Origin of the sequence: Streptomyces sp. NBC_00287, from assembly GCF_036173105.1 — a bacterium.
GTDB lineage: Bacteria > Actinomycetota > Actinomycetes > Streptomycetales > Streptomycetaceae > Streptomyces.
On sequence record NZ_CP108053.1, the window covers coordinates 509,533 to 565,706 of the forward strand.

Annotated in this window: 51 protein-coding genes (2 of these 51 only partly in view); 29 read left to right on the forward strand and 22 right to left on the reverse strand. The window is 70.9% G+C overall.

Annotated features, from left to right (window positions below; all coding sequences use genetic code 11):
• On the forward strand, positions 1–1,654 hold the 3' portion of the coding sequence (locus tag OHT76_RS02615; RefSeq protein ID WP_328869068.1) for an FUSC family protein. It extends 548 nt beyond the left edge of the window; 1,654 of the gene's 2,202 nt are visible here — the last part of the coding sequence; its start codon lies beyond the left edge, outside the window; the stop codon is at positions 1,652–1,654.
• A gap of 12 nt (positions 1,655–1,666) precedes the next feature.
• Here OHT76_RS02615 and OHT76_RS02620 read toward each other — a convergent pair whose 3' ends face one another.
• From OHT76_RS02620 to OHT76_RS02630, 3 genes are read right to left on the reverse strand one after another with little or no spacing between them, the layout of a single operon-like run.
• The gene (locus OHT76_RS02620; protein ID WP_328869069.1) at positions 1,667–2,098 is read right to left on the reverse strand and encodes a hypothetical protein; all 432 of its coding nucleotides are present in this window, start codon (positions 2,096–2,098) and stop codon (positions 1,667–1,669) included.
• Positions 2,099–2,126: 28 nt separating this feature from the next.
• Positions 2,127–2,969, reverse strand: coding sequence for a DUF1206 domain-containing protein (locus OHT76_RS02625; RefSeq protein ID WP_328869070.1), 843 nt, complete (start codon positions 2,967–2,969; stop codon positions 2,127–2,129).
• A 41-nt stretch (positions 2,970–3,010) separates the two neighbouring features.
• Entirely contained in the window at positions 3,011–3,463 is a 453-nt protein-coding gene (locus OHT76_RS02630) for an ATP-binding protein (protein WP_328869071.1), read from the reverse strand.
• 152 nt (positions 3,464–3,615) lie between these two features.
• Between OHT76_RS02630 and OHT76_RS02635 the strand changes: the two genes are divergently transcribed.
• The 3 genes from OHT76_RS02635 to OHT76_RS02645 all read left to right on the forward strand — a co-directional run bounded on the left by OHT76_RS02635 (position 3,616) and on the right by OHT76_RS02645 (position 6,081).
• Positions 3,616–3,837 carry a hypothetical protein gene (locus tag OHT76_RS02635; protein ID WP_328869072.1) on the forward strand — a complete coding sequence of 74 codons (222 nt, stop codon included), beginning with the start codon at positions 3,616–3,618 and terminating at the stop codon, positions 3,835–3,837.
• 44 nt (positions 3,838–3,881) lie between these two features.
• The gene (locus tag OHT76_RS02640) at positions 3,882–5,357 is read left to right on the forward strand and encodes an aminotransferase class I/II-fold pyridoxal phosphate-dependent enzyme (protein ID WP_328869073.1); all 1,476 of its coding nucleotides are present in this window, start codon (positions 3,882–3,884) and stop codon (positions 5,355–5,357) included.
• 268 nt (positions 5,358–5,625) lie between these two features.
• Positions 5,626–6,081: a cyclic nucleotide-binding domain-containing protein gene (locus OHT76_RS02645; RefSeq protein WP_328869074.1), complete on the forward strand. Its 456-nt coding sequence runs from the start codon at positions 5,626–5,628 to the stop codon at positions 6,079–6,081.
• Between the two features lie 38 nt (positions 6,082–6,119).
• On the opposite strand, the gene OHT76_RS02650 is transcribed toward OHT76_RS02645, so the two are convergent.
• Positions 6,120–6,734: a LysE/ArgO family amino acid transporter gene (locus OHT76_RS02650; protein ID WP_328869075.1), complete on the reverse strand. Its 615-nt coding sequence runs from the start codon at positions 6,732–6,734 to the stop codon at positions 6,120–6,122.
• Positions 6,735–6,803: 69 nt separating this feature from the next.
• Here OHT76_RS02650 and OHT76_RS02655 point away from each other — a divergent pair, with 69 nt between their 5' ends.
• Positions 6,804–7,700 (forward strand): LysR family transcriptional regulator ArgP, encoded by an 897-nt coding sequence (locus OHT76_RS02655; RefSeq protein WP_328876436.1) that lies wholly within the window; start codon positions 6,804–6,806, stop codon positions 7,698–7,700.
• Here OHT76_RS02655 and OHT76_RS02660 read toward each other — a convergent pair.
• The gene (locus OHT76_RS02660; RefSeq protein WP_328869076.1) at positions 7,697–8,398 is read right to left on the reverse strand and encodes a TetR/AcrR family transcriptional regulator; all 702 of its coding nucleotides are present in this window, start codon (positions 8,396–8,398) and stop codon (positions 7,697–7,699) included. The two genes, OHT76_RS02655 and OHT76_RS02660, sit on opposite strands and share 4 nt — an antisense overlap.
• Before the next feature lie 107 nt (positions 8,399–8,505).
• On the opposite strand from OHT76_RS02660, the gene OHT76_RS02665 reads away from it, so the two are divergent.
• Entirely contained in the window at positions 8,506–9,720 is a 1,215-nt protein-coding gene (locus OHT76_RS02665) for a saccharopine dehydrogenase family protein (RefSeq protein WP_328869077.1), read from the forward strand.
• 110 nt (positions 9,721–9,830) lie between these two features.
• Positions 9,831–10,082, forward strand: coding sequence for a WhiB family transcriptional regulator (locus OHT76_RS02670; RefSeq protein ID WP_328869078.1), 252 nt, complete (start codon positions 9,831–9,833; stop codon positions 10,080–10,082).
• Here the strand turns inward: OHT76_RS02670 and OHT76_RS02675 are convergent.
• Genes OHT76_RS02675 through OHT76_RS02685 form a run of 3 tightly spaced genes read right to left on the reverse strand, consistent with a single transcriptional unit; the run spans position 10,079 to position 13,351 of the window.
• Positions 10,079–11,902 (reverse strand): sensor histidine kinase, encoded by a 1,824-nt coding sequence (locus OHT76_RS02675; RefSeq protein ID WP_328869079.1) that lies wholly within the window; start codon positions 11,900–11,902, stop codon positions 10,079–10,081. The genes OHT76_RS02670 and OHT76_RS02675 overlap by 4 nt on opposite strands.
• A complete protein-coding gene (locus OHT76_RS02680; RefSeq protein WP_328869080.1) occupies positions 11,899–12,603 on the reverse strand; it encodes a response regulator transcription factor in 705 nt (234 codons plus the stop codon). Before OHT76_RS02680 ends, OHT76_RS02675 begins: the two co-directional genes overlap by 4 nt.
• Before the next feature lie 19 nt (positions 12,604–12,622).
• Complete coding sequence (locus OHT76_RS02685; RefSeq protein WP_328869081.1) at positions 12,623–13,351, reverse strand: L,D-transpeptidase family protein; 729 nt, start codon at positions 13,349–13,351, stop codon at positions 12,623–12,625.
• Positions 13,352–13,411: 60 nt separating this feature from the next.
• Here OHT76_RS02685 and OHT76_RS02690 point away from each other — a divergent pair, with 60 nt between their 5' ends.
• Positions 13,412–13,759 carry a DUF488 domain-containing protein gene (locus tag OHT76_RS02690; protein WP_328869082.1) on the forward strand — a complete coding sequence of 116 codons (348 nt, stop codon included), beginning with the start codon at positions 13,412–13,414 and terminating at the stop codon, positions 13,757–13,759.
• 4 nt (positions 13,760–13,763) lie between these two features.
• Here OHT76_RS02690 and OHT76_RS02695 read toward each other — a convergent pair whose 3' ends face one another.
• Entirely contained in the window at positions 13,764–15,437 is a 1,674-nt protein-coding gene (locus tag OHT76_RS02695; protein WP_328869083.1) for an FAD-binding dehydrogenase, read from the reverse strand.
• 16 nt (positions 15,438–15,453) lie between these two features.
• On the reverse strand, positions 15,454–16,080 hold the full coding sequence (locus OHT76_RS02700; RefSeq protein ID WP_328869084.1) for a TetR/AcrR family transcriptional regulator: 627 nt from the start codon (positions 16,078–16,080) through the stop codon (positions 15,454–15,456).
• Between the two features lie 115 nt (positions 16,081–16,195).
• Here OHT76_RS02700 and OHT76_RS02705 point away from each other — a divergent pair, with 115 nt between their 5' ends.
• Genes OHT76_RS02705 through OHT76_RS02715 form a run of 3 tightly spaced genes read left to right on the forward strand, consistent with a single transcriptional unit; the run spans position 16,196 to position 18,891 of the window.
• Entirely contained in the window at positions 16,196–16,822 is a 627-nt protein-coding gene (locus tag OHT76_RS02705) for an alpha-ketoglutarate-dependent dioxygenase AlkB (RefSeq protein WP_328869085.1), read from the forward strand.
• A 51-nt stretch (positions 16,823–16,873) separates the two neighbouring features.
• The gene (locus OHT76_RS02710) at positions 16,874–17,620 is read left to right on the forward strand and encodes an MBL fold metallo-hydrolase (protein WP_328869086.1); all 747 of its coding nucleotides are present in this window, start codon (positions 16,874–16,876) and stop codon (positions 17,618–17,620) included.
• A 41-nt stretch (positions 17,621–17,661) separates the two neighbouring features.
• On the forward strand, positions 17,662–18,891 hold the full coding sequence (locus OHT76_RS02715) for a DUF4032 domain-containing protein (RefSeq protein WP_328869087.1): 1,230 nt from the start codon (positions 17,662–17,664) through the stop codon (positions 18,889–18,891).
• 1 nt (position 18,892) lies between these two features.
• Here OHT76_RS02715 and OHT76_RS02720 read toward each other — a convergent pair whose 3' ends face one another.
• Complete coding sequence (locus tag OHT76_RS02720; RefSeq protein WP_328869088.1) at positions 18,893–19,768, reverse strand: universal stress protein; 876 nt, start codon at positions 19,766–19,768, stop codon at positions 18,893–18,895.
• A 118-nt stretch (positions 19,769–19,886) separates the two neighbouring features.
• Here OHT76_RS02720 and OHT76_RS02725 point away from each other — a divergent pair, with 118 nt between their 5' ends.
• The 11 genes from OHT76_RS02725 to OHT76_RS02775 all read left to right on the forward strand — a co-directional run bounded on the left by OHT76_RS02725 (position 19,887) and on the right by OHT76_RS02775 (position 34,432).
• The gene (locus OHT76_RS02725; RefSeq protein WP_328869089.1) at positions 19,887–20,495 is read left to right on the forward strand and encodes a dihydrofolate reductase family protein; all 609 of its coding nucleotides are present in this window, start codon (positions 19,887–19,889) and stop codon (positions 20,493–20,495) included.
• 121 nt (positions 20,496–20,616) lie between these two features.
• On the forward strand, positions 20,617–22,293 hold the full coding sequence (locus OHT76_RS02730; protein ID WP_328869090.1) for an FAD-dependent oxidoreductase: 1,677 nt from the start codon (positions 20,617–20,619) through the stop codon (positions 22,291–22,293).
• A complete protein-coding gene (locus tag OHT76_RS02735) occupies positions 22,290–23,750 on the forward strand; it encodes an ATP-binding protein (protein ID WP_328869091.1) in 1,461 nt (486 codons plus the stop codon). Before OHT76_RS02730 ends, OHT76_RS02735 begins: the two co-directional genes overlap by 4 nt.
• Positions 23,747–24,097 carry a UBP-type zinc finger domain-containing protein gene (locus OHT76_RS02740; protein WP_328869092.1) on the forward strand — a complete coding sequence of 117 codons (351 nt, stop codon included), beginning with the start codon at positions 23,747–23,749 and terminating at the stop codon, positions 24,095–24,097. The genes OHT76_RS02735 and OHT76_RS02740 overlap by 4 nt, the downstream gene beginning before the upstream one ends.
• Positions 24,098–24,237: 140 nt before the next feature.
• Positions 24,238–27,156, forward strand: a complete 2,919-nt coding sequence (locus OHT76_RS02745; protein ID WP_443049906.1) for a helix-turn-helix transcriptional regulator — start codon at positions 24,238–24,240, stop codon at positions 27,154–27,156.
• Positions 27,157–27,282: 126 nt separating this feature from the next.
• Positions 27,283–28,470 (forward strand): serine hydrolase domain-containing protein, encoded by a 1,188-nt coding sequence (locus OHT76_RS02750; protein ID WP_328869094.1) that lies wholly within the window; start codon positions 27,283–27,285, stop codon positions 28,468–28,470.
• Between the two features lie 86 nt (positions 28,471–28,556).
• The gene (locus OHT76_RS02755) at positions 28,557–29,804 is read left to right on the forward strand and encodes a CAP domain-containing protein (protein ID WP_328869095.1); all 1,248 of its coding nucleotides are present in this window, start codon (positions 28,557–28,559) and stop codon (positions 29,802–29,804) included.
• A 55-nt stretch (positions 29,805–29,859) separates the two neighbouring features.
• Positions 29,860–30,537 carry an AIM24 family protein gene (locus tag OHT76_RS02760; protein WP_328869096.1) on the forward strand — a complete coding sequence of 226 codons (678 nt, stop codon included), beginning with the start codon at positions 29,860–29,862 and terminating at the stop codon, positions 30,535–30,537.
• Positions 30,538–30,716: 179 nt separating this feature from the next.
• Positions 30,717–31,751 (forward strand): tetratricopeptide repeat protein, encoded by a 1,035-nt coding sequence (locus tag OHT76_RS02765; RefSeq protein ID WP_328869097.1) that lies wholly within the window; start codon positions 30,717–30,719, stop codon positions 31,749–31,751.
• Positions 31,748–32,773: a polyprenyl synthetase family protein gene (locus tag OHT76_RS02770; protein WP_328869098.1), complete on the forward strand. Its 1,026-nt coding sequence runs from the start codon at positions 31,748–31,750 to the stop codon at positions 32,771–32,773. Before OHT76_RS02765 ends, OHT76_RS02770 begins: the two co-directional genes overlap by 4 nt.
• A 132-nt stretch (positions 32,774–32,905) precedes the next feature.
• A complete protein-coding gene (locus tag OHT76_RS02775; RefSeq protein WP_328876437.1) occupies positions 32,906–34,432 on the forward strand; it encodes a serine/threonine-protein kinase in 1,527 nt (508 codons plus the stop codon).
• On the opposite strand, the gene OHT76_RS02780 is transcribed toward OHT76_RS02775, so the two are convergent.
• Entirely contained in the window at positions 34,424–35,824 is a 1,401-nt protein-coding gene (locus OHT76_RS02780; protein WP_328869099.1) for a serine hydrolase domain-containing protein, read from the reverse strand. The genes OHT76_RS02775 and OHT76_RS02780 overlap by 9 nt on opposite strands.
• A 58-nt stretch (positions 35,825–35,882) precedes the next feature.
• Between OHT76_RS02780 and OHT76_RS02785 the strand changes: the two genes are divergently transcribed.
• Positions 35,883–36,854 (forward strand): LLM class F420-dependent oxidoreductase, encoded by a 972-nt coding sequence (locus OHT76_RS02785; RefSeq protein WP_328869100.1) that lies wholly within the window; start codon positions 35,883–35,885, stop codon positions 36,852–36,854.
• 91 nt (positions 36,855–36,945) lie between these two features.
• Positions 36,946–37,977: a hypothetical protein gene (locus OHT76_RS02790; RefSeq protein ID WP_443049698.1), complete on the forward strand. Its 1,032-nt coding sequence runs from the start codon at positions 36,946–36,948 to the stop codon at positions 37,975–37,977.
• A gap of 54 nt (positions 37,978–38,031) precedes the next feature.
• On the opposite strand, the gene OHT76_RS02795 is transcribed toward OHT76_RS02790, so the two are convergent.
• On the reverse strand, positions 38,032–38,523 hold the full coding sequence (locus OHT76_RS02795) for a DUF6328 family protein (RefSeq protein ID WP_328869102.1): 492 nt from the start codon (positions 38,521–38,523) through the stop codon (positions 38,032–38,034).
• Positions 38,524–38,577: 54 nt separating this feature from the next.
• Positions 38,578–40,893 (reverse strand): beta-L-arabinofuranosidase domain-containing protein, encoded by a 2,316-nt coding sequence (locus tag OHT76_RS02800; RefSeq protein ID WP_328869103.1) that lies wholly within the window; start codon positions 40,891–40,893, stop codon positions 38,578–38,580.
• A gap of 259 nt (positions 40,894–41,152) precedes the next feature.
• On the opposite strand from OHT76_RS02800, the gene OHT76_RS02805 reads away from it, so the two are divergent.
• Positions 41,153–41,350, forward strand: a complete 198-nt coding sequence (locus OHT76_RS02805; protein ID WP_328869104.1) for a hypothetical protein — start codon at positions 41,153–41,155, stop codon at positions 41,348–41,350.
• A gap of 45 nt (positions 41,351–41,395) precedes the next feature.
• Here the strand turns inward: OHT76_RS02805 and OHT76_RS02810 are convergent, their stop codons facing one another.
• The 5 genes from OHT76_RS02810 to fxlM form a co-directional block, all read right to left on the reverse strand.
• The gene (locus OHT76_RS02810; protein ID WP_328869105.1) at positions 41,396–42,247 is read right to left on the reverse strand and encodes a thiopeptide-type bacteriocin biosynthesis protein; all 852 of its coding nucleotides are present in this window, start codon (positions 42,245–42,247) and stop codon (positions 41,396–41,398) included.
• 115 nt (positions 42,248–42,362) lie between these two features.
• On the reverse strand, positions 42,363–43,511 hold the full coding sequence (locus tag OHT76_RS02815; RefSeq protein ID WP_328869106.1) for a lanthionine synthetase C family protein: 1,149 nt from the start codon (positions 43,509–43,511) through the stop codon (positions 42,363–42,365).
• On the reverse strand, positions 43,508–46,537 hold the full coding sequence (locus OHT76_RS02820) for a lantibiotic dehydratase (RefSeq protein WP_328869107.1): 3,030 nt from the start codon (positions 46,535–46,537) through the stop codon (positions 43,508–43,510). The genes OHT76_RS02815 and OHT76_RS02820 overlap by 4 nt, the downstream gene beginning before the upstream one ends.
• Positions 46,538–46,617: 80 nt before the next feature.
• A complete protein-coding gene (locus OHT76_RS02825) occupies positions 46,618–46,812 on the reverse strand; it encodes an FxLD family lanthipeptide (protein ID WP_328869108.1) in 195 nt (64 codons plus the stop codon).
• Between the two features lie 65 nt (positions 46,813–46,877).
• A complete protein-coding gene (gene fxlM / locus OHT76_RS02830; RefSeq protein ID WP_328869109.1) occupies positions 46,878–48,125 on the reverse strand; it encodes a methyltransferase, FxLD system in 1,248 nt (415 codons plus the stop codon).
• A gap of 1,384 nt (positions 48,126–49,509) precedes the next feature.
• Here fxlM and OHT76_RS02835 point away from each other — a divergent pair.
• From OHT76_RS02835 to OHT76_RS02850, 4 genes are read left to right on the forward strand one after another with little or no spacing between them, the layout of a single operon-like run.
• Complete coding sequence (locus OHT76_RS02835) at positions 49,510–49,929, forward strand: hypothetical protein (protein ID WP_328869110.1); 420 nt, start codon at positions 49,510–49,512, stop codon at positions 49,927–49,929.
• Complete coding sequence (locus OHT76_RS02840; RefSeq protein WP_328869111.1) at positions 49,889–50,413, forward strand: DUF6879 family protein; 525 nt, start codon at positions 49,889–49,891, stop codon at positions 50,411–50,413. The genes OHT76_RS02835 and OHT76_RS02840 overlap by 41 nt, the downstream gene beginning before the upstream one ends.
• A gap of 7 nt (positions 50,414–50,420) precedes the next feature.
• On the forward strand, positions 50,421–51,275 hold the full coding sequence (locus OHT76_RS02845; protein ID WP_328869112.1) for a helix-turn-helix domain-containing protein: 855 nt from the start codon (positions 50,421–50,423) through the stop codon (positions 51,273–51,275).
• 11 nt (positions 51,276–51,286) lie between these two features.
• The gene (locus tag OHT76_RS02850; RefSeq protein ID WP_328869113.1) at positions 51,287–51,469 is read left to right on the forward strand and encodes a DUF397 domain-containing protein; all 183 of its coding nucleotides are present in this window, start codon (positions 51,287–51,289) and stop codon (positions 51,467–51,469) included.
• Positions 51,470–51,558: 89 nt separating this feature from the next.
• On the opposite strand, the gene OHT76_RS02855 is transcribed toward OHT76_RS02850, so the two are convergent.
• From OHT76_RS02855 to OHT76_RS02865, 3 genes are all read right to left on the reverse strand, one after another.
• Positions 51,559–53,472 carry a TerD family protein gene (locus OHT76_RS02855; protein ID WP_328869114.1) on the reverse strand — a complete coding sequence of 638 codons (1,914 nt, stop codon included), beginning with the start codon at positions 53,470–53,472 and terminating at the stop codon, positions 51,559–51,561.
• 572 nt (positions 53,473–54,044) lie between these two features.
• Positions 54,045–55,028, reverse strand: a complete 984-nt coding sequence (locus tag OHT76_RS02860) for an aldo/keto reductase (protein ID WP_328869115.1) — start codon at positions 55,026–55,028, stop codon at positions 54,045–54,047.
• A gap of 4 nt (positions 55,029–55,032) precedes the next feature.
• On the reverse strand, positions 55,033–56,174 hold the 3' portion of the coding sequence (locus OHT76_RS02865) for an FAD-dependent monooxygenase (RefSeq protein WP_328869116.1). Its footprint extends 103 nt past the window's final position; 1,142 of the gene's 1,245 nt are visible here — the last part of the coding sequence; its start codon lies beyond the right edge, outside the window — the gene reads right to left on this strand; the stop codon is at positions 55,033–55,035.

Genomic DNA, 56,174 nt, shown 5'->3' on the forward strand with positions numbered 1-56,174 from the left:
CCAGCTGGTGTCGGCACAGCTCGAGCTGCTGGACGCGGGACCGGAGGAGGCGGACCGGGCGCTGGGGAACGTGCGCGAAGGGACGGCGCGGCTGCACGAGACGGCGCTGATGATCCAGGGGCGTCTTGAGGAGGGCACGGCCGACGAGGGCACGGCACGGCTGGTGCAGCGGCGGGTGGCGGACGCCGAGATCGCCGCCGAGCGGCTCGGGCTGCTGCTGCTCACCGCCCGCAGCGCCGAACGTACGGACACGCTGACCCTGCATCTGCCCGGCGCGCCCGTCCCCACGGCCGGCCGGCTGCCCGTACGGGACGAGGCGGTCGAGACACTGCGGCGGGATCTTCGGGCCCTGCGGCTGCTCGTGCAGCACCCGGGCGGCACGGCGCTGGCCCATGTGCGCAACCGCCTGCTCTCCTACCGCGACGAGGAGAACCTGCCCGGGGCCTCCCCGGCCGTGCAGGACGTCTTCCGCGGGATCGGCGAGGCCGCCCGGGCGGTCCTGGGCCTGCGGATCGCGCTCGACGGGCCGCAGGACGAGTCGGACGACACCCCCTCCACGGCCCGCTCCCGTGAGGAGCTGGACGCCGAGGACGCCGCCATCGACGCCGCGAAGGACACGCCGCCGGAGGAGGAGACGGGGCTGCGGCGGCCGACCACCCGGGCCGCCGTGCAGGTCGCCGTGGGCTCGTCGCTGGCCATCGTCGGTGGGGAGCTGCTCTCCAGCCACCGCTGGTACTGGGCGGTGCTGACCTGCTGGATCGTGTTCCTCAACACCTCCTCCACGGGCGAGATCCTGGTCAAGGGATATCGCAGACTGCTGGGCACCGTGTTCGGGGTCGTGGCCGGCATCCTGCTGGCGGGTCTGGTCGGGCAGCACACCTGGACGGCGTTCGCGCTGGTGCTGCTGTGCGTGTTCGCGATGTTCTACACCGCGCCCCTGTCGTACACGCTGATGTCGTTCTTCGTCACGGCCGCGCTGGGGCTGCTCTACACCCTGCTGCACACCTACAGCCTCTCGGTGCTGGTGCTGCGGATCGGGGAGACGGCGCTCGGGGCGGCCTGCGGGGTGATCGCGGCGGCGCTGGTGCTGCCGGTCGCCACCGACCGGCGTACGAATGAGCTGCTCGCCACCGTGCTGGAGCGGCTCGGCGAGGTCACCGGGACGGCCGTCGAGCAGCTCAGCGGCGGACCTCCGGTGGAGCTGCTCGACCAGGCGCGGGACCTGGACCAGGCGCTGGCGGATCTGCGGGCCGCGACCCAGCCGCTGACCCACCCGGTCACCCCGCTGCGGGCCCGGCGCGATACCGCCCGCTATGTGGTGGCGCTGCTGGAGACGGCGGCCTATCACGCGCGCTCGCTGGCGGCGACCGCCGAGCTGCTGCCCACGCATCCCTCGATCGCGGCGGACCCCCGGCTGCGCGGGGCCGGGCGGCGGATCGCGCACAACATCGAGGCCATCGCCGCGCACGTCACCGACGAGCGGGCCACGGACCGGGTCGAGACCGGTCCGAGCATCGCCTCGCTCCTGGAACCCCAGGTCCCGGGCACCACCCGGTACGGCCGGGTCACCGACCGGGTGCTGCGGCACCTTCAGCGGCTCGACGAGTCCGTGGTGGGCCTGGCGCGGCCGCTGGGCGTTCCGGTCGGCACGTAGCTCTCCGGCCGGTCAGAAGTCGGTGGGCAGGCCGCTTGCCTCGGCGATACCGCGCAGTTCCTCGTCGTCGTGGCGGCGGCCCTGGATGTAGGCCGCGATCTCGTCCAGGCGCGCGGGGTCCGCGGCGGTGGCCGCGTCGGTGACAACCCGGACCGAGCCGGTGTCCCCGAGGTCGATCTCGACGACCTCGTTGTCCAGTCGGCCGGTGACGGCGGTGGCGATGACCAGCGCCGCCTGATCGCGGATCTCCTGGGGCAGCTGTTCCGCGCTGTCGTCGTCCAGGGCGAACTCGGCGGGCGGAAGCCGCCGCTCGTCGATCGCCCGGAGGACGGGTTCGACGACGTCGAGCAGGCGAAGGTAGTCCTCCGTGTCCATTCGCGAACGCAGCAGGCCGAGGTAGATGTCCACGGGCCGGCCGTCGGGTGGAAGCTCGTAGTCGTTCATCTGGCCCGCGTTCCCCGTCTGCGGGATCTCAGACGCGTCGCCGCCATGCCATCGCAAAGGAGAACAGGCCGAACAGCAGCAGGCCGAAGGCGACGGCGGCAAGCAGCCACGGGCCGAGCGCCGTCTCGGCGAACGAGCGCAGGGTGTCGTCCAGGCCCTTGGCCCTGTCGGGTTCGTAGTCGACGGCGGCGCGTACGGCGAAGGCGCCGAGCGCGGCGAACACCAGACCGCGGGCCACGCCCCCGCCCACGCCTGTCACGTCCGTCAGCCGCTGCCCGGTCCGGGACATCTCGCCGAGCTTGAGCTTGCCGCGGTAGCTGCGGCGCATCGCCCGGACGCCGATCCACCCGCCGGCGACGACGATCGCGGCCCCGCCGATGCCGACGATCCACTGTCCGGCGGGCAGGTCCAGCGCGGTGGCGGTGATGTCGCGGGACTGCTCGTCGGTGGAACCGCCGCCACCGCCGTTGTCGCCGCTTGCGGCAAAGAGCAGCACGGAGTAGGCGACGAAGCCGTAGAAGAGGCACCTGACCAGTGCCAGGAGACGCTTTCGGGGCTTGCGGCCGTCCCGTCCGACAGAGCCGAAGACCGCCTCCGAGAGCCGCCACAGGGCCATGCCGACCAGGCCGGTGCCCAGGGCCCACAGCAGGACGGAGCCGAAGGGTTTGTCGGAGAGTTCGGCCAGTGCGCCCGGGCGGTCCGCCTGACGGTGGCGGTCGCCGAAGGCAATCTGCAGGGCGAGGACGCCGACCAGCAGGTAGATCACGCCCCGCGCGGCCAGACCCGCCCGGGCGGCGCCCTCCGCCGTCGAAGCGGCGGCCTTCGGCTCGGTCGGGGCGCGTCCGGCCCCTGCCACGGCACTCGGGTTCATCACGGCCTCCCGGAGTCCGAATGCCCCGGTTGGGGCGGCACTCACGCCGGGGACCGGTCAGCGGCGCCTGCTCCCCCGTACACCCGCGGCTTTCGGACCAGCGGCACCACCGCGCTGATGCGTTTGCCGCCCGCAGACAGCACCGACACCTGGATGTCGTGGGAGAGGCGGCACACGATCGGCCAGCCGTGGCCGCCGAAGCGGCGCTGGGCACGGCGCTCGCCGGGGTCGGTGACCACCGGGAACCGTTCGCTGCGGTCGCTCACCGAGACCCGGACGCCGGGTGCGACGAGGTCGACGCGGAAGTCGGTGACTCCGCCGCCGTGCAGGATGGCGTTGGTGGTGAGCTCCGAGGCGACGAGCAGGGCGTCCTGGACGGCGCCGCGGTCGCACGACGCCCCGGTGGCGCGGCAGTGGTCGGCGACCGCGCGTTCCACGGCTCTGCGCGCCTGGGCCGGTTGGCTCACGGATTGAGTGGTGTGCTCCCCGCGCATCGTCTGACTCCGAGAATCGGTGAATCGAGGGGCGCGCTCCCCCGGGCGCCTTGAAATCCCATCTCTTGTCTGGTCGCCTCTGCCCGCCCGGTCAAACCTCCCGGTGTCCGCGCCGGCTGCAGTAACCGGTGGCATCGGGGTACGCGGATCCCATGACCGATGTCGTGGACTCAGACGAACTGCTACGGCGCATTCAGCGCGCCCGGACCTGCGCACGACAGGAGGAGCAGGCGTGGCGGACGCGCAGTTTCGGCCTGCGGTCGAGCGACCCCGAAGGGGCTCAGGACGCCGCCGTACGAATGCTCGCCTATGAGGCTGTGCTCCGGGTGCTGGACGAGATCCTGACGCCGGGCTCGCATCCGGACGAGCCGTGAGCGGGGCGCCGATTCGTCCTCGCCCTGCCGGGAACCCGGCACGTATGAAGGCCGATCACAACCGAGCACCGGTACTGGAGGCCCTGGCCGAATACCACCGTCAAGGGCGGACCTCGTTCTCGCCGCCCGGGCACAAGCAGGCCCGCGGCGCGGATCGCGCCGTGCGGGAGATCCTCGGGGAGGCGGTCTTCCTCGGCGACGTCCTGGCGTCGGGTGGGCTCGACGACCGGCTCACCCGCGGGCAGGTGCTGCAGCGTGCCGAGGAGCTGATGGCCGACGTGGTCCACGCCGACCACACGTTCTTCACCACGTGCGGCAGCTCCCTGTCCGTCAAGGCGGCCATGCTGGCCGTCGCGGGCCCGCAGGAGCGGCTGCTGATCGGGCGGGACGCCCACAAGTCCGTGGTGTCGGGGCTGATCCTCGCCGGGATCGAGCCGGTGTGGGTGGAGCCCCAGTGGGACGCCGAGCGGCATCTCGCGCATCCGCCGTCCCCGGCGGACTTCGACCGGGCCTTCACCGAGCACCCCGGCGTCAAGGGCGCGCTGGTCACCAGTCCCACGCCGTACGGCACCTGCGCCGATCTGCGGGCGCTCGCCGAGATCTGTCACGGGCGGTCGCTGCCGCTGATCGTGGACGAGGCCTGGGGCGCGCATCTGCCCTTCCATCCCGATCTGCCGTCGTGGGCGATGGACGCGGGCGCCGACATCTGTGTGACGAGCGTCCACAAGATGGGCAGCGGTCTCGAACAGGGTTCCGTCTTCCATCTCCAGGGCGACCTGGTGCCGCCGCACCTGCTCAAGATGCGCTCGGACCTCCTCGGCAGCACCAGCCCGTCGGTGCTGATCTACGCCGGTCTGGACGGCTGGCGCCGGCAGATGGCGCTGCACGGCAAGGAGTTGATGGGCGCGGCGCTGGCCCTCGCGGCCCGGGTGCGGGCCTCCGTCGAACGGCTCGACGGGATGCATGTGAACGACCGGGACGACTTCTGCGGCGCGGGCCTCGCACACGATCTCGATCCGCTGATCGTCACCATCGAGGTCGACGGGCTCGGTATGACCGGGTACCGGGCGGCGGACTGGCTGCGGCAGTACCGGTCCATCGACGTCCATCTCACCGACCACCGAAGGATCGGCGCGCAGATCACCCACGGGGACGACGAGGAGACAGTGGGCGAGCTGATCGCCGCGCTGGAGGATCTCGCGGCTGCCGCGTCAGGGCTGCGCCCGGTCCCCGGCGTGAAGGTGCCGCCGCCTGCCGAACTGCACCTCGAGCAGGTCCGAACACCACGGGAGGCGTTCTTCGGCCCCACCGAGGACGTTCCGACGGACAGGGCTGCCGGCCGGATCGCGGCCGAGATGATCACGCCGTATCCGCCGGGCATCCCGGTCGTCCTCCCCGGCGAGCGGCTGACCGAGCCGGTGCTGCGCTATCTGCTCACCGGGCGGGACGCGGGCATGAACCTCCCGGATCCGAGCGATCCGCATTTGGAGACGATCCGGGTGACGGCGGGTACGGAGTGAAACGGCTCACGTGACCCGCTACCGATTTCGCACGGTCCCCATAAATGGTTTACGGTTCATTCATACGTGGTCGCGGGGTCGATGAATACCGTCCCCCGGACCCCGCATACGGCCCTGGCTGGCCTCCCCCGTCCAGCCAGGGCTTTTTCATGCCCGCGGAAATCTCCACCGGTTCTGTAGTCCGTCGAGGTGCTCTACGCGTCGGCAGCGGCTGAAATGGGCGTAGGGAAAGCCCCGGAACCCCGACGCCGGCGAGGAGCCCCGTGACATGACCAAAGCGACCAAACTACTGACCGCCCTTCCCCCGCCGCAGCGCCAGCACCTGATGACCGTGGCCCGGGAGGTCTCCTTCCCGGAGGACGCCCGTATCTTCGAGGCCGGCGGCACCGCCGACCGCTTCTGGGTGATCCGCTCCGGCGCCGTCTCGCTCGACCAGCAGGTGACATCCGTGCAGCGGGTCACCGTCGCAAGCCTTGGCGCCGGGGATCTGCTGGGCTGGTCCTGGCTGTTCCCGCCGTACCAGTGGGACTTCGGCGCGGAGGCCTTCAGCCCGGTGCGCGCCTACGAGTTCGACGCCGCGGCCGTGCTGCAGCTGTGCGAGGAGGACCAGCAGCTCGGCATGATCCTGGTCCGCACGGTCGCCGAAATCCTCGCCCACCGGCTGGAGATGACCCGGGGCAAACTCATGGAGCAGTACGGGATGCGCCGGGGCAGCGCGCTGTAGGCGGCGTCGGCCGCGGTGACGGCGCGGGGCACGTGATCTCAGCTGCCGAGAATCAGCGACGCACCCAGCGCGAGCATCATGACGGCGATCAGGCCGTCCACGATCCGCCACGCCGCGGGCCGGGAGAGGAGCGGGCCGAGGAGCCTGGCGCCGAAGCCGAGCGCCGTGAACCAGCACAGGCTGGCGAGCGCGGCGCCGAGTCCGAACGTCCAGCGCAGATCACCGCGGTCGGCCGCGACGGAGCCGAGCAGGAACACGGTGTCCAGGTAGACGTGCGGGTTGAGAAAGGTCATCGCCAGACAGGTCAGCACCGCCCGGCGCCGTGACCCCGTGGCCTGCCCGTCCGCCTGCAACGCACCGGCCGGACGGAACACGCGCCGGGCGGCGAGGACGCCGTAGCCGATGAGGAACGCGCCGCCGATCCAGCCGACCGCCGTCAGCACCCCCGGCCAGGCCACGACCACCGCGCCGACGCCGCCGACACCGAGGGCGATGAGGGCGGCGTCGGACAGGGCGCAGATGGCGACGACGGCGAGCACCGAGTGGCCGCGGATCCCCTGGCGCAGGACGAAGGCGTTCTGGGCGCCGATGGCGACGATGAGCGAGAGGCCGGTTCCGAAACCGGCGGCGGCGGTGGCGAGTGCGGTGGGCATGACGTCGACGCTAAGGACACCACGATCCTGTGTACAGCTAAAGATTCTTACGTACCATTAGCACTCGTGATGGTGACGGAGCTGCCCCTGGACCAAGTGCGCACGCTGCTCGCGGTGGTGGACGAGGGCACATTCGATGCCGCGGCGGCCGCGCTGCATGTGACGCCGTCCGCGGTCAGCCAGCGAGTCAAGGCGCTCGAGCAGCGCACCGGGCGCGTGCTGCTGGTGCGGACCAAGCCGGTACGGCCCACCGAGTCCGGTGCGGTCGTGGTGCGGTTCGCGCGCCAGCTCGCCCGGCTGGAGCGAGACGCGCGCGCCGAGCTCGGCATGGGCGGCGCCGAAGAGGAAGCGACCCGGGTGTCGATCGCGGTGAACGCCGACTCCCTGGCGACCTGGTTCCTCGACGCCCTCACCCGCGTACCGTCCGAGCCGCCGCTCTGCTTCGAACTGCACCGCGAGGACGAGGCCCATACGGCGGCCCTGCTCAGGGAGGGCCTGGTGATGGCGGCGGTGACCTCCGCGTCCGAGCCCGTGGCGGGGTGTTCGGTACGGCTGCTCGGGAGGATGCGGTACGTCGCTGCGGCGAGCCCCGACTTCGCCGAGCGGTATCTCGCCGGACCGCTGCGGGAGGCGCTGCCGCAAGCGCCGTTGGTGACCTTCGACCGCAGCGACGAAATCCAGGACTCCTTCCTGAGACGCCTGCGCTGGAGCGGCACGGGTTCGGTCCGCCATCAGATCCCCACCTCGGAGGGGTTCCTGGCGGCCATCGAGGCAGGACTGGGCTGGGGCATGGTCCCGGAGATCCAGGCCGGCACCCAATTGCGCGAGGGCCGCCTGATCTCCCTCGCCCCGAAGCGGCCGCTGGACGTCCCCCTGTACTGGCAGCAGTGGAAGCTGGACTCCCCCGCCCTCGCGTCAGTGGCGGAAGTGGTGGCGACGACGGCGACTCAGGCGCTGCGCGCCTAGCGAACCGGCAACCGCGCCTCCGCGCTGTCCAGCAGCATCTCGAGCGCCGTCGGATAAGCACTGGTCACCATGCGTGTCGCCAGCAGCGGTGCCGCCTCGGCGATACGGGGGTGGGTGGTGCGGGGCAGGCGGGCGTACGTCGAGCGCCACATCGCCTCGTCGGCGCGCTGCGAGGCGCTCGGCAGGGCCAGGGAGGCGGCGTCCAGGGCGGCGAAGGCCAGCGTCTGGTCGATGAAGGCGTGGTAGATCCGGACGGTCTCGGGCAGCGGGAAGCCCGCGGTGCGCAGGACGTCCAACACCGCCTCGTCGGCGGCGAGTTCGTTCGCCCGGCCGGTGACCCGGTTCGTCGTCAGCAGGGCGGCCTGCGGATGGGCGACATAGGCGGCATGGATCCTCAGCCCGACCGTCCTCAGGTCCGCCCGCCACCGTCCCGTCGCCCGCCAGCCGCGCAGGGCCTGCCCGATGAGCGCGTCGCCGATGGCGAGGGTGAGGTCGTCCATGCCACGGAAGTACCGGTAGAGCGTGCTCGGGTCGGCGTCCAGGGCGAGCCCCAGGCGGCGCGCGGTGAGCCCGGCGCTGCCGTGTTCGCGCAGCAGGCGCAGCGCGGTCTCGACGATCAGCGCCTCGGACAGCACGGTGCCGCTCTTGGTCGGACGGCGCCGACGCCGCTTCTCCTCGGGGACCACTGCTTTCGGCATGCCGCTCTCCTGTCTTATGCCAACGCCATTGACCTTACGTGAGCCGCAGGCGTTGTATCTCCGCCGGGGCCCCGCCGTACATCAACCTCCAGCAGGGAGTTCTCGTCATGCGTGTACTGCTCGTGGGCGCCGGTGGTGTGGGTACCGCCGTGACCCGGATCGCCGCCCGGCGTCGGTTCTTCGAGGCGATGGTGGTCGCCGACTTCGACCCGGCGCGCGCCGAGGCGGCCGTCGCACACCTCGGCGACCCGCGCTTCCGCGCCGAGCGTGTCGACGCCGGCGACGAGGCCGCGGTGGCCGAACTGCTGCGGCGGCACTCCTGCGACGTGCTGCTCAACGCCACCGACCCGCGCTTCGTGATGCCGCTGTTCCGGGCGGCGCGAACCGCCGGTGCCACCTATGTCGACATGGCGATGTCCCTGTCGCGTCCGCACTCCGAGCGCCCGTACCAGGAGTGCGGGGTCAAGCTCGGCGACGAGCAGTTCGCCGAGGCCGAGCAGTGGGCGAAGGAGGGCGCGCTGGCTCTGGTCGGCATGGGAGTGGAGCCGGGTCTCTCGGATGTCTTCGCCCGGTACGCGGCCGATGAACTCTTCGACGATATCGAGGAGATCGGCGTCCGCGACGGCGCGAACCTCACCGTCGACGGCTACGACTTCGCCCCCTCCTTCAGCATCTGGACCACGATCGAGGAGTGCCTCAACCCGCCGGTCGTCTACGAGGCCGACCGGGGCTGGTTCACCACCGAACCCTTCAGCGAACCCGAGGTGTTCGACTTCCCCGAGGGCATCGGCCCGGTGGAGTGCGTGAACGTGGAGCACGAGGAGGTGCTGCTCGTCCCGCGCTGGGTCGACGCGCGCCGTGTCACCTTCAAATACGGCCTGGGCGAGGAGTTCATCAGCACGCTCAGGACGCTGCACCTGCTGGGCCTGGACCGCACCGAGCCGGTGACCGTACCGGGCCCCGAAGGGCCGGTGCAGGTCTCGCCCCGGGACGTGGTCGCCGCCTGTCTGCCGGATCCGGCGACGCTGGGTGAGCGGATGCGCGGCAAGACCTGCGCGGGCACCTGGGTGCGGGGCGTGAAGGACGGGGCGCCGCGGGAGGTGTACCTGTACCACGTCGTCGACAACGAGTGGTCGATGGCCGAGTACGGCAGCCAGGCCGTGGTGTGGCAGACGGCCGTCAACCCGGTCGTCGCGCTCGAACTCCTCGCCGGCGGCGCCTGGTCGGGCGCCGGCGTGCTGGGCCCGGAGGCCTTCCCGGCCCGTCCGTTCCTGGATCTGCTGACCGAGTACGGCTCTCCGTGGGGCCTGCGCGAGCAGTGACCGCGTTCCGACCCAGGACTCCGTGGTTTCACTTCCGTATCGACAGGTGACCCGAAAGCGACTAAAAGCATCCGAAAGGGCACGTACGACTTCGAGCGAAGGTGACTTCGATGGATGACTGGCGCGACCGTGCCTCCTGCCGCCACGAGGATCCCGATCTCTTCTTCCCGATCGGCACCTCGGGCCCGGCGCTGCTGCAGACGGAGCAGGCGAAGGCGGTGTGCCGGCGCTGTCCGGTGCGGGAGCGGTGTCTGCGCTGGGCGTTGGACACCGGGCAGGCGGTCGGGGTGTGGGGCGCAACGAGCGAGGGGGAGCGCCTGGCGCTGCTGCGGCGTACGGCGGTGCGCCGCAGCAGCGGTTAGCCCTCCGGTGCTTCGCCTCGCGGCAGTCGCAAGGTGAACACCGAGCCGGTGCCGGGCTGGCTCCTCGCCTCGGCCGTACCGCCGTGTGCGGCCAGCAGGTGGCGGACGATGGGCAGTCCGAGTCCGCTGCCGCCGGTGCGGCGACTGCGGGACTTCTCCGCCCGCCAGAACCGGTCGAAGACATGCGGCAGGTCCTCGGGAGCGATGCCGGTACCGGTGTCGATGACGTCCAGGACGACGTCGTCGCCGTCGCGGCGGGCGGCCAGGGTGACGGTGCCGCCGGACGGGGTGTGTCTGAGCGCGTTGGAGACGAGGTTGCCGAGCGCCTGGCGCATCCGGACGGGGTCGGCGTCCAGCCAGGGGGTGCCCTCGGCCGTGGTGCGCAGGGTGACGTCCGCCGCGTCGGCGGCGACGCGGTGGGCGGCGGCGACCTGGTCGAGGAGTTCGTCGGCGCGGACGGGTTCGCGGTGCAGCCGCAGGGTGCCGGCGTCGGCGTCGGCGAGGTCCTGGAGATCGTCGATGACGCGCTGGAGGACGAGCGCCTCGTCGTGCAGGGAGGCCAGCAGGGCGGGGTCGGGGTCGACGACGCCGTCCCGGGTGACCTCGAGCCAGCCACGGATGTTGGTGAGAGGGCTGCGCAGTTCGTGGGCGATGTCGCTGACCATCGCCTTGCGCTGGGCCTCCAACCGGGCGCGGCGCTCGGTGAGTTCGTTGAAGGCCGCCGCGAGGATCCCGGTCTCGTCGCGGGTGGTGACGGGCACCCGCACATGCCGGTCCGGGGGCTGCTGTGCGGCGGCGGTCAGCGCCCGCAGCGGTCTGACCAGCCGGGTGGCAACGGCGGCGGTCACGGCCACGGTGACGGCGAGTACGAGTCCCGCGGCGCCCACGACCTTGGTCCAGTTGGCCGGGGACAGGTCGAAGCGCACGGCGGGCCGGTCCCCGACGCCGAGGAACAGGTCGGCGGCCGGGGCGACATAGGGGTCGAGCTGGGCCCGGCGGGCCCGGTCGAGGCAGGCCTGCGCCTGCTGCTGGGCGCGCTCTTGCGGCTGCGTGCCCAGCTTGGCCAGGAGGTACCGGGAGTCCATCCCCCGGTCGGTGACGTCGACGGAGACGAACAGCGGCTCGCGGAACTCCAGTCCGCGCTCGTCCAGACATCCGCGGGCGTGCTCGGTCAGCTCCGCCAGCGCCTTGTTCTCGGTGGCGGTGGGGGTGTTGAGCCGTCCGTCGGCGCACTCCAGGGGCACGTAATCGACGGCGCTGCCGTCGTCGTCGGTGAGGACCGGGCGGCCGGTCGGGGTGCGCTCCACGGTCGCGTTGACGCCGTTACGGGCGAAGCACTCGCGCCGCTCGCCGGCGAGGCGGTCGAGCCCGGCGCGCTCGGCGGCGGGCAGCCGGTAGGGGCCGACCACTCGGGGGTCGATGCCGCCGCGCTGGGCGCCGCGGTCGGTGTGGGTGTCGGTGGTCAGCGGGTCGACGGTGGCGGCGGCGCGCGGCGGCAGCGGGGTGCCGGGTGCCGCGGAGTCGGCGATCACCTTGCGGTCGGCGGTGGTCAGGGCGATGCGCCGGCCGATCCGGTCGGACAGCTCGCGCAGGGTGTCCTCGACGCCCTGCCAGTCGGGGTGGGTCGCCGCGTAGCCACTGAGCCGGTCGAGGACGTCCATGTCGTCGGCGAGGACCTGGCCCTGCTCCTCGCGCAGGGCGCGGGTCGTGGTCTCCACCGCCAGCCACGCCGTCGCCGCCACCGAGCACACCGCGATCAGCACCGAGGCGATCAGCAGCCGGACCAGGAGCCGCTTGCGCAGCGGTATGCCGGAGCTCATCCGCGGCCGCCGCTCAGCTTGTAGCCCACCCCGAACACCGTCAGCAGCCGGACCGGCCGCCGCGGGTCGGCCTCGATCTTGCGGCGCAGATTCATGATGTGGACGTCCACGGCCCGTTCGGTCGAGGCCCGGTCCGTGCCCCGCGTGCACTCCAGCAACTGCCGCCGGGAGAACACCCGCTCCGGCTCGGCGGTCATGGCGAGCAGGATCTGGAACTCGGCCGGCGTGCACTCCACCGGCTCCCCGTCACAGCGCACCTCGTGCCGCGCCGCATCGACGGCGAGCCCCGCGGCCCGTACGACGGGATCCTCCCGCCGGTCGGCGGCCCGTCCGCTGCGCCGCAGCACCGTACGGATCCGGGCCATCAACTCGCGCGGGCTGTACGGCTTGGTCATGTAGTCGTCGGCGCCGAGCTCCAGGCCCAGCAGGACGTCGTCCTCGGCGGAGCGGGCGGTGAGCATCAGCACCGGGATGTCCGGATTCTCGGGGTTCCGGCGCAGCACCCGGCACACCCCGAAGCCGTCGATCACCGGAAGCATCAGATCCAGCACGACGAGATCGGGGCGCAGCCGACGGGCCGCGTCCAGGGCAGCCGCGCCGTCGTGGACCACCGTGGCGCTGTGACCCTCCGCCAGCAGGGAGCGCCGTATGAGTTCGGCCTGCATCTCGTCGTCCTCGGCAACCAGCACAAATGCGCACACGCGGCGGATCCTAGGCGGTTCAGCGGGCGAGGGAGTCGGCGTCGCCCATGACGACGACGGGCTTCTTGTCGGGGTCCAGGGCCAGGAGCAGCGCCTTCATATGGTCCTTCGCGATGCTCACACAACCCTGGGTGGGTCCGTCGTGGTCGACGTGGAGCCATATGCCGCCACCGCGGCCGTCGCCCAGCGGGCGGGTCCAGTCGAGCGGTGAAGTCCCCGGCTTGCGGTTGTAGTTGATGGCGACGACGTAGTCGAAGGAGCCCGCCAGGGGTTCGCCCTCGAAGCCGGTCCCGGTCGCGGTGAAGCCGACGCCGTGATCGTACGGCAGCCGGGTTCCGGGGTCGCGCAGCCGTCCGCCGGCGTCGGTGAGGGCGAAGACCCCGATGGGTGTGCGCAGATCACCGGCCCGGTGCTGGTCGGTCCAGCCCCGCAGCGCGTTGTGCGCGGGCCATGTCTCGCGGGCCTCCCAGCCGGCGTCGGTGCGCTCGTACAGGACGGCTGTGGACCGCGAGGAGTTCTTGCCGCGTCCGGTGACCACGACGGCCTGGCGGGCGCCGGTCGGGACCTCGGCCCAGGTCTTGGGCCCGAGCCCGGGCAGTTGCTGTGGGGCCAGGTCGAGGGAGATCTCGGGTGCGGGCGTCTGCTGCCGCATCGGGGCGTGGGCCGGGGTCCGCGCTGCTTCGGCGCCGCATCCGGTGAGCAGGAGGGCGGCGGCCAGCAGGGCGGCCCGAGGGTTCGGGGTGATCATGCGTCGACCTTGACGGACACTTGTGAGGAACCCGTCAGCCCCGCGTGGAAAGGCCTGACAGTGAGCATCCGCATCCGCCGCGTCTACGACCCACCCGAGCCGCAGGACGGCGTGCGCGTCCTGGTCGACCGGCTGTGGCCGCGCGGGGTGTCGAAGGACGCGGCCCGCGTGGACGAGTGGCCCAAGGCGCTCACCCCGTCGAACGAACTGCGCCGCTGGTACCACGCGGGCGAGGGGTCGTACGAGGAGTTCGCGCGACGTTACGAGGCGGAGCTGGCCGCCCCTGAGGCGGCCGAACTCCTCGACCGCCTCAGGGAGTTGACCGGGAAGGGACCCCTGACGCTGCTGACGGCCGTGAAGACCCCCGAGGAGAGTCACGCGGCCGTCCTCGCCCGTCTGCTGGGCTGAGCGCTCAGCCGGTCTGCTGGGCGGCGGCCCGTCCCGCCGCCCGCCCGGAGAACAGACAGCCGCCGAGGAAGGTGCCCTCCAGCGCGTTGTAGCCGTGCACGCCGCCACCGCCGAAGCCAGCCACCTCACCGGCCGCGTACAGGCCCCCCACCGGCTGCCCGTCGACGCCGAGCGCCCGGGAGTCCAGGTCGGTCTGGATGCCGCCGAGGGTCTTGCGGGTGAGGATGTGCAGCTTGACGCCGATCAGCGGGCCCGCCGACGGGTCGAGGATGCGGTGCGGGGTGGCGACCCGGCCGAGACGGTCGCCGATGTAGCGGCGGGCGTTGCGGATGCCCTGCACCTGGGCGTCCTTGCTGTAGGAGTTGGCGAGTTGGAGGTCGCGGGCCTCGATCTGGCGGCGCACCGTGGCCGCGTCGAGCAGCGGCTTCTCGGTCAACCCGTTCATCTTCTCGACGAGCTGCTCCAGGTTGGGGGCGGTCACGAAGTCCGCGCCCTTGCGCAGGAACGCGTCGACCGGTCCCGGCGCACCCTTGCCGAGCACGCGTTCCTTGAGGAAGCCCGCCCGGTCCTTGGCGGTGATGTCGGGGTTCTGCTCGGAGCCGGAGAGCGCGAACTCCTTCTCGATGATCTTCTGGGTGAGGATGAACCAGGAGTGGTCGTATCCGGCGATGTCCTCGGTGGTGCGCAGGTACTTGAGGGTGCCGAGGGTGTCGTAGCCGGGCAGGCACGGGTCGGGCAGCCGGCGGCCGAGCGCGTCGAACCACATCGAGGACGGTCCGGGCAGGATGCGGATGCCGTGTCCGGGCCAGATCGGGTCCCAGTTCTGCAGGCCCTCGGTGTAGTGCCACATCCGGTCGCGGTTGACCAGCCGTACGCCCGCCTGCGCGCTGATGTCGAGCATCCGGCCGTCGACGTAGGCGGGGACTCCGGTGACCATCTCGGCGGGCGGGGTGCCGAGGCGCTCGGGCCAGTAGCGGCGGACGATGTCGTGGTCGGCGCCGATGCCGCCGGTGGTGACGACGACGGCCTGGGCGGTGAGCTCGAAGTCGCCGACGCGGTCGCGGTTGGACTTCACGCCCCGGGCCGAGGTGTCCTCGGCGAGGACGGTGCCGCGCACCCCGCGCGCCTGGCCGTCCTCGATGACGAGCTCGTCGACCTGGTGGCGGTAGTAGAAGGTCAGCAGCCCGTCACGGGCGGCCTGCTTGGCGTAGCCCACGAAGGGTTCCACCACGCCGGTGCCGGTGCCCCAGGCGATGTGGAAGCGGGGTACGGAGTTGCCGTGGCCGTGGGCGCGGAGGTCGCCGCGCTCGGCCCAGCCGACGGTGGGCAGGAACTTGATGCCGTGCCCCTCCAGCCAGGACCGTTTCTCGCCCGCCGCGAACTCGACGTAGGCCCGCGCCCAGCGCACCGCCCAGGAGTCCTCGTCGTCCACGCGGTCGAACCCGGCGCTGCCCTGCCAGTCGTTCCAGGCCAGCTCGAAGGAGTCCTTGATCTTCAGGCGCCGCTGCTCCGGTGAGTCGACCAGGAACAGCCCGCCGAACGACCAGAAGGCCTGTCCGCCCAGGTTGTTGGAGTTCTCCTGGTCCACCAGGGCGACCCGGCGGCCCCTGCTGGTGAGTTCATGTGCGGCAACGAGACCCGCGAGGCCCGCTCCGACGACGATGACGTCGGCATCCATGCGACCGTTCCCTTCTTCATTCGGGGGTGCCGCTGCCGTCGGTCAGCAGGGCGGTGAGCAGTTGCTTGAGCCAGGCGCGGGCGCTGTCGACGTCCTTGTCCAGCAGCAGTTGGGTGGTGACCCCGTCGTAGGCGGCGACGACCGCACGGGCGGCGCCGTCGATGCCGTCGAACACGGCGGGCAGTGCGGTGTGCCCGGTGGCCCGGGCGAGCCGGTCGGCGATGGCCGCGCGCAGTCGCTCGCGGTGCTCCAGCAGGCTCTGCGCGACGGCCGGGTCCCGGGCCGCGTGCACCAGGAAGTCGGTCTTCACCAGCAGCCAGTCCACATCGAGCAGCAGCACCTCGGTGACCCGGTCCACGGACTCCGGTACGTCGAGCGCGGGTCCGTCCAGTGCCAGCGCCCCGGCGACCTGCTCGGCGATCAGGTCGGCGCGCTGCCGGTAGAGGGCGAAGAACAGCTCGTCGAGGCTGTCGAAGTTCGAGTAGAAGGCGCCCCGGCTGTAGCCGGCGGCTTCGCAGACCTCCTCGATCGAGACCCGGCCGAACCCTTTGGCGGCGAACACCTCGAAGGCGGCGTCGAGCAGATTGGCCCGTGTCCGCACGCGACGCCTGGTCACGCGCCGTGCCGTCCGCTCCGCCACCATGGCCGTCCCTTCGTTCGATACGGGAATGTATCCGATACACCAGTGCATCGAAAGGTCAGCGGCAGCGCCGTTTATCCATGGGAACAGATTTTCGATTACGGAGTACGCTGGACCCATGACCACGCACCTCCAGGGCTCCCTCTTCGACCAGACGGACCAGCTGGAGCTCGGCTCCCTCGACGGGATCCGCCGGACCGGGCTCGCCCGGGGCGCCTGGATCGATGTACTGCCGGGCTGGCTCAGCGGCTCCGACACCCTGTTCGAACAGCTCGCCACGGACGTGCCCTGGCGCGCCGAGCGCCGGAAGATGTACGACCAGGTCGTCGACGTACCCCGACTGCTCGCCTTTTACGGCGCGCACGACCCGCTGCCGCATCCCGTGCTGGACGAGGCAAGGGCGGCGCTCACGGCGCACTACGCCGAGGAGCTGGGCGAGCCGTTCACCACGGCGGGGCTCTGCTACTACCGCGACGGCCGGGACAGCGTCGCCTGGCACGGCGACCGGATCGGCCGGGGTGCGCGCGAGGACACGATGGTCGCGATCGTTTCGGTGGGCGCACCCCGGGACCTGCTGCTGCGCCCGATGGGCGGCGGCGAGACCGTACGCCGGCCCCTCGGCCACGGCGACCTGATCGTGATGGGCGGCTCCTGCCAGCGGACGTGGGAGCACGCGATCCCGAAGAGCTCGCGCGCCGCCGGCCCGCGCATCAGCATCCAGTTCCGCCCGCACGGCGTGAATTGAGTTCTGGTTTGCTGTTCCCGTCGGGCAGGAACCTCGGGATGCGGGACGATCATGCGGGCAGACGTGCGCCAAGTCGCCGACGGCACCTATCTGGTGCACGGCAGCAACACCAACTGGGTCATCCTCTCCGAGGGGGACGCGGTCACGCTGATCGACACCGGGTATCCCGGGGACCGGGAGCAGGTGCTCGCCTCCCTTGCCCAGGTGGGGAGTTCACCGGAGGCCGTGGCTGCCGTACTGATCACGCACGCCCACAACGACCACGTGGGTTCGGCCGAGTTCCTGCGCGCCACGTACGGCGCGCCGGTGCTGCTGCACGAGGCCGAAATGCCGCACGCGCGGCGGGAGTTCCTGCATCAGGTGTCCGTCGGGCAGGTGCTGAGGAACGGCTGGCGGCCGGGTGTCCTGCCGTGGGCGCTGCACGCGCTCCGCTCCGGCGGCAAGGCCCATGTTCCGGTCACCGCGCCTCAGGCGCTCGCGATGGACGCCCCGCTCGACCTGCCCGGCCGGCCGGTGCCCGTGCACACGCCGGGCCACACCAACGGCCACTGCGCCTTCCACCTGCCGCACACCGGCGTACTGATCGCGGGCGACGCCCTGGTGAGCGGACACCCGACGTCCCGGATCAAGGGTCCGCATCTGCTGCCGGACATGTTCCACCACGAGCGCGCTCGCGCCATGGCCTCGCTGGATCTGCTCGGCGCCCTGGAGGCCGACCTGCTCCTGCCCGGCCACGGCCCCGTCCATCGCGGTCCGGTCCGTGAAGCGGCACTTCAGGCCCGGGAGCGTGCCGTCTAGGCTGAGCTGACGATCACCGGCGAGACGAGGACACCCCGCCCATGGCTCTGCAGATCAGCGCGACCAACCCCGAGCACCCCGCGCTCCTGTTGGAGCTGCCGTGGCACCTGCCGCTGGAGGAGTGGCCGGAGGAGTACCTCGTGCCGCTGCCGCGCGGTATCTCCCGGCACGTCGTGCGCTACGCCCGCGCCGGCGACGAGGTGATCGCGGTCAAGGAGCTGGCCGAACGGCCCGCGCTGCGCGAGTACGAGCTGCTGCGCGACCTGGACCGGATCGGCATCCCGGCGGTGGACCCCCTCGCCGTCGTCACCGGACGCGTCGACGCCGACGGCGGTCCCCTGGAGTCGGTGCTGGTCACCCGGCACCTCGGCGGCTCCATGCCGTACCGCTCGATGTTCGAGACGACGATGCGCCCGGCGACCATGCACCGCCTGATGGACGCGCTGGCGGTGCTGCTGGTGCGGCTGCACCTGGCCGGGTTCGCCTGGGGCGACTGCTCGCTGTCCAACACGCTCTTCCGGCGCGACGCGGGCGCGTACGCCGCCTATCTCGTCGATGCCGAGACCGGCGACCTGCACCCGCGGCTCAGCTCCGGGCAGCGCGACTACGACCTCGATCTCGCCCGGGTCAACATCAGCGGTGAGCTGCTGGACCTGGAGGCGTCCGGGGCGCTGCATCCCTCGGTGGACCCGATCGAGTTCGGCACCGAGATATGCGCCCGCTACCAGGGCCTGTGGCAGGAACTGACCCGCACCTCGGTCTATCCGGCGGGCAAGTACCACTACATAGAGCGCCGCATACGCCGCCTGAACGACCTCGGCTTCGACGTCGCGGAGATGCAGATCGACCACTCCTCCAACGGCGACACCGTCACCTTCGTCCCCAAGGTCGTCGACGCCGGCCACCACCAGCGCCAACTGCTGCGCCTGACGGGTCTGGACACCGAGGAGAACCAGGCCCGGCGGCTGCTGAACGACCTGGAGAGCTGGATGGCCACCCAGGACGACTACGCCCCGGGCGACCCCCTCGCCGCCCGCCCCGAGGTCCTCGCCCATCGCTGGGTGCGGGACGTGTTCCGCCCCACGGTGCGGGCGGTCCCGCTCGAACTGCGCGGCTCGATGGACCCGGCGGAGCTCTACCACGAACTCCTCGAACACCGTTGGTACCTGTCCGAGCGCGCACAGCACGACATCGGCCTGGACACGGCCGTACGCGACTACGTCGAGAGCATCCTGCCCAAGCTGCGCGAAACGCTCCCGGGCGCGGGCTGACTCAAGAGGCGGGCGGCACCACGGCCACCGGGCAGTCCGCGTGGTGCAGCACGCCGTGCGCGACCGAGCCGATCCGCGCACCCACGGCCGTACGGTGGGCGCGACGCCCGACGACCATCAGCTGGGCCCGTCCCGCCACCGACAGCAGCACCTGCCCCGCACTGCCCATCTCCACGTGCTCCACGACACGGACGTCCGGGAACCGCTCCCGCCACGGCTGCACCGCCGCGGCCAGCGCCTTCTTCTCGTACGGCTCGAGACCGCCCGCTTCGTCGAGCAGCTTGAGTGAGGACGGGCTGTACGCGAACAGCGGCGGCAGCGTCCAGGCGCGCACCGCCCGCACGGTAGCTCCGCGCGCCGCAGCCGTCTCGAACGCGAACCGCAGCGCCGCCGCGCTGTCCTCCGGCTCGCCCTGCTGACCCACGACGACCTCGTGCGCGGCGGCCTCGACTGAGGGCCGGTCCCCGGCGCGCACCAGCACGACGGGCCGCTCGGCCTCGACGATCACCTGCTGCCCGACGGAGCCGAGCAGGAACCCGACGACGGCGCCGTGCCCCCGCGACCCGAGCACGAGCATCTCGGCGTCCACGGCGGCGGCGACCAGCGCGTCGACGGGCCCGCCTTCCAGTACGTCGGTCGACACCTCAAGACCGGGATGCCGCTCACCGATGTCCCGAGCGGCCTGCGCCACCGCCTCCCGCGCCCACTGGGCCTGCGCGTCCGGATCGGCCTCCTCGACGGCCTCCAACGGCTGGAACCGCCAGGCATGCACCACCCGCAGCGCCAGCCCCCGCCGAACCGCCTCACGGGCCGCCCACCCCACTGCGGCCACGCTCTCCTCGGTTCCGTCGAATCCTGCCGTGATCGGGCGCGTCATGGCGGGTGCCTCCCTGTGTCGCGGTCACGTCCGTGCTCCCAGTCTTCACTACCCTGCTCCCATGGCTTCGGAGCGGGAACAAGACCGCTGACGACGCGGTGCGACGGAGGTCGGACGCATGGGCAAGGTGGTCTGCGACATCACGGTCACGGCCGACGGGTACTCGGCCGGGCTCAACCAGTCTGAGGAACGCCCGTTCGGCGACGACGGCGGCGACGGCTCGGGCGCTCAGCTGCATGCCTGGATGTTCGACACTCCCGACGAGAACCGGGCGGAGATCGACCGGCTGGCCGCCGCCAAGGCCTTCATCATGGGGCGCAACATGTTCGGCCCCGTGCGCGGCGCGTGGGATCGGCAGTGGAACGGCTGGTGGGGCGACAATCCGCCGTTCCACGCGCCGGTGTTCGTGCTCACCCACCACGCGCGCGAGCCGCAGCCGATGGACGGCGGCACCACGTACTACTTCGTCACCGACGGAATCGAGTCGGCCCTGGCACAGGCACGCGCGGCGGCCGGCGGCGGCGAGGTCCTGATCCACGGCGGCGCGACCACCATCAACCAGTACCTCGCCGCCGGCCTGGTCGACGAGCTGCGACTGCACATCGTGCCGTTCACGCTCGGCGCCGGCACCCGGGTGTTCGACGGGGTCCCGCCGCTGAAGCTGGAGCAGGTGACATCCCGGGCGGCGAGTCTGGTCACGCACGTGACCTACCGCGTGCTGTCCTGACCGCAGGGGCCCTCCCCCATACCTGAGCGAAGCCGGACGATCGAACATACGATGGCCACAGTCGGCCCGGTGGCTGTCGTCGCCGTGCCGGGGCACCGGAACCACTCGGGGTGGGAGTCGTATGGCACAGGCCGCCGAATCCGCGCGGGCCGTCATCATGACCGTGGACGACGACCCGGGGGTCTCCCGTGCCGTCGCGCGGGATCTGCGGCGGCGCTACGGCGAGTCGTACCGGATCGTGCGGGCCGAGTCCGGGGAATCCGCGCTGGAGGCGCTGCGGGAGCTGAAGCTGCGCGGCGATCTCGTGGCGGTGATTCTGGCCGACTACCGGATGCCGCAGATGAACGGCATCGAGTTCCTCGAACGGGCCATGGACATCCATCCCGGCGCCCGGCGGATCCTGCTCACCGCGTACGCCGACACCAGCGCGGCCATCGACGCCATCAATGTCGTCGATCTCGATCATTATCTGCTCAAGCCCTGGGATCCGCCCGAGGAGAAGCTCTACCCCGTCCTGGACGACCTGCTGGAGGCCTGGCGGTGCAGTGACTACCGGCCCGTTCCCGCGACCAAGGTCGTCGGGCACCGGTGGTCGGCCCGGTCGTCCGACGTACGGGAGTTCCTCGCCCGGAATCAGGTGCCCTATCGCTGGTACTCCGCCGACGAGCCCGAGGGGCAGCGACTGCTCGCCGCCGCGGGGCAGGACGGGCGGCGGCTGCCTCTGGTGATCACGCCGGAGGGGACTCCGCTGGTCGAGCCGGATGTGCCGGAGCTCGCCTCGCATGTCGGTCTCGCGACCACGCCGACCGCCGACTTCTACGACCTCGTCGTCATCGGCGGCGGGCCCGCCGGGCTCGGGGCCGCGGTGTACGGGGCGTCCGAGGGGCTGCGGACGGTGTTGGTGGAGCGATCGGCCACCGGCGGGCAGGCCGGGCAGAGCTCGCGGATCGAGAACTATCTCGGGTTCCCGGACGGGGTGTCCGGCGCCCAGCTCACCGACCGGGCCCGCCGCCAGGCCGCCAAGTTCGGTGCCGAGGTCCTCACCGCGCGCGAGGTCACCGGCCTGGAGGTCAGCGGCGCCGCGCGCATCGTGCGGTTCTCGGACGGTTCGGCCATCGCCGCGCACAGCGTGATCCTGGCGACCGGTGTGTCGTACCGGCAGCTCCGGGCGCCCGGCTGTGCCGAACTGACCAGCTGCGGAGTGTTCTACGGCTCCGCGCTGACCGAGGCGCCCTCCTGCCAGGGCCAGGACGTGTACATCGTCGGCGGCGCCAACTCCGCGGGACAGGCGGCGATGTATCTGTCCAAGGGGGCGAAGTCGGTGACGCTGCTGGTGCGCGGGGCGGATCTGTCGGCGTCGATGTCGCACTATCTGATCCAGCAGATCAACGAGGCGCCCAACATCTCGGTCCGCCCGCGGACGGTCGTCGACGCCGCCCACGGCGACGGTCACCTCGAACAGCTGACGCTGCGCGACACGGAGACCGGGGACATCGAACTCGTCGACGCGCACTGGCTGTTCGTGTTCATCGGCGCCGCTCCGCTGACCGACTGGCTGGACGGCACCGTGCTGCGCGACAGCGGCGGCTTCATCCTCGCCGGGCCCGACCTCACCCCCGACGGACGGCCGCCGGCGGACTGGGAGCTGGACCGGCCGCCGTACCACCTGGAGACCAATGTGCCCGGCGTCTTCGTGGCCGGCGACGCGCGCGCCGAGTCCGCCAAGCGGGTCGCGTCCGCCGTAGGAGAGGGAGCCATGGCCGTGATGCTCGTCCACCGTTATCTGGAGCAGTCGTGAGCGGGCAGCCCGTGCCGTGCAGCCCCGCGGAGATCGGCTCGCTGTTCCTGTTCGAGAAGCTCTCCCCCGAGCAGCTCGGCAGGCTGTGCGCCGAGGGGCGGGTGGAGAGGTTCGAGCCGGGGCCGGTGTACGCCGAGGGCGATCCGGCCACCTGCTTCTACGTCATGATCGAGGGCACCGTCATCCTGTCCCGCCGGGTCGGCGCGGACGATGTGGAAGTGATCCGCAGCTCCCAGCGCGGGGTGTATTCGGGGGCCATGCAGGCCTACCTCGGGGACCGGGCGCGGCAGGTCTACAACAACTCCATGCGCGTGACGGAGCCGACGCGGTTCTTCGTGCTGCCCGCCGACACCTTCGCGGCCATCATGCGGGAGTGGTTCCCGATGGCCGTGCATCTGCTGGAGGGGCTGTTCTTCGGCTCGAAGGCCACCCAGCGGGTCATCGGGCAGCGTGAACGGCTGCTGGCGCTCGGCTCGTTGTCCGCGGGGCTCACCCACGAGCTCAACAATCCCGCCGCCGCGGCCGTACGGGCCACCGCCACCCTGCGCGAGCGGGTGGCGAAGATGCGGCACAAGCTGGCCGTGATCTCCTCCGGTCCGTACCCGCGCGAGAGCCTGGCCAGTCTCATCGACATCCAGGAGCGCACCGCCGAACGCGTCGGCAAGGCGCCCACCTTGAGCCCGCTGGAGGCCGCCGACCGCGAGGACGCGCTCACCGACTGGCTCGACGACCAGGGCATCCCGGAAGGCTGGCGTCTCGCGCCGACCTTCGTCCAGGCCGGGCTCGACGTCGACTGGCTGGAGCAGGTCGCCGCGGCCGTGGACGAGGACATCCTTCCCGGGGCGATCGGCTGGCTCAACTACACCGTCGAGACCGAGCTGTTGATGGACGAGATCGCGGACTCCACAACCCGTATCTCGCACCTGGTCGACGCCGCCAAGCAGTACTCCCAGCTCGACCGCGCCCCCTTCCGCAGCGTGGACGTCCATGAACTCCTCGACAGCACCCTGCTGATGCTCTCCGGGAAGATCGGCCCGCAGATCAAGGTCGTCAAGGAGTACGACCACGCCCTCCCGGAGATCCCCGCGTACCCGGCGGAGCTCAACCAGGTGTGGACCAACCTCATCGACAACGCGGTCTCCGCCATCAACAGCGCGGGCGGAGAAGGCACGTTGATCGTGCGGACGGCATCGGACCACGACCGGCTGCTGGTGGAGTTCCGCGACACCGGCGTCGGTATCCCGCCGGAGAACCGCGGGCGGATCTTCGATCCCTTCTTCACCACCAAGCCGGTCGGCGAGGGCACCGGGCTCGGTCTGGACATCTCCTGGCGGATCGTGGTCAACAAGCATCACGGCACGCTCCAGGTCGAGTCCGAGCCGGGTGACACGCGGTTCCAGGTGCTGCTTCCGCTCACCGCTGCCGCGGAGGACGACACGAACGAGGAGTCCGTATGACCAACGGTATCGATCCCAGTGTTCCGCCCAGCGGCGCCGGGTGCGTGGAGTGCGACGAGCACGGGGGGTGGTGGTTCCATCTGCGGCGGTGTGCGCAGTGCGGGCACGTGGGGTGCTGTGACTCCTCTCCTGCGAAGCATGCCACCGAGCATTTCAAGGCCACGGGGCATCCTGTGGTGCAGAGTTTCGAACCGGGTGAGGGGTGGTTCTGGGACTACGGCTCGTCCGAGCTGTATGAGTCGGGGCCGGAGTTGGCTCCGCCGGTGAGTCATCCGGTGGATCAGCCTTCGCCGGGGCCTGCGGGGCGAGTTCCTTCGGACTGGGCCCAGGTATTGAAGGGCGCCTAGGAGTTCGGGGCTGCGCGTCTCGTCGGCGGGTGCGGGCTCGTCGTGGTTTCTCGCGCCCACGCTTCAGAGCCGCATATCGGCGCAGTCCCGCGCCCCTCCAGGTCGGACAAGCGTGCCAGGATGAGGCTGTGCCGCAGATCATGTCGCCCTCTCCTCTCGTCGGTCGGGATCAAGAACTCGCCCGGCTCCTTGGTGTGCTTGAGCGGGCCCGTGGCGGTGAGGCTCGGGCCGTGCTTGTTGCCGGGGATGCCGGGGTCGGTAAGACGCGGGTGCTGGACGAGGTGGCCTCGCGGGCCACGACGGACGGAATGACCGTCCTCACCGGGCACTGCGTTGATCTCGGTGATGTCGGTCTGCCGTATCTGCCGTTCACCGAAGTGTTGGGGGTGCTCGCCGGGGAGCCGCGATTCGCGGAGGTCATGGCCGCGCATCCGGTGGTCGGTCGGATCCTGGGGACCGCCGAGCGGGATTCCAGCGGGCGACTGCAACTGTTCGAAGGGATGGCCGCACTGCTGGCCGACCTTGCGGACGTGGCCCCGCTGCTGCTCGTCCTGGAAGACCTGCACTGGGCCGATCAGTCCTCCCGGGATCTGCTGCGATTCCTGCTCAGCCGGGGTGTGCTGCAACGGTCGGCGGGCGGGGTCGCGGTGCTGGCCTCCTACCGTGCGGACGATCTGCACCGGCGGCATCCCTTGCGCCCACTGCTGGCCGAGCTCGTACGGCTGCCCGCGGTGGAGCGGCTTGAGCTGCGGCCGCTGGCCGACGCCGAGGTGACCCGGCTGGTGCGGGCTCTGGAGGAGCGTCCGCTGCCGGAGACCACGGTCCGCCGGATCGTCGAGCGGGCCGAGGGCAACGCCTTCTACGCCGAGGAACTGCTCGCGGCCACGGACACCGAGGCCGGCGGTGTGCCGAGCGGTCTTGCCGATGTCCTGCTGATCCGGTTCGAGCAACTGTCCGACACCGCCCAGCAGGTGCTGCGCACCGCCGCGGTCGCCGGGCGGCGCGTCGAGCACGACCTGCTGCGGGACGCCGCGGGCCTGCCCGAGGGCGAGCTGGAGTCGGCGCTGCGCGAGGCCCTGGGACGCCAACTGCTGGTCCCGGGGGACGGCGACACGTACTCCTTCCGGCACGCCCTCGCACGCGAGGCGGTCTACGCCGATCTGCTGCCGGGCGAACGGTCCCGGCTGCACGGCGCGTTCGCCCGGCTGCTGGCAGGGCGGCCCCGGCGCGCCGAGACCGCCGCCGAGCGCGCCCACCACTACCGCGAGAGCCACGACCTGGCCGAGGCGCTCACCGCCTCGCTGGAGGCCGCCGACCACGCCCACCGGGTCGGCGCTCCCGCCGAGGAGCTACGGCATCTGGAGGCCGCGCTCGACCTGTGGCCGGCGGTGGAGCCGTCCGCGCGGCCCTCGGGCGAGGGCAGCGACCGGGTGACGCTCACCCTGCGCGCCTCCTCCGCGGCGGCGCACGCCGGTGAGGCGCACCGCGCGGTCGCGCTGACCCGGGCCGCGCTGGCGGGCGTCGACCAGGAGGCGGACTCGGAACTGGCCGCCCGGGTCCGTTACACGCTCGCGGGCAATCTGATGACCGTCGACAACCTGAGCGCGGCCTACGCCCACAGCAGCGAGGCGCTCGCCCTGATCCCCGCCGAGCCCCCGTCGCCCACCTGGGTATGGGCGGCCGCCACCCATGTGCTGGCGGCACGTCAGGTCGGGGAGAACGACACGGCGTTGCGGGTGGCCCGCGAGGCGCTGGCCGTCGCCGAGCGGTTGGGGGTGGCGGACGCCCGGGCCGATCTGCTCATCTCCCTGGCGATCCTCGAAGGTGACGGCCGGCGCAGCCCCGAGGGCCGGGAGCGGCTGCGCGAGGCCCGGGACCTGGCGCGGACTTCGGGCAACGCGCCGGTGGAGCTGCGCGCCCTGCTCCACTTCGCCATGGGCAGTTACGAGGCGGGCGAGCTGGAGGAGTGCCTGCCGTGGCTGACCGAGGGTCTCGACCGCGCCCGCCGCGCCGGGCTGCTGTCCTCGACGTATCCGATGGAGATGCGCTATCTGCGGCTGCTGGTGATGTACACGCTGGGCCGCTGGGACGAGTGCGTCCGGGCCGCGGCGAGCGACACCGACGTGCTGCCGACGGCGGGCGGGTACACGTCCGGGCCCGCCTGGTACGTGTCTCTGGCCCGCGGTGACCTGCAGGCCGCCGAGCGGGCCCGGGCGCTGCTGGTGGGGCCGTTCGACTGGATGGGCACGCTGGTCGCGGGCATCGTGCTGACCGACGCCGCCGGGCTGGCGGGCGATGCGGAGGCGGCGGTCGAGCGCATGCGGTCCACGGTCGACGCGCTCACCGACGACGCGGGGTTCCGCCCCGATGTGACGGTGCGGCTCGCCGCTCTCGCGCTGTCCGCCGTGGCCGACCGGGCCGCCGAGCTGCGGCGCAGCGGCGACGAGGCCGGGGCCGGGCGGTGTGCGGACACGGCGACGGAGCTCATGGAGCTGGCGCGGGACTCGGCCATGCAGAGCGCGGACCGGGCGCCGCAGGGGCCCGAGGGTATGGCGTGGCTGGCCCGTGCCGAGGCGGAGTGGCTGCGGGCGACTTCGGGGCCGGACGCGGAGTCCTGGGGCAAGGTGGTGGCCGCGTTCGACTACGGCGACGCCTACGAGCTGGCGCGCTGCCGGCTCCGGTACGCCGAGGCCCTGTTGACGGCCGAGCGGCGCGAGGAGGCGGCCGTCGAGGCGGCGGCGGTACGGGAGACCGCCGCGCGGCTCGGCGCACTGCCGCTGCTGGAGCGGGTGGATGCGCTGATCCGCCGGGGCCGTCTGTCGGACACGCGGGACCACACCACCTCGCCGCTGACCGCCCGGGAGCAGGACGTACTGCGACTGCTGGCCCGTGGCCGCAGCAACCGGCAGATCGGCGAGGAACTGTTCATCAGCGGCAAGACGGCGAGCGTCCACGTCTCCAACATCCTCGCCAAGCTGGGCGCGGCGAGCCGTGGCGAGGCGGTGGCCATCGCCTACCGCGAGGGCCTGATCGCACCGGAGCCGACGGCATCCGGCTGAGCCTCCGCACGCCTCGTACGGGTGAGCCATATCCGCATATGACCTGAATGACCATCTTTTCTTCTCTCCCTGGCACTACTGTGCGTCGCCGTGACGATGTGTCAGAAGAACTGGGAGAGGACTCGGATGGTCTCAGCAACGGTGGGCAAGGGCACGGCGTTGGGGGCTGCGGCCCTCCTCTCCCTCCTGGCGGTCCCGGCGCACGCGGCACCCCAGGAACCCGAGCCCGACCTCGCGGCCCTGCGCGGCGTCCTGCGCACGGCGATGCAGCAGGGCGCGCCCGGCGCGATGGCCCGCATCGACGACCACGGCACGGTCTCCAAGACGGCCGCGGGCATCGCCGACCGGAAGACCCTGCGCGCTCTCGGCACCACCGACCGGTTCCGCATCGGCAGTGTCACCAAGACCTTCTCCGCCGTCGTCCTGCTGCAACTCGTCGACGAGAAGAAGCTGAAGCTCGACGCCTCGGTCAACCGCTATCTGCCCGGGCTGCTGCCCGACGACCGGATCACCGTGCGCCACGTCCTGAGCCACCGCAGTGGCCTGTACGACTACACCAACGACATGTTCGCGAAGACGGTTCCCGGCTTCGAGGCGGTCCGCACCAAGGTCTTCACCTACCGGCAGCTGATGGCGCGCTCCCTGGCCAGGCCGCGCACCACCGCGCCGGGCGGCGCCTACTCGTACTCCAACACCAACTTCGTCGTCGCCGGCATGCTCATCAAGATGCTGACCGGGAACTCCCTGCACACCGAGTACCAGAACCGGATCATCACGCCGCTGAAACTCAGCGACACCTTCTACGTCCATCCCGGCACGAAAATCCCGGGCCGGCACGCGCGTGGCTATCTCACCCCGGACACGCCCGGCGCCGCGCTGGTCGACGCCACCGAGCAGACGGTCTCCTGGGCGCAGAGCGCGGGCGCCGTCATCTCCAGCGCACGGGATCTGAACACCTTCCTGTCGGCCCTCCTCGGCGGCGAGCTGACGTCGTCGGCGCAACTGGCCCAGATGGAGCGGTGGGTGCCCGCGGGCTCGGGGCAGGCGTACGGGCTCGGGCTGCGGCGCCGGGATCTGTCGTGCGGGGTGTCGGTGTACGGGCACACGGGCGCCGTCCAGGGCTTCTACACCTACGCGTTCGCCACCAAGGACGGCCGGCGCTCGCTGGCGGCGCTCGCCAACACCTCCAACAACGGCACGGTGCACACCACCATGCTGGGGACGCTGGAGTCGGCGTTCTGCGGCAAGAAGGCGAAGGCGCCGCGCGGTTCCTCGGTCGGCGAGCGGGTCGATCCGGGCGCGCTCCTGCGCTGAGTTCGCGGGGCGGGAACCCTCGCGGTGCGGCGCACGTTTTCCGGACATCTCCCTCCGGAACGCGTACGACGACACCAGGACGGCCGATGAGCGAGTTGGTCCCCGGGGGCAATGTGCCCCTCCCGGGCGGCGCCGTGGCCGTCCGGGTGTCCGGCCCCTTCGATGTGTCCGCGCTGATCACGGACGACGGCGGCAAGGTCCGCGGTGACGGCGACTTCGTGTTCTACAACCAGCCGGCCGCCCCGGGAGCGCGGCTGCACGGCGACACGCTGACCGTCGACCCGGCGCGGCTGCGCGCGGGCGCCACCCGGGTCACGATCGTCATCAGCCCCACCGACCCCGGCACCGCCCTCGGCAGCCTCCCCGCTCCCCTGCTCCATGTCACCGGCCCGGGCGGTCGCACCCTCGCCCGGTTCGCCCCACCGCGCCCCCGGCAGGAGACGGTGCTGCTGCTCGCGGAGCTGTACCGGCGTGGCGGTAGTTGGAAGCTGCGGGCCCTGGGCCAGGGGTACGCGGACGGGCTGGCGGGCCTGGCCCGTGACTTCGGGGTGGAGGTCGCACAGGACGCGCCCGCCGACCCGGACGGGTTCGTCGGTCTCGTCAACTCCGCGCGGGCATCGGCCGGTTCACCGCCCATTACCCTTAACGCCCGTCTGGCCTCCGCCGCGCGCGACCATGCCACCGCCATGGCAGGGCGCGGCCGCCTGGACGGGGAGGGCCTCTACCGGCGCGTCACCGCCACCGGATACACGTATGTGACCGTCGGAGAGCACCTGGTGTCCGGCCCCCGCTCGCCCGCCGAGTTCGTGGACTACTGTCTGCGCTCCGACCGCTCCCGGCGCACGCTGCTCGACCCGGTCTTCCTCCATGCCGGACTGGCCCAGGTTCCCGCCCGCTCCGGCGAGGTCTATTGGACGGCGCTGTGGGCCCGCCCTTTCACCCCCGCGGATCTGGCCCGGACCGCCATGGAGGTCGTGGAGCTCACCAACCGGGAGCGGGCCGGGGCCGGTCTGCGCCCGCTGGCCGTCGACCCGGTCCTCACCACCGCCGCGCAGGCGCACAGCGCTGACATGGTCGCGCGTGCCTTCTACTCCCACACCTCGCCCGAGGGCAGCCAGCCCTGGGACCGGGCGGCCGCGGCGGGCTCCCGGCGGCGCTCCATCGGCGAGAACATAGCCTGCGGCCAGCGCTCCCCCGCCGAGGTCGTACGGGGCTGGATGAACAGCCCGGGCCACCGCGCCAACATCCTCAAGCGCGACTTCACCCACATCGGCATCGGCTTCGCGGGCGGCGGCGAAGCAGGCACGTACTGGACCCAACTCTTCGGCGCCTGACGCGGGGTGCCGCGCGATCTAGGCGGAAGGACATCGTCCGCGACACGATGCCCTTATGAAGGGTGACCTGTTTTCCAGCGAGCACATGGTCCAGCCCGCCACGGCGCCGGGCATGACGGTCGAGAACGCCAAGTGCATCAGATACGCGGTGAGCGGCGAGATGCTGGCCCGCCAGGGCGCGATGATCGCCTATCGGGGCAATCTCCAGTTCGAGCGCAAGGGCCAGGGCGTGGGCGGCATGCTCAAGCGTGCGGTCACCGGGGAGGGGTTGCCGCTGATGGCGGTGCGTGGACAGGGCGAGGCCTGGTTCGCGCACGAGGCGCAGAACTGCTTCCTCGTCGAGCTCGACCCCGGCGACGAGTTCACCGTCAACGGCCGCAACGTCCTGTGCTTCGACGCCTCGCTGTCGTACCGGATCGCGACCGTGAAGGGGGCCGGCATCACCGGCGGTGGCCTGTTCAACAGCGTGTTCACCGGGCAGGGCCGGCTGGGTCTGGTCTGCGACGGCAATCCGCTGGTGATCCCGGTGTCGGCGCAGTATCCGGTGTACGTCGACACGGACGCTGTGGTCGGCTGGAGCGCGGGCCTTGCGACCTCGCTGCACCGTTCGCAGTCCATAGGGTCGATGCTGCGCGGCGGCTCCGGGGAGGCCGTCCAGCTGATGCTGAGCGGGGAGGGCTATGTCGTCGTACGGCCGAGCGAGGCGACACCGCAGAAGGCCCAGCAGCACTGACGGTCCGTGAGGTGATCTACGCCTCACGGGCAACCCTGTCGGCTCCGTCCACGTCTTGATCGACAACAGATCACACCGCCCTGGTCCCCCTGGGGGGCCAGGGCTGGTTTCCGACGTTCTATACACGTCATGTATACGCTCAATGTATAGATGGGGTGTATACGGACCGAAAGGCATCCATGTACGGCAAGGCATTCGCCCCGGAGTACCAGGGCGCCCTGACCACCCTCTCCGTGAACTCCTCGCTGACCGACGTCCTGGCGGCCGGCACCGAGGAGTTGCGGGCCGCCGAGCGCACGGGGCGGCACGGCGAGGCGGCGCGCTCGGGGCTCGCGGTCGCCGAGGCGCACCGACGGCTGGGGCAGATCGGGGAGGCGGATCAGGCGTGGAAGGCGAGTTACCGCGCGGCCCGCCTGGCCGGGGACACCGCGGCGATGGCCTGGGCGCTGTGGAGCGGCGGCACCCTGGCCCGGCAGCGAGGCGAGTTCGCGCTGGCCCGGCGCCTGCTCCAGCTCGCCGCCGACCTCGGCGAGCGCGGCGGGGACGTCGTCGTCCGCGGATACTCACTGGCCGGCCTCGCCGAAACGGGCCGGATCCAGGGCGACTACGAGGCCGTCGCCCGGCTGCACGAGCAACTGCTCGCCGAGGCCCGGCGGCGCGGCGAGGCGCGGCACACCGTGTGGGCACTGGAGGGCATCGCACAGATCCACCGCAACACCGGCTCCTACGACACCGCGTACGCCCTGTTCGAGGAGGCTGCCGAGATCGCCGCGCGCGCCGAGGACCGGCGCGGGCACGCCTGGGCGCTGCGCGGGCTCGCCGACATCGTATCGGTGCGCGACGGGGACACCGAGCGGGCGCTCACGCTGCTGTCCGAGGCGGAGGCGATCTGCCGGGCGATGAACCTCTCCAGCGCGCTCGCCTACAACCACAAGATGCGCGGCAACGTCCTGTACCGAGCGGGTCGTTACGCCGAGGCCCGGGAGCTGTACGAGCAGGCGCTCGCCGAGTTCCGCGCGATGAGCGAACCGCGCGGTCAGGCCCTGGCCCGCCTGGGCCTGACCAAGTCCAGGGCCCGACTGGGCCGCGACCACGCCGAGACGGCGGCCGAACTGGCGGAACTGGCAGGGACGTTGGAACGGATCGGCCTCAAGCACGCCCGGGAAATGGTGGCCCGGGCGCAGGAGGAGCTCGGCGCGGAGGTCGTACGGTGACGGTCTTCCCCTCGACGGCGCCGCTGACCGGCGTCCAAGTACTGGACCGCTGCCGCGAGTTGGTCCGCCCCGCGCTCGCCGAGGCCGTGGGGCGGCTGCATCCCTGGGTGGGTGAGATGGCCGCGTACTCCTTCGGCTGGTGCGAGGTGGGCGGCGCACCGGTCACCGCCTCCGGGGGCAAGGGGGTGCGGCAGGCGCTGGCCGTGCTCTGCGCCGAGGCGGTGGGCGGTCCCACCGAGGCCGGGACGACGGCCGCGGTGGCGGTGGAGCTGGTGCACGCCTTCTCGCTACTGCACGACGACATCATGGACGGCGACACGGCCCGCCGCCGGCGCCCCACGGTGTGGAAGGCCTACGGCACCGGTCCGGCCGTCCTCACGGGCGACGCCCTGTTCGCGCTGGCCGTCGAGACGCTCGCCGCGGCACCCGGGGGCGCCGGCGCCGTACGGCTGCTGTCCGTGGCGCTCGGGGATCTGGTGCGCGGGCAGGCCGACGACCTGCTGTTCGCGACCCGCCCCTGGGCGGGACCGGAGCGGGTGCGGCCCGAGGAGTACCGGGCGATGGCCGAGCACAAGACGGGTGCGTTGCTGGGCTGTGCGGCCGCGTTGGGTGCCGCGCTCGGCGGGGCGCCGCCCGCGACGGTCGCCGCGCTGGACCGGGCCGGGCGGGACCTCGGCATCGCCTTCCAGATCGTCGACGACGTCCTCGGCATCTGGGGCGACCCCGCCATCACCGGCAAGCCCGTCCACGGCGATCTGCGGGAACGCAAGAAGACGTTCCCGGTGCTGGTCGCGCTCGACACTCCCCTGGCCCGGCGGCTGGCCGAACTCCTGGAATCCGGCGAGGATTCCGGCCTCGCGGCCGCGCTGATCGAACAGGCCGGCGGCCGGTCGGCCGCGCTGCGCGAGGCCCGGCGCCGGATCGCCGTCGCGGAGGCCGCCCTGGACGCCGTACCTCTGGAAGCGGGCGCGGCCGGGGAGTTGCGGTCGCTGCTGGACTTTCTGGTGCGACGCGACCTCTGATACGGGTGTTCGACTCCCCGGATGAACAAACGGGAATCGTCACATCTCGCGCGGCAAATCCTTGAACACACCCCGTCACACCCGCCGTACCTCTGGGAAAGGTGAGAGCCAGGGGTTCAGCGAGGGATGACCATGGTCAAGGCGCACGTCTCCACACCCGTGTTGGTCGCCGGGAGATACCGGCTCGTCGAGGTGGTCAGTCGGGAGACCAACCGCGTCTGCTGGTACGGCGAGGACATCGGGGTGGAGCGGCCCGTTCTGATCACACAGATCGGGCTGCCGGACGATCCGGGTGGGGAGGAGGCGCGCCGGATCACCGCGCGCGTCGTTCGGACCTCCGAGCGGATGGCGTTGATGGTTGCCGACCGGGTCGCCGAAGTCGTCGATGTCGTCGAGGAGTCGGGCACGCTCTGGGTGGTCACTCGGTGGATCGACGGTGTGCCGCTGAGCGAACTCCTTGCCCAGCGGGGCACGTTGAACTATGTCCGGGCCGCGCGCATCGGTCTGGAACTGCTCGACGTACTGGAGGCCGCGCACGGGCAGGGCATCACGCACGGCGAACTCAGCCCTGCCCAGGTGTTCGTGCGCGACGAGGGTTCCGTCGTCGTCACCGGTTTCGGGCTGGCCGGCGCCACCCTCGCGCCCCGGCTCTCCGCCCCCGCCTACGCCTCCCCCGAGCAGGCACGCGACGAGCGCTTCGGGCCGGCCACCGATATGTGGAGCCTGGGCGCGCTGCTCTACACCATGCTGGAGGGACGCCCGCCCTTCCGGGACCGGGGGCGGCCGGAGGCCACGCTGAAGGGCGTGGACCGGCTGCCGCTGCGCACCCCGGTGCGTGCCGGGCCGCTCACCCAGGCCGTGCAGGGCCTGCTGCGCAAGGACCCGGTGGAGCGGCTGCCCCGCCCGGTGGTCCGCGAGGCCCTCGTCCGCACCCTCGACGAGGAGACCGCGGTGGCGATGCCGAGCCCCCGGCTGCGCGGCCGTTACGCGCACTGCCCGGGCTGGAGCAACCGCACCATGATCGCCGGGACCGCGCTGGCGGTCGTCACCGTCGCGGTCGCCGTTCTCGCGGTGACCGACCGGCTGCCGGGCGGCTCGGACTCCCCCGCCGCGGGGGCGAAGCCCGGCGCGACGACCCCGTCCGCGACCGCTTCCGCCTCCCCCAGTCCGTCGGCCACGCCATCGCCCACCCCCACGGAATCGCCCTTTGGCCGCTACGACTCCCCCCAGGGCTTCTCCGTCACGCTCCCGGAGGGCTGGCAGCCGCTGAGCACCAACCGGGTCTCGGATCTGGCGTACCGGGTCGTCCTCGGCGCGGAGGGCGACCCACGGACGCTCACCGTCACCTACAGCGAACGGGTCGGCCCCGATCCCGTCGCCGTCTGGCGGGATGTGGAGCCCGGTCTGAAGCAGGCCGGCGGCTACCGGCGGATCGGCGAGATCCGGGCGACGACGTACCGGGGCCGGGAGGCCGCGGAGATGGAGTGGCTGGCGAACGCCGACGGCACCCGGGTCCGTACCTTCGGCCGGGGCTACCTCATCGGCGGCGGGCGCGGCTATTCGCTGCGCTGGACGGCGGCCGCGGCCGACTGGGACGACGCGGACAACCGCGAGGCCCTGGCCACCGCCCTGCGCACGTTCCAGGAGCCGTCAGACTGACCGGCGGGGCGCGCCCATCGCGCTGAGCGGCCGGGGGTGCAGCGGCTGGGTGCGCCAGCGTGCCGTGCACGTGCGGTCCGGCAGCGAGCAGGTCACGGCGAGACGGTGGGGCGTCTCCAGGAAGAGCACGTCCACCTCCAGTGTGTCGGCGTCGGTCCAGCCGCCGCTCACCGCGGTGGGGACCGGCGCCTCGGCGACGCTCCAGCCGCTGTCCGCGAGCCGCAGTTCCAGCCGGTGACCGTCCTCGACGAGGGTCAGCCGGTGGCCGTCCGGATCCGCGATGACCTCCGCGGAGATCCCGTCGGAGCCGAAGGAGACGGCGGACCACTCCTCCGGCGCGGCCTTTCCGGCGGCCGGTGACAGCGCGAGCCCGGCCAGCCGCTCGGCCAGGGCCGCGTCCGCCTCCTCCCGGCCGGGCAGCGGCGCGGGACCGAAGGCGGGCAGCAGATGCGTCCAGACCAGATCCAGCATCCGCTGCATCTCCACGGTGGCCGCGGTCGTGGCGATCACCACGTCGTGCTCGGGCAGGACCATACAGAACTGGCCATAGGCGCCGTCACCGCGGTAGCCGTGCCGAGACATCCAGAACTGCAGGCCGTACCCCTGCCGCCAGTCCGCGCCGCCCATCGGTCCCTGATCGTTCGCCGTGTGCAGGCGGGTGGCCTCGGCCACCCAGGACTCGGGCAGGACCTGCCGTCCGTCCCACATGCCGCGGCTCAGGTAGAGCTGTCCCAGCCGGGCGATCGCGTCGGTGGTGGCGTGCAGCCCGCTGAAGCCGAGCTCGCGCCCGGCCCGGTCCCGCAGCCACGCCACCTCGCCGATGCCTATCGGGTCGAAGAGCCGGGGGCGCAGATAGTCGGTGAGCGACTGGCCGGAGACGCGCTGGACGATCCTGGCGAGGGTGTAGGTGGTGGGCTGGTTGTAGGCGAACACGGTCCCCGGATCATGCTCCGGCGGGAGCCGGAGGAACCCTCGCACCAGCTCGTCGGGGTCCAGCGCACGGGCCCGCTCGACGGTCTCGGCCTCGTGTCCGCTGGCCATCGACGCCACGTGGCGCACCAGCATCGCGCGGCTGCGCGGGTCGGTGACGTCGGCGTCGAGCTCGGGGAAGTACGAGATCACCGGGTCGTCGAGCCGCAGCAGCCCCTCGGCGACGGCGAACCCGGCGGCGGTGGAGGTGAAGCTCTTGCTGAGCGAGTACAGCAACTGCGGGCGTTCGGCGGTGTACGGCGCCCACCAGCCGGAGGCGACGAGCCGGCCGTGCCGCATGATCATGAGGCTGTGCGGCTCGATGTCGGGGTCGGTTTCGAGGGCGTCGAGGAAGGCGTGGATGCCGGATGCTTCGACGCCCTGGGACGCGGGCGTGCTGGCGGGCAGTGCGCGTGTCGTCATGACGGCATCCTTACCCACCAGGCCGTTTTCCCGTGCCCGGGTCGGGGACTCGGGCCGCATGGTGCAAATCGGATACACGATGATGACCGAACAAGCCGGCCCCCGTGACCTCGTCGACCACGTGGTGCGCGCCGAAGAGGCGGGCTTCGATTTCTCCGTGACCTCGGACCACTACTTTCCCTGGCTGCGCTCGCAGGGTCACTCGCCGTACGCGTGGACCGTGCTCGGCGCGGCGGCCCAGGCGACTCGGCGGATGCCGCTGATGACCTATGTGACGTGTCCGACCTTCCGCTACCACCCGGCGGTGGTCGCGCAGAAGGCGGCCACGATGCAACTGCTGTCCGACGGCCGCTTCCGCCTCGGGCTCGGCTCCGGGGAGAACCTCAACGAGCATGTGGTGGGCGGTGGTTGGCCGTCCGTCGATGTGCGGCACGAGATGCTGGAGGAGGCGATCGGAATCATCCGGGCGCTCTTCGACGGCGGCCATGTCACCCATCACGGCGCCCACTACGACGTGGACTCGGCCCGCCTGTGGGACCTGCCCGAGCAGCCGCCGCCGATCGGCGTCGCCGTCTCCGGCGAACAGTCCTGCTCACTCGCGGGCCGGCTTGCCGACCTGGTGATCGCCACCGAGCCGAAGGCGGGTCTGCTGGAGGCCTTCGACCGGCACGGCGGCCAGGGCAAACCGCGTGTCGGCCAGCTGCCGGTGTGCCACGACCCCGACCGGGACACGGCGGTCAAGCGCGCCCATGCGCAGTTCCGCTGGTTCGGCGGTGGCTGGAAGGTCAACTCGGAGCTGCCGCACCCCGATTCCTTCGAGTCGGCCACCCAGTTCGTCACTCCGGACGACGTCTCCACCGCCATCCCGTGCGGCGACGACCCGGACGCCTTCGTCGAGGCCGTACGGCCGTACGCGGAGGCCGGGTTCGGCGAGATCGCCCTGGTGCAGATCGGCGGGGAGTCGCAGCCGGCCTATCTGGACTGGTCGGAGAAGACACTGCTGCCGGCGCTGCGGGACGCCTTCGGGTGACACACCCGGGGTCGGCAAACCGTCGCATGCAGGTGCATATAGGCTTGCCCGTCGGCACATGCAATCCGGCCCAGCCTCAGGAGAGTCCTCCGTGACCCTAGCCTTCGCCCCGTCCGAGTCGTCCCCCGCGCCGCTGTCCGACCTCGTCGCGCGGGACGCGCGTGAGTTCGGGGCGTACGCGCGCACCGGCGGGTGGGCCTTCGGCCTGATGGTGGCGCGCAGTGTGCGCCCCGGCGGTCAAGGCGCGGACGAGACGCCGAAGGTGTCGGCGAAGGAGTTCGCCGAGCTGGCCGGCTGCTCGCCCGAGCGAGTCATGCGCTACTACAAGGCCTGGGACCGGGCCGCCGACGACGGTCTCGTCCCGCACTTCGAGGCGCTCCAGCCGGGCGCGGCGGTGGAGCTGCCGGACGCCGACGTGTGGCTGAGCTACTACGTCTCCCGCAACAGCGCCACCTCCGAGCGGGGCACGGCCATCGCCGAGGCCGCCGAGGCGGAGGGCATCCGGCCGACGAAGGCGCTGGAGGTCGCGGAGAACCCCACCGCGCTGCGTGCCGCGATCCTCGCCGACCCTTCTACCGCCCGCGCGGCCCGCAGCGCGCTGCTCGACCGCATCAAGGAAGACCCGGAACTCCAGGCCGAGTTGGCCCGGGACGTGGTGCGCACCGACGATCTGAAGAAGGCCGTCGCCAGCGAGAGCCGGGCCGCCGACCGGATCGGCTACGTCCGCCAGATCGCGGAGTCCGGCCAGGTCAAGACCCCCGCCGGGCAGACCATCGACGCGCCCGCCGACCTCCGCCAGGAGGCCGAGCGGCATCTGTCCCTGCTCGACGAGCTGGACGAGGACGAGGACACCGGCGGGTGGGCCACCGAGGCCTACGACACCATGAAGACCCTCGTCGCCGAGACGGTGGAGGCCGACCCCGAGCTCCGCGTCCAGGAGCGGCGGACGAAGTTCTACAGCAGCCTGCAGCGGGCGACGAAGGTGTTCGAGGAGCTCACCTTCGATGATGTGCAGGAGTTCGTCGAGGACGACATGGTGCAGCAGTTGGAGGAGCTCCAGCAGGCGATCGCCTCGTGCATCACGGCGCTGCGCGGCGCCAAGGGAACCGGGGCGGCCGAGTAGCCGTACGCATGCCGCTGGGCGGCCCACTGCCGCCACGATGGGGCGGTGGGCGCGTCAGTCCCTCGACGTATAGCGGTGCCGGGTCCACCACGGCAGGACGAACCAGCAGATCAGGTACCACAGCACCACGCCCGCGACGAGCCAGGGCACGTAGCCGTCATCCGTGGCGACCCGCAGGATCAGCAGCAGCGAGGACGTCATCGTGGCCAGCAGCAGCACCAGCCCGACGAAGGTCAGCCGGGAGGCCCACTCCACGGCACGCGGTTTGATGCGGCGCCCGGACACCAGACGGTGCAGGGACACAGGTCCGATCAGGGCGCCGGTGGCGGCGGCGCCCAGGACGACGGTCACGATGTAGATGGTCTTCTCGGTGTCGCCCAGGTCGGCGTACGTAGGGGTGAACACGACGGTGAGCAGGAACGCGAACAGGATCTGCACACCCATCTGAGCCACCCGGACCTCCTGGATGAGCTCGGACCACATACGGTCGGCGCGCTCTTCCTCGGTCTCGTCGCGACCGGTGCGTCTCTCCGTTGCCTGCGACATGGGGTCCGGGTGACCCGGCGGTGATCGTTCAAACAGTTCTCGAGGGCCCGGGTGCTAGTTGCGCACGACACGCCATCGGTTGTCGGCCGTGCCGTCGTCCGAGTCCTGGACCGCGAAGGCGCCGACGGCGGTGGAGTTGCCCGCGATGGCGAGCAGTTTCCCGCTGTGGACGTTGCGGATCTTGTAGGTGCCGTCGTTCTGGTCGAGCAGGGTCCACCGGTGGTCGGCGGTGCCGTTGTCCGCCCATTGCAGGACGGTCGCGTCGTCGGCGGTGGACATGTCCTGGACGCCGAGGACCTTGCCGCTGTGGGCGTTGCGGAAGCGGAAGGCGCTGCCGTCGCTGATCATTTCCCAGTTGTGGTCGGCGGTGCCGGAGTCGTTCCACTGGAGGGCGCGGCCGCCGTCGGCGGTGGACATGTCCTGGATGCCCAGCACCAGACCGCTGGCCGCGTTGACGAGGCGCACGGTGGGGGTGGTGCCGGTGCTCCAGTAGACGGTGTAGTTGTGACCGTGGGCGTCGTGGAACGGGCCCAGGTTCACGGTGGCGCCGGCCGCGGTGGCGGTGAAGGCGAGGGTGCTGGTGCTGGTCCGCCTGATCGAGGTCGTGTCCAGGGACGGCAGTGAACTGAGCGCGGTGTTGCCGTAGTTGCCGGACAGGACGACCGGGCCGTAGGTGATCGCGGCGACATTGGGGTTGTCGTTGGCCGGCCGCATGACGACCCGCATGGGGAGGCGGACGGTGACCGTGTCGCCGGACGTCCAGGCGCGGGTGAGGGCGGCGTAACTGCCGGGCGTGGTCGGGATGTTCTGGGCGGTGCCGTTGACGCTGACGGTGGCGCCGGTGGTCCAGCCCGGGATGCGGATGCGCATGGTCCAGGTGCCGGCGGCGTTGCCGGTGACGCGCAGGGTCGTGGTGTCGCTCGCCGGGTACGAGGTGGTCTGGGTGACGGTGATGCCGCGCTCGGACCAGGTGAGGACCGAGGGGACGAACAGGTTCACCGTCAGGGTGGTGCCGGCGCGGTAATACACGGAGTCCATCAGCCTGGTGTGCATCTCCAGGCCGGTGCCCTGGCAGCACCAGAAGGTGGTGTAGTCGGTGCTCCAGGTGCCGCCTCCCCACGCCGGTCCCACGCCGCGCCGGCCGCCGGGGTTGAGCGGGGTGAAGTAGGTGACGTGGCCGTGGGAGTCGGCCGGGTTCTGCTGGCCGATCATCTGGTTGAGCCACGCCTGCTCGTAGTAGTCGAACAGCGCGGCCCGGCTCGGGTCGAGGGCGAACAACTCCCGAGTCAGGGTGAGCATGTTGAAGGTGTTGCAGCTCTCGCAGGTGTCCTGGCGCAGGTAGGCGGCGATGGCGTTGGGGGCGCGGAAGTGCTCGGCCTGGCTGTTGCCGCCGATGGCGTAGGTGTGGGTGCCGACGCAGATGTTCCAGGCGTTGGTGGCGATGTCGCGGTAGCGGGTGGTGCCGGTGGCCTTGTACTCGCGGGCGGCGCCTATCCACTTCGGCACCTGGGTGTTGGCGTGCAGGCCGTTGAGCTGGTCCTGGTTCGCGGCCAGGGGGTCGAAGACCGCGGCGTGGTCGAAGCGGCGGGCGACGGTGAGCCAGCGCGCGTCGCCGGTCTGCTGGTAGAGATCGGTCAGTACGGCGTTCATGCCGCCGAACTCGGTGCCCAGCATGGCCTGCATCTGCGCCGCGGTCAGCCGGCCGGTGCGTGCGTCGACCCACCCCGCCAGGGCCAGCAGTACGTCACGGGCCTGGGTGTTGCCGATGAAGCGCCATACGTCCAGCAGGCCGGTGAGCGTCTTGTGGATGGTGTAGTACGGCACATTGCCGTTGGTGAGGGTGCGCTGTTCCAGGGCGGTGAAGTCGGACTCGGGGTAGCCGGAGAGATATCCGGCGCCGAATCCGGCGGCGCTGTTGTTGGCCTGACACTTCGCCAGCTCCGCGACCATGTACGTCGCCTTGTCCCGGCATACGGTGTCGCCGGTCACGGCGTACAGCTGGGCCCAGGCGGTGAGGAAGTGGCCCTGGACGTGGCTGCGGAAGGGGAAGTCCGGCGCGTCCCAGCCGCCGCCGGGGCTCGCGCCGGCCGTGGACAGGCGGTGGTTTGCGCGGAAGTTGTACACGAGCCGGTCGACGTCGACGAACCGCAGGTAGCTCGCGGTGCGGTTCTGGTTGTCCAGCCAGCGGCTCGCGGTCAGTCGGACCTGGCCGAGTTCGAAGGGATGCGCCAGGGCCCCGATGTCGGACCGGACCGGCGGGACCACCGCCGCGTGGGCGGGCGCACTGCCGAGGAGAGAGCCGGTGGCGGAGGCGGCGACCGAGGCCCCGGCGGCTTGCAGGAGGCGGCGTCTGCTGAGCTCTGACGGCATCGTGTGCTCTTTCCGTGGGGGGAGCTGACGGGGGCTCAGGCCCGCAGGAAGGGCCCGTTCGGAGGAGTCCCGGAGGCGGACGTGGCGGACAAGGACGAATAACGCGCAGACCACGTCTGGTTTTGGGCAAGTGCCGGTCGGCGAACGAGCACGCAAGAACGTCTCCTCACGGCCGAGGGCGGGATCGAGAACCCTCGGACCTGGCGTCTGAACGCGGACGGGTCGGGCTCGGCCCTCGGGACGGACAGGACGACTGACCATGTTCGATATATCGAACACTGTTCGTTGTGTCGACGGCACCATAATTAGCGCGAAATACGGCGTCAACGCTGCGGACATTTTCTTCGTCGTCGGGAGGCGAAACCGGATGCCGCCCGACCGAGAACTGCGCGGTCAGGCATTGTCGGAGCGGCACTGTCGCTGGACGAACGGTGAGGACGGCGCCTTCACGGCCTGACGGGGTACTTCAGGGGGCTCACGTGAAGTCGGCGTGGAACGCCGGTCAGCTACCGAGGATGGTCTCGCGTGCCGCTCGTGCCCAGATGGCCTGCTGGCGCGTGGTGAAGCCCATCCGGTTCCAGTGGAAGAGAATGTGCCGTGCCAGGATGCCGCGCAGGCCGAGTTGAAGGTTGCCCACGCGTGCCGCGTCCGCGAGGGCTCGGCCGCCGCGCTCCATGCCGGCAACCCAGATCCCCAGCAGCGCGAGTTGGCCACCGGTGAGTGCGGGGCCGGCATCGAGCGTCAGGAGGCGCCGTAGCGAGTCCACCATGCAGCTCACCTGGCCCGGGGACACATCTTCGGGGAGTGGTCGCCGGGCTTCGATCTGCCCCCAGACGTCTCCTTGTTCTCCCCATTCCAGTCCGGCGGCACGCAGGAACAGGGCGACGACGAGGAGGGAGGTCTCTTTGGCTCCGAGGAGGCCGCCGGTGCCTTCGGTGGCGTGCTGGTGGTAGTCGAGCACGCCGACGCTGTCGGCGTGGAACAGGGCGTGCCCGAGCATCAACCCTTCCGGGCCGCCGAACGCGATGGTTTCCGGCTCGTACAGGGAAGACCACCACCCCTTGGCCACGCCCCAGGACAGTGCGCTGTCGAGGACGTCGGTGACCTGCGCGACGGCGTCTTTGATCCGTGCCTCCGGGCTCGCCTGGACGCGCAGACGCCAGCAAGGGTACTTGCGCAAGAACCACCATGCTCCGACCGGCCCGGTGCGCAGGGCCGGCAGGATGTACGCACGAAAGGCGCGTTCCGCAGTGGGGTAGTCGGCGAACTCGATGTTCACCTGGTGCCAGCCTGCGGGTGAGGTGGTGAGTGCGGCTCGGCCGGCGGCGCGGTACCGCTCAACTGCGTCGGCCAATCGAGCAGGGGATGCGCGTACCCTGCTGGCGGCCTCCTCGATTGGCGTTCCCGCCAGGACGGACAGGATGGCACCCTCCATCGCACTGGTGGCCGTGTGGTCCACGTCGTCCCCCTCAGCACAGAAGCAGGCAGGCGTCCCAGTCGTTGGCGGGCGCGGACCCCGGTTCGGGACTCTGGAAGGCCAGGGCCGCTCCTGCCGCCCCTTCGAGGAAGCCGTCATCTTCCGGAGGGGCGAGAGCGAGAAAACGCTCACGCAGTTCGGGGAGTCGGTCCGTGAACACCGTGGGGATCTCGGCGTCCTCAGCGACACGTTGCACGGTGCGCAGGAGGCCGCCGATTCCATGGCACAGGCCGCGGGTGGTGAGCTGGTCGAGCTGGTGCGGGTCGGACAGGCAGTACAGGAGCGCGCGTTCGGCCATCCTCTTGCGGTCCTCGTCGCCGAGGGCGATCGCAGCGAGCTGCTGCGCACGAGCCACTCCGGGGACGCCGTAGCACCAGGACGGTGCGGTCGGCGCCGCGGACGTCGGGCCTGTAGTGGCGATCCAGCGCGGCCAGCGAGTTCCGTGGTGGTCACTGCGGCGTATGCGATCGAGCCAGCGACAGATACGGGCCATGGCGGCGTCGTGGCCGTTCACGGTGATGCCGTGGCGCTTGGCCAGGGCGAGAAGGGCGAGCGGGCCGGTGATGCCGTGGGCGAGACCGGCGTTGGCATGACCGCCCGGCGTTGCCGCCCGTTGGCCGGCCGGCGCGTGCCCGACCCACCAGCCGGGAAGCGGTTGCCCCTTGGGCCCAGCCGCGGGTTCGGTAAGCCGGACCAGGTACTCCAGGACGGCCTTCAGTTCGTCGCTCTCCGGTCGGCGCCGCAGCAGGAGGGCACCGAGTCCAGTCAGGCCCCGGAACAGGTCGTACTCGGCGAAGCTGGCGTAGCGGCCCTGGTCGATGCGTGCGTGAGCGGCAGCGAGGCGGCGGCGGATGTGTGTGGCGACGACGTCGTCCAGTGTGCGCAGGGCTCCGGCGTAGCGGTCGCTGTCGGCGGCGGCCAGGTGCAGGACATACGTCATCGCGGGCGCGCCGAGGAACAGGCTGGCATCGTCTCCGTCGATCAGGGGGCGGACGGCGGCGAGTTGCCGGTGGACGGACTGCCATGGGGCGAGGCCGCGCCGGGCTCGTTCGATGTGGAGCAGCGCGATGCCGAGGGGGCCATGCGCGAGAGACTGCCGGGTGGCCAGGCCAGCTTCGATGGCGGGTGGGGCGATGGTCACCGCAGGGCTCCTTGGGTACGGGCGATCCAGGACAGTGCGGCGGCGCGGGCGAGGCGGCGGCAGGTGGCTTCGCCGTCCGGGTCGATGCCGGCGGTGCGGTTGTAGTGCATGTGCAGTAGGGATGGCAGTACGGCGGCTGGGTCGGCACTGTTGGCGGTGAGGGCCTGGTGGTAGGCGGTCAGGGCGCCTCGGCGCCGGGCCCACGTTGTGGCGACGTAGGCGCCGTCCGGCAGGGACCGCAGGCAGGCGTGGTCGTGGTCCGGGGTGATGAGTCGGATCGCTGTGGTGAGTACGTCACGGGGTGCGGGGTCGCCGTCGTTCTTCGGGATATTGGTCGTGAGCCATGCCCGGCTGTCTGCGCGTGAGCCGAGGCAGGCATCGGCGATGTCCACGAAGCTGGCGGCGGTGACGGCAGGCCGCAGGTGATCGGAGATGGGCAGGGCCATCTGCGCGAGGGCGGCGGCGGAGTCGGCGGCGAAGAACCGCTCGGCGGCCTCCAGGACGGTGCCGGTACCGTAGCGGCCGGTCTCCGGCTCGTCGGTGTCCCATTGCACGCGCTGGAGCAAGCCCTCGGCGCGCAGCTCGCTCGCCCACGCTGCGACGCGCTGTGCGGCGTCGCCGAAGGCGTGCGGGTCTGGCAGGCGGAGCCGCAGTCGCAGGTGGCTGTGGGGGTCGACGTAGCGGGTAAACCACCAGTCCGGCCCCTCGGCTCCCCACTCGCTCAGCAACCGCGGCAGGTGGGTTGTCAGCACCTCCGGCGCGCGGTCGGCGTTGCCGTACAGCTTCAGGTACGCCCACTCGCTTGCGCCCGGTATCCGGCCGGAGTTGCGCGCCACCACGGTCGTGGTCCGGAAGATGGGCGCGGGGGCGGGTGGCTGGTCGGCGGCGAAGGGCACGGTGATCTCGTGCGCGCGTCCCAGCCAGCCGAACGCGCTCTCCGGGGACGCCTCGTGGAGCACCACCGTTCCCTGTCGGTCCATCTCGGCCTGAAGGAGCCGGACGTGGGCGGGGATGTCGAGGTCCAGGCGCAGCCGCTGGTCGTCGCTGCCCACGTAGACGGTGCGCGGCATGCCGTAGCGGATGCGCCATTCGGTGAAGCGGAAGGCCCAGTTGTCCCCGCCGAGGTCTCGGGCGCGGAGTCGCCAGCACGCGGCGGACAGGATGGTCCGGCCGACGCGCACTTCGGGAAGGAACGGCAGTTGGACTGCCGCGCCCCAGGCGAAGGGCAGGAGGACCGCGGCGTGTGAGCGGGGCAGTTCGCACACGAAGCGGACCAGTGGGTGGGTGGCGTTGGTGAGTTCCACGGCGTTCATGACCGACGGTTCGATCGGCCGGCAGGTGGCAAGGTGCACGAGGTACAGACGCTGGGAGTCGGCGACGACGCCGACGTCGTCCAGGTCGAGGGTGGCCTGCGGGTTGTGCTCGCTGATGGACAGCACGTTCGGCACGACAGCCGGGGCGCGTGCGACGTTGTACGTCGGCAGCCGCAGCGGCGGGCTGGAGACCTGGCCTCGGGCGGCGCCGACAGTGAGCGTCGGCAGGTCGGCATACGCGGCGGTCATCCGCTCCCGGTCGGGTCGCTCCAGCATGGTCAGGAAGCGGCCGGTAGTGGTACCGGCCGCGAGGGAGAGCCCGACCGTGGTCAGGGTGAACCGACCCCGCTGCAGGTCCTTCAGGGAGGGCGACAGCACGGTGAAGCACAGTTCGACGTGCGCGGGAACCTGGTCGGGCTCGCCGAGGGACAGCGCCTGGATGTCCTCCTCGCTGAGGACGATCTCGCGCTGGTCGTTGAGGGCAGCGTGCTGGGCGAGGGCGAGGAGGTATTCGTCGCGCCGGCTCGTGGCCACCACTGGGCGTCTCAGGACCGTGCCGCGATAGCCCGCCGGAAGGCCGAGGCCGACATCTGGGTCGGTGAGGTCACGCAAGGGGACGATGGCGCCCATGCTGTAGCGCTCAAGGAACCGCGTCCGGTAATCCCGCCAGGCCCCAGAGCCATTCGGGTACGGCGTGATCCGGGCCATGACCTCCAGGGCGCGCTCCGCCTCACGGGTCACGATCTTCGGGAGGACGATGTCGCAGTCGGGCTGTAGGTTGACGACCAGGGTGCGGTCCGTGATGCCGGTGAGGGCATTCATCCTCGCGCCTGCCTGTGCGCGGAGAGACTGCTGGTTGTCCAGTGGGCCGCTGTTGTGGGCGGTCAGCAGCGTGTGAACCTGCCGCAGCTTCCTGACCGCGTCGGAGGCGGCTGCGGCTGTTTCGAGCTGGTTGATCAGGTGACCGAGCGCGTCGTCGCATGTCATGGGGGCGTGCAGGCTGCTCAGAAGCACCCGGTGCGCGACAAGGTTGCGCAGCATGTCCTCGATCACCGCAAGCGGCGTGTTGGGGTAGTCGCTGCGCAGTTTGGTCGTGAGGTCGCCGACCGTGATGGGTGCACGGGCGAGAGCCAGTACCGCTTCGACGGCTGGGGTGCGCCGTAGCCGCGTATCGGTGGGACCGTCAGCGCCGCCCGGCTGGTGCTGCACAGTGATGCTGCCCCCTCGCACGGTGCAGGTGGGGTCGGCGATGACATGCAGGTGCCGCAGCACGTCCAGATCGCGTTCCAGGACGGCGATGACCTCCTTCAGCCACATGGCGTCGGCGCGCGCGAAGGCGCGGTGATCGGCGCCCCACTGGACTCGGGCTGTACCCCCGAAACGTACGGGTGCGGGCCCGGCGAACAGCCCGAATGGGGTGGCGCGGTGCTGCATCCGCAGCAGGTAGCGAGCCAGAGAGACAGCCGTGCGCCTGACGATCCGTGGTCGCCGGTGTTCTCCGCTCAGCACCTGCCCAACGGACTTGGCAAGGAGGGGGGTGGCGAACTCGATCGCAGCGGCCACGGTGTCATCCGTCCAGACCTGAGCGATCCACTCCCGCAACGGGTGCACGTCGGCGGACGCGTCGCCGTACAGATTTGGCCAGGGAGGCAGCGTCGCCGCCAAGGGGAACACCGAAGCTCTGACCATGCCCGCATCAATGGCGCGATACATGGGACACGCCTCCTTCATCGTCACGAGGGCGCGGAGGCCGGGCCCGGCAAGGAGCCTCGGCCCGGCCCCCGCGCGACGGATCAGCCGCCGATGCAGGTGCTGTTGGAGCAGGCGGACTGGCAGGTGGAGCCGCAGTTGTCGCTGGTGTCGTTCAGCAGCGAGCCGAGGACCGGGGCGGAGGCGACGGTCTCGATACGGAGGTCGAAGTCCGAGTCTGCGTCGGCCCCGAAGTCCGTGGCGGCCGTCAGGGTGGTGCCTGTGTTCTGCGGTGCCATCGCGTTCTCCTCGTCTGCAGAGGTGGGTGGAGGTGCCTTACGTCCTGATCGCAACGCGGGCGGCGTCACGGCCAGGAGATGGTGATCCGCGTGTGCTGCCGGTCGATGACCCGGCCTGCGGGAAGTTGGTCGTCCGGGGTTCCGGCCGGTTGGACCTCGATGTGCGCACGGTGACTGCGATGGTCGCGGTCCCAGGTCTGGATCTCCTCGACCAGGCGCTCGGCGACGGCCTTGCTCTGCGGCCCGTGGCCGACCGCGCCCAGCTCGAACCGGTCGGGGTCGTCGGTGGCGCGGACGATGCGGTAGGCGAGGCTGTCGCCGTCCACGAGGGTCGGCACGCCAAGTGGCGAGGCGGAAGCGACCAGGCCGCGTTGCCGGGCGGCGGGCTTCGCCGCCATCAGGGGGAGGTTGTCCAGGGCGGTCGTCAGCCACAGGTCCAGGTGTTCGTTGGACTCATCGCCTGCGAGGGTCACGCCGGACCACGCCTCGGCGCGCGCGGTGCGCAGCGCGGCACGCAGGGCCTCGATGTCGGGCTCGGGGTGTCCGTCCAGGCGCAGAGCGACTTCCTCGCCCTCCGTGTCGTGGATGACGGCCAGGCGCACGCGGTTCTCGCCGGCGCCCTGCATCGGCACGAAGCCGCACAGCTCGAACCCGTCGCTGACCAGACGCTCGCCGTCGCGGACGAAGGCGATGGTGCGGGTCATGCCGCGAATCCGTAGCGGGGCGACGAGCCGGCCGCCTTCAGTGAGTTGGTGGATCCAGGCCGGCGGGATGTCGGCTGCCTGCACGGTGACGAGGATGCGGTCGTACGGTGCATGGCCGGGCACGCCGTGCTCGCCGTCGGCAGTGATCACGGTGACGTTCCGGTGACCGGTCGCCTTGAGGAAGTCCTTCGCACGCTGTGTGACATCGCGATCGATGTCCATCGTGATGACGCGGCCTTGCTCTCCCACCAGCTCGGCGAGGTAGGCCGCGTTCACTCCGCCGGAGCCGATCTCCAAGACGTTCATCCCCGGCTGGATATCGGCCTGCTCGATCTGCATGGCCTGGATGCGCGGAGCGGACACCGAGCTGATGTCCACGCCCGTGGCGTCCGTCTTCGTCACGGCGGCGTACTCGGCGTCGTAGGTTCTGGCCAACTCCACCTCGGGAGTGGCCAGGTGTCGGGGGACCGAACGGAACGCGGCCACAACGCGAGGGCTTTGTGCGGCGCCCAGTTCGATCAGCCGCTGGACCATCGCGTCGCGCAGTTGCTGCTCGGGCACAGGGGTGCTGGCGTTGTTCCTCGTCGTCATGTTGGGATCGGCATCCACGAGCGCTCTCCTTCTCGGCGGCGTGCACCGAGGGGTTGGGGACGGGCGGTACAGAGGGTCGGAGGCGAGGCAGGCGCCCCGCGCCGGAGTAGTTCGATGTGGCGGCCCGCTCCCGCTGCGACCTGTCCTTCTGAGGCCAGGGGAAGCCTCCAGTTCGAACAGCGGGAGCGGGGTTTGAAGGCCCGCCCAGAGCGCGGCTGGCTTCCTACGCGATGTGGACGGGCGGTCTGTCGAACGGCGCGCTCGTGGGCCACTTACCGACGGAGTAAGGCTGCGCAAGCGCGGAGTTGGGGGCGCGGTGCCGGCGGATGGGTTGCTCGCTCATCGTCCAGTGGAGCTGTTCGAGCCTGAAGACGCACCACTGGCAGGCGAAGAGGGGAAACGCCCTGTCTGCCACAGTGATGTCGCCGATCGCTGCTACCGGAACGCCGGTCTGTTCGCACCTGAAGCAGCTCCCGTTCTGCCAGTCGAAACGGCCCCACAACTCACCCGGCCTCAAACCCATGTCCGACCGCCTCCCGGGAGATGCGGCCTCGGGTGGCCGCCGACGAGGGGCAGAAAGATGACGGGACGGGCGTGCCACACGAAGGAGTGCGGTTCCGCCGTGAGCGGCAGCGTGAAGTCCGCTCCCTGCTTCAAGGCGGAGGCGGCGTTACGCCATCCCTGGTCGCGTAGGTCCACAAGCGGGTCGATGAACGCCGGTTCGACGGCCGAGGCGATGATGCGGATCTGGATTCGGGCCCATCGGACGGCTGAGGCGGGGGTCTGCTGTGCGGCCGAGCTGATGCGCCGACCGTCAGCGTGACGCCACTCGCACCAGAAGCCTGGTTCGGGCCCGCAGGCGGCACGCGTACGCGCCGACGAGCGGTGAAGCAGCATGGGATGGTCAGGGCGCATGGCTGTCTTCCACTGTGTACACCCACAGCAGACGGCGGGTCAGGCCGGCCACGTCCGCATGAACAAGAATGTGCTGTCCCTGACGGCGGGGTCCTCTTCGGCGCCCACCTTCTCGCCGAGAAGGAGGGCCACTGCTCGGTGATCGCCGTCGTCCTGACGTTGATGTCCTCGGGGGAAAGGTGCTCAGCTCCATCTTCAGTGTTGCGTCGGTGCTGTCCCCGATCAGCTCCGTGTCGATGGGCGAGCAGTCGACGGCTGGAGCCTTGCGTTCGTAGGTCACGGTGGCCATCACGCATCTCCCCTCCGTACCGCAACCTTGGGCGGCTGCCTCGGATGCTCGGGTTCGAAGACGACCGTAGAGCGGCCGTCACCCAAGCCCCAAGAAGATTGCGCGAGTTTGCAGCAAGCTGATTGACGGGCTCGAATGCCTCCTCGACCATCGTCGTGTCGCGCAAACCTGAGCAAGGCAGCAGACAGGAGAACGACCATGAAGCTACGGTTCCTTGGTAAGAACTCCACAGTCGGCGACTGCCCGACCCTGTACGCCACAGACCGGGACACCTACCTCGTCCAGGGCTGGAAGATCTTCGCGAACGACCTGTTGATGCAACTCGACATCTCCGAGGGGGAGACGGCGGTGGAGGTGCCTACGGAGCTGTTCGAGCACCTCACGAAAGACGGCCTGCCGGCCGGGGAGATCAAGCGCCTCGACGACCCGATCATGATCCTGACACCCGGCGGTACGTTCGTCGTCCAGGGCCGCGAGGTGACTGACCCCGAGGCCGTGACCCAGATGGAGATTCCGGACTACGAGACCGTGGTCGAGGTTCCCAAGGCCGCGATCACCGCCCTACTGGAGGAACCGCGTGGAGCTGATCTCCAGCGCCGAGCGCAACCAGCTCTTTGAGAGCTTCGCGCAGGACGCATTCCATCTGGAGCTGCGGGACGACTACTCCGTCCCCGCCGAGGACAGTCCGTTCCCGAGCTGGCTGCGCGGCGAGGCCGTCGACTACTCCTACATGGAACCGTGGACGCAGCTCATGCGGCGCGTCACCGGGGATGGGAAAACCGTCCGACGCGTCCGCGTGGTCACGGAGCCGCACACTCCCTACATCCAATGGGAGCACGCCACCACCACCCTCAACGAGAAGGCAGGCGAACAGATTCGCTGGCTGCCCCGACACCGCTTGCCCGAGAGCGTCAAGTTCCCCGTGGGAGGCAACGACTGGTGGTTGTACGACGACCGCCTTCTCGCCGTGGGCCACTTCGACTCCGACGGCAGAGTCCTCGGATCGGAGATCGTCGAAGACCCGGACATCGTGGCCGAGTGTGTGCGCCTGCGGGACCTCCTGTGGGCCGCCGCCATCCCCCACCCCGAGTACAAGCCCTGACCGACCCGTGACCACGCAAGTAGAAGAGGCACTGCAAGCGCTCGGTGCCCGGCTGTGCGGCTTCCGCAAGGACGCCGGCTTCACCAGCGGCCGGGCATTCGCGCGTGCCACCTCGTGGCAGGAGTCGAAGGTCTCCCGCATCGAGAACGGCAAGCAGCGCCCCAGCGAGGACGACATCCGCGTCTGGTGCGAGATGACCGGCCAGGGCGACCAACTGGGGGACTTGGTCGCGATCGTCCGCCATGTCGACGAGCTGTGGCTCGAGTGGCGCCGACAACTCCAGACCGGCGTCGAAAAGCGGCAGCGCCAAGCCATTCCGGTGTACGCCAAGACCAAGGTCTTCCGCATCTGGCACCCCACGGTCGTCTGGGGCACCCTTCAGACCGCGGATTACGCTGCCGAAGTCTTTCAGCAGGGCGTCAGCTACTACGAGATTCCCAACGACGCCGAAGCGGCCGTGGCGAAGCGCCTGGAGCGGCAGCAGTACCTGTACCAGGGCGAACGCATCTTCAACGTTCTGCTCGGCGAACAGGCCCTGTACACCAACTTCGGGGGCCCGGAAGTGATGAGGGGGCAACTTGACCGCCTCCTGGCCGTGATGAGGCTCCCCCGCCTCAGCCTGGGCATTGTCCCCAGGTCGGCGCCAACCTCCATATGGCCGGGCAACGCGTTCTCGATGTTCGATGACCGGCTCGTCCTCGTCGAGACCTACTCGGCGGAGCTCTCCGTCACGCAGCCCCGAGAAATCGAGCTGTACACCAAGGCGTTCGCCCTCTTGAAACAGTCAGCGGTCTACGGCACCGCCGTCCGAGACCTCATCTCCAAAGCAATCCAGCACTTCGATCAGATGCCGAGCGACTAGGAGAGCGCGCCATGCAGCCCATGACCCTCAACTGGCGAACCAGCTCCTACACAGAGACACAGAACTGCGTTGAAGTGGCCGACAACGACCCTGAGCACGTGCTGGTTCGAGACACGAAGGCGCGCGATCGGGGAATGCTGGCCGTCCAGCGAGGCAGCTGGGCGGCATTCGTCGAGTACGCCAAGGACGCGTAGCCCTGGCTGCCTTGCCTACGATGCCCGCGAAATGCCCAGCTGTTCAATCAGGCAACGTCCGCTCTTTCCGAACAGGGAGTCCGTTCAATTCAGTCGGCGATCTCGACGCCGTATCCGCGTGCGAGGGCGTCGAGGCCGTGGTCGTAACCCTGACCGACGGCGCGTAGGCGCCAGATCGGGCCCCTGCGGTAGATCTCCGCGAGCAGCATGGTGCGTTCGGTGGTGGCGGCATCCAGGGTGGCCCGGGCGAGAGGTGCTCCGCTGCTGCCGGGTGCCGCTCCGATCTGGATCGCACCGACCGTCCCGAAGGTGGCGGCGCCGTCGATGGCTGCAGCGACGACGACCTTGCGCGTGGCGGGCGGCAGGGAAGCCAGGTCGAGGGCAACGGTCTGTTCGGCGGGGCCGCCGGTGAGCAGTCGCACAGTCCCGGCCGGGTTCTCTGGAGCTCCGTAGAAGATGAGATCCTCGTCGAACGTGACCTGTTCGTCCTCGTCGAGGAGGAAGGCGACGACATCGATCTCGTAGCCGGACTGCGGGGCCCAACCGGCGGTGACGTACCACTCTGGCGCAGGTCTGCCGTGCGGCATGGGCAGGTCGATGACACCGCCTCTCGGCATCACGTGCGGCTCCTGCGGCCGCAGAGCCGCCTCGACCAAGGCGGGGATGGTCGGAGCCGTGAGCCAGTCGAGGTCGTGCACTGGGAGTCCGAGGGCGGTGATGCGGCTCATGCGCCGGTCGCTCTCCCCTCCCTTCAGGAGCACAACGTGGGTGACGCTGGCGGACAGGTTGACTGCCGCGGACCCGCCTAGCTCGACGACGCGGGCACGAGCCGCCGCGGCATCGGCATGGGGGCCACCGAGCACCAGCACGCGACGCCCCGCCAGAGGCTTGTCCAAGGTGCCAACGGAGTGCTCCGGTTGGCGCGGAGCGGGTACTGACACACCGGGGGCGGCCATGGGGAGGGCTGCTGCCTGTTCCGGGGCGGGCGCGGCAGAGCTCGTCACGGGGGCCAACTCCACGGGCCCTACAGCTGTTTCTGCTTCCGGCTCGGCCACCGGGGCGACAGCGATGGCCGTCGCCTCATGCGTTGTCCCCGGCCATACGTCGGCCAGCAGCCGCAGGAAGGTGTGCTCGTCGATAACCGGCACGCCTTCGGCGAGTGCGCGTCGGGCCTTTGCCGAACCGGACGCCGGTTCATTGGTGACCAGCACGCTGGTGTGCCGGCTGACGGAGGTCATCATGTTCAGCCCGGCGGCAACCGCCCGCCCGACCAGCTCCGCCCGGGCATGGACGGTCTCCCCGGTGATCGCGACCTTCATTCCCTGCAGGAGCGGCCCGCCGGGAGTCAGCTGTCCCGGATTGCGGTAAGCGCAGGGCGTCTTCGGCGGCTTCGGCGTGAACTGGGATTCTGCCCGCGGCGGGCAGGTCACCAGCGGCAACGGCAGATCGAGCCGCATCGCCTCGCGCAGTGACGCCCGCAGGATCCCGGCCAGCACACGGGTGTCGTCCAGCGCATCGTGAGCACGCTGCTGGGGGACGCCGTAGTGGGCGGCGAGGGTGCCGAGCTTCATGTCATCCGTCGGCGGATCCACCTGTCGATTCAGAGCCAGGGTGCACAGCCGCTGCGACACCGGTAGCCACATTCGCGCACGGGCGAACTCGTAGGCCAAGAAGTCGTAGTCGAACTGGGCGTTGTGGGCGACGAGGACCCGGTCCTGAAGCATCGCTCCGATCCGCCCGGCCACTTGGTCGAAGGTCGGCGCACCCTGCAGTCGCTCGACGGTCAGGCCGTGCACCTCAACCGGCCCCGGATCGCACCCCGGATTGAGCAGTGTCGAGAACTCCCCGGTCTGCTCGCCTTCCGGACCGATCGTGATCACCGCGACGGACAGCACACGATCTCGCCGGGCAGTGAGTCCCGACGTCTCCACATCGACCAAGGCCCAGTCGTAAGCGTAGTCGCCCATGGCGGGCACATCGAAGGAGGCGGAGACGAGACTCATGGCGGCAAGGATGATCTGATATCCAGCCCTCGTTCAACCTGTATGCCGATTTGCCCTCATCCAGATGGTCGTGACGAGGCGGTCGTCTAGCGTCGACCGCGTCGAGGCCGCCCCGAAACGTCGGGAAGTTTTCGGGAAGAACATCCGCCGAGTGCCGGTCAAAATGGTCTCCAGCCGGACATCCGCTGACTCTTGCCAGGGGTTCATCGGCATCCGCGAAGCCCATCCGCCAAGCCCGATGAGCCGCCTCTGACCAGCAATAGCGCCCTTCCCGATGAGAGGGCGGAGGCTTGGCGCCCTCGGCAGAGCTCGAACCTGCGACCAAGCGCTTAGAAGGCGCGTGGGCTTGCACCGGAATGCCTCACGCCCAGGGCAAGGAGGTCCGCGTTCACTGGTTCACCTGAGGCGATGTTTCTAGATCCCGTTCACACCTCATCCACAGACCCCCGCATACGTCGGCTTCGGTCAGCGGGTGGCTGCTCATGCACGAAGACCCCGCCCTCAGCTTCTGCTGGTGACAGGGTCTTCCAGTTGCTCAAGCCGGGTGATCTCGGCGGGGGGAGGCCCCGCTCCTACCAGCGCCCCTCCACCTGGTCCTTGATCCGTCGGTCGTAGAGGTCACGGATCGCGGTGAGGGTGGACTTCGGCAGCTCGGGGAGTTCGGCCGCGGCCGCGTTGGCGCGGGCCTGCTCCGGCGAGCGGGCGCCGGGGATCACCGTGGTCACTCCGGGCTGCTGGATGATCCAGCGCAGGGCGAGCTGGGCGGGGGTGTAGCCGTCCGGGGTGAGGGCGGAGAACTCGGCGGCGGCCTCGACGCCGGTCGTGTAGTCCACGCCGGAGAAGGTCTCGCCGACGTCGAAGGACTCGCCGTGCCGGTTGTAGGTGCGGTGGTCGTTCTCGGGGAAGACGGTGTCCTTGGTGTACTTGCCGGACAGCAGGCCGGAGGCGAGCGGGACGCGGGCGATGATGCCGACGCCCGCCTCCTGGGCGGCCGGGAGCACCTCGCGCAGGGGCTTCATGCGGAAGGCGTTGAGGATGATCTGCACGCTCGCCACCCCGGGGCGGGCGATCGCGGTGAGCGCCTCCTCGCAGGTCTCCACGCTCACGCCGTAGGCGGCGATGCGCTCCTCGGCGACGAGGGTGTCCAGGGCGTCGTACACCTCGCCCGTGGAGTAGACGGGCGTCGGCGGGCAGTGCAGCTGCACGAGGTCGATCCGGTCGACGCCGAGGTTGCGGCGGGAACGGTCGTTCCAGGCGCGGAAGTTGTCCAGGACGTAGTTCTCGGGGATCTGGTCGACCCGGCGGCCCATCTTGGTGGCGACCATGACGTGCAGATCGGGCCGGCCGCGCAGGAAGCCGGCGATGGTCTCCTCGCTGCGGCCGTCGCCGTAGACGTCGGCGGTGTCGAAGAAGGTCACCCCCGCCTCGGCCGCCGCCTCCAGTACCGCGAGTGCTTCCTTGTCGTCCACGTCGCCCCAGTCGGCACCCAGTTGCCAGGTGCCGAGACCGACCACGGATGCGTGCTGCTGCGACCTGCCGAATGTGCGCTCGTCCATGGCATCAGTCTGTCACTCGCGGATCGCTCCGCTCGCGCGCGGTCAGCGTCCTGGCGTGGACCGTGCGCGCGACCTTCGGGCCCAGCCAGCGCTTGAGGCGGCGCAGTGCCTCCAGCTGTCCCGCCGCCTTGTCGAGGCGGTAGTAGAGCTGGGGCGGGACGTACGGCAGCAGGGGCGAGTGCCGCTGGCCGAGCAGTGCGAACATGTGCTCGGGAGGCAGCTGGATGTAGCGCGGCAGGTTCTCGTACCACTGGGCGCTGTAGCGGGCCGCGCTCTGGACGGGGAGCAGGGCCTGCTTGCGCTGCCGTTCGTACTGGGCGAGGGCCCGCGGGAGGGCGGTGTGCTCGCGCAGCGCTCCGGCCAGCGCGATGGCGTCCTCCAGGGCGAGGGTGGTGCCGGCGCCGATGGAGTAGTGGGTGGTGTGGGCGGCGTCGCCGAGCAGGACGAGGTTGTCGCGGTACCAGGTGCGGTTGGTCAGCGTGCGGAAGTTCAGCCAGGGGGAGCTGCCGTCGTCCGGTGACCTGCCGATCAGTGCGTGGCCGTCCAGCGTGTCGGCGAACAGCTTCTCCAGCAGGGCGAGGCTCTCCGCCTCGTCGGCGCCGTCGAGGCCGAGTCCGGTGAAGGTCTCGGGGGCGCATTCGACGACGCAGGTGCTGCGGTCGGGGCCGAAGCCGTAGCCGTAGGCCCAGATCCAGCCGTGGTCGGTTTCCACGAAGGCGAAGGTGAAGGCGTCGAAGACCTTGGTGGTGCCGAGCCAGATGTAGTGGTTGCGGCCGGGTCGGAGTTCGCTGCCGAAGTGGCCGGCGTGGTGGGTGCGCAGCGCGCTGTGGACTCCGTCGCTCGCGACGACCAGGTCGGCTCCGGCGGGCGGGTCGGCCGCGTCGATCTCGTGCTCGTACTCCAGGCGTACGCCGAGGGAGCGGGCGCGCGCGGCGAGGAGCTCCAGCAGCCGGTGGCGGCCGATTCCGAAGCCCTCGTCGCCGCTGTGACGCGTCGCCAGGTCCCTTACCCGGGCGACGCCTTCGTTCCAGTTGACCGAGTGGTCGGCGATGGCGCGTGCCGACTCGGGGTCGTATGCGTGGAGCTTGTCGAGCAGTCCGCGCCAGTAGGTGACGCCCCAGCCGTACGTCGACCCCTCCGGGTTGC

Excerpts from the sequence above, each read along its gene's own strand:
- OHT76_RS02775 (WP_328876437.1), top strand. The coding sequence starts at position 32,906 with ATGGTCAAGGCGCACGTCTCCACACCCGTGTTGGTCGCCGGGAGATAC.
- OHT76_RS02665 (WP_328869077.1), top strand. The coding sequence starts at position 8,506 with ATGCGTGTACTGCTCGTGGGCGCCGGTGGTGTGGGTACCGCCGTGACC.
- OHT76_RS02825 (WP_328869108.1), bottom strand. The coding sequence starts at position 46,812 with ATGGCACCGCAGAACACAGGCACCACCCTGACGGCCGCCACGGACTTC.
- OHT76_RS02800 (WP_328869103.1), bottom strand. The coding sequence starts at position 40,893 with ATGCCGTCAGAGCTCAGCAGACGCCGCCTCCTGCAAGCCGCCGGGGCC.
- OHT76_RS02640 (WP_328869073.1), top strand. The coding sequence starts at position 3,882 with ATGAAGGCCGATCACAACCGAGCACCGGTACTGGAGGCCCTGGCCGAA.
- OHT76_RS02710 (WP_328869086.1), top strand. The coding sequence starts at position 16,874 with ATGCGGGCAGACGTGCGCCAAGTCGCCGACGGCACCTATCTGGTGCAC.
- OHT76_RS02630 (WP_328869071.1), bottom strand. The coding sequence starts at position 3,463 with ATGCGCGGGGAGCACACCACTCAATCCGTGAGCCAACCGGCCCAGGCG.
- OHT76_RS02645 (WP_328869074.1), top strand. The coding sequence starts at position 5,626 with ATGACCAAAGCGACCAAACTACTGACCGCCCTTCCCCCGCCGCAGCGC.
- OHT76_RS02705 (WP_328869085.1), top strand. The coding sequence starts at position 16,196 with ATGACCACGCACCTCCAGGGCTCCCTCTTCGACCAGACGGACCAGCTG.
- OHT76_RS02715 (WP_328869087.1), top strand. The coding sequence starts at position 17,662 with ATGGCTCTGCAGATCAGCGCGACCAACCCCGAGCACCCCGCGCTCCTG.
- OHT76_RS02835 (WP_328869110.1), top strand. The coding sequence starts at position 49,510 with ATGAAGCTACGGTTCCTTGGTAAGAACTCCACAGTCGGCGACTGCCCG.
- OHT76_RS02750 (WP_328869094.1), top strand. The coding sequence starts at position 27,283 with ATGGTCTCAGCAACGGTGGGCAAGGGCACGGCGTTGGGGGCTGCGGCC.
- OHT76_RS02805 (WP_328869104.1), top strand. The coding sequence starts at position 41,153 with ATGTTCGATATATCGAACACTGTTCGTTGTGTCGACGGCACCATAATT.
- OHT76_RS02725 (WP_328869089.1), top strand. The coding sequence starts at position 19,887 with ATGGGCAAGGTGGTCTGCGACATCACGGTCACGGCCGACGGGTACTCG.
- OHT76_RS02685 (WP_328869081.1), bottom strand. The coding sequence starts at position 13,351 with ATGATCACCCCGAACCCTCGGGCCGCCCTGCTGGCCGCCGCCCTCCTG.
- OHT76_RS02730 (WP_328869090.1), top strand. The coding sequence starts at position 20,617 with ATGGCACAGGCCGCCGAATCCGCGCGGGCCGTCATCATGACCGTGGAC.
- OHT76_RS02625 (WP_328869070.1), bottom strand. The coding sequence starts at position 2,969 with ATGAACCCGAGTGCCGTGGCAGGGGCCGGACGCGCCCCGACCGAGCCG.
- OHT76_RS02795 (WP_328869102.1), bottom strand. The coding sequence starts at position 38,523 with ATGTCGCAGGCAACGGAGAGACGCACCGGTCGCGACGAGACCGAGGAA.
- OHT76_RS02855 (WP_328869114.1), bottom strand. The coding sequence starts at position 53,472 with ATGAGTCTCGTCTCCGCCTCCTTCGATGTGCCCGCCATGGGCGACTAC.
- OHT76_RS02675 (WP_328869079.1), bottom strand. The coding sequence starts at position 11,902 with ATGAGCTCCGGCATACCGCTGCGCAAGCGGCTCCTGGTCCGGCTGCTG.
- OHT76_RS02655 (WP_328876436.1), top strand. The coding sequence starts at position 6,804 with ATGGTGACGGAGCTGCCCCTGGACCAAGTGCGCACGCTGCTCGCGGTG.
- OHT76_RS02745 (WP_443049906.1), top strand. The coding sequence starts at position 24,238 with ATGTCGCCCTCTCCTCTCGTCGGTCGGGATCAAGAACTCGCCCGGCTC.
- OHT76_RS02820 (WP_328869107.1), bottom strand. The coding sequence starts at position 46,537 with ATGTATCGCGCCATTGATGCGGGCATGGTCAGAGCTTCGGTGTTCCCC.
- OHT76_RS02850 (WP_328869113.1), top strand. The coding sequence starts at position 51,287 with ATGCAGCCCATGACCCTCAACTGGCGAACCAGCTCCTACACAGAGACA.
- OHT76_RS02670 (WP_328869078.1), top strand. The coding sequence starts at position 9,831 with ATGGATGACTGGCGCGACCGTGCCTCCTGCCGCCACGAGGATCCCGAT.
- OHT76_RS02780 (WP_328869099.1), bottom strand. The coding sequence starts at position 35,824 with ATGACGACACGCGCACTGCCCGCCAGCACGCCCGCGTCCCAGGGCGTC.
- OHT76_RS02660 (WP_328869076.1), bottom strand. The coding sequence starts at position 8,398 with ATGCCGAAAGCAGTGGTCCCCGAGGAGAAGCGGCGTCGGCGCCGTCCG.
- OHT76_RS02765 (WP_328869097.1), top strand. The coding sequence starts at position 30,717 with ATGTACGGCAAGGCATTCGCCCCGGAGTACCAGGGCGCCCTGACCACC.
- OHT76_RS02635 (WP_328869072.1), top strand. The coding sequence starts at position 3,616 with ATGACCGATGTCGTGGACTCAGACGAACTGCTACGGCGCATTCAGCGC.
- OHT76_RS02755 (WP_328869095.1), top strand. The coding sequence starts at position 28,557 with ATGAGCGAGTTGGTCCCCGGGGGCAATGTGCCCCTCCCGGGCGGCGCC.
- OHT76_RS02860 (WP_328869115.1), bottom strand. The coding sequence starts at position 55,028 with ATGGACGAGCGCACATTCGGCAGGTCGCAGCAGCACGCATCCGTGGTC.
- OHT76_RS02650 (WP_328869075.1), bottom strand. The coding sequence starts at position 6,734 with ATGCCCACCGCACTCGCCACCGCCGCCGCCGGTTTCGGAACCGGCCTC.
- OHT76_RS02620 (WP_328869069.1), bottom strand. The coding sequence starts at position 2,098 with ATGAACGACTACGAGCTTCCACCCGACGGCCGGCCCGTGGACATCTAC.
- OHT76_RS02720 (WP_328869088.1), bottom strand. The coding sequence starts at position 19,768 with ATGACGCGCCCGATCACGGCAGGATTCGACGGAACCGAGGAGAGCGTG.
- OHT76_RS02695 (WP_328869083.1), bottom strand. The coding sequence starts at position 15,437 with ATGGATGCCGACGTCATCGTCGTCGGAGCGGGCCTCGCGGGTCTCGTT.
- OHT76_RS02700 (WP_328869084.1), bottom strand. The coding sequence starts at position 16,080 with ATGGTGGCGGAGCGGACGGCACGGCGCGTGACCAGGCGTCGCGTGCGG.
- OHT76_RS02785 (WP_328869100.1), top strand. The coding sequence starts at position 35,883 with ATGGTGCAAATCGGATACACGATGATGACCGAACAAGCCGGCCCCCGT.
- OHT76_RS02740 (WP_328869092.1), top strand. The coding sequence starts at position 23,747 with ATGACCAACGGTATCGATCCCAGTGTTCCGCCCAGCGGCGCCGGGTGC.
- OHT76_RS02760 (WP_328869096.1), top strand. The coding sequence starts at position 29,860 with ATGAAGGGTGACCTGTTTTCCAGCGAGCACATGGTCCAGCCCGCCACG.